The 56,513-nt window shown below is 70.7% G+C and carries 53 protein-coding genes, 3 tRNA genes and 1 pseudogene (2 of these 57 only partly in view); 37 read left to right on the top strand and 20 right to left on the bottom strand.

The genetic code is table 11. From position 1 onward, the window contains the following. Positions 1-52 carry the final stretch of a type II toxin-antitoxin system HipA family toxin gene (locus E6A26_RS08835; RefSeq protein ID WP_136610827.1) on the top strand. The gene continues 1,139 nt to the left of window position 1, outside the view, so 52 of the gene's 1,191 nt are visible here — the last part of the coding sequence; its start codon lies beyond the left edge, outside the window; its stop codon occupies positions 50-52. A gap of 31 nt (positions 53-83) precedes the next feature. Here E6A26_RS08835 and E6A26_RS08830 read toward each other — a convergent pair whose 3' ends face one another. Next, positions 84-569 carry a YajQ family cyclic di-GMP-binding protein gene (locus E6A26_RS08830; RefSeq protein WP_136610826.1) on the bottom strand — a complete coding sequence of 162 codons (486 nt, stop codon included), beginning with the start codon at positions 567-569 and terminating at the stop codon, positions 84-86. 181 nt (positions 570-750) lie between these two features. On the opposite strand from E6A26_RS08830, the gene E6A26_RS08825 reads away from it, so the two are divergent. Both E6A26_RS08825 and E6A26_RS08820 read left to right on the top strand, forming a co-directional pair. After that, a complete protein-coding gene (locus tag E6A26_RS08825) occupies positions 751-1,035 on the top strand; it encodes a hypothetical protein (RefSeq protein ID WP_136610825.1) in 285 nt (94 codons plus the stop codon). 105 nt (positions 1,036-1,140) lie between these two features. Then, a tRNA-Tyr gene (locus E6A26_RS08820) sits at positions 1,141-1,225 on the top strand. 50 nt (positions 1,226-1,275) lie between these two features. Here E6A26_RS08820 and E6A26_RS08815 read toward each other — a convergent pair. Beyond that, complete coding sequence (locus tag E6A26_RS08815; protein WP_136610824.1) at positions 1,276-1,680, bottom strand: hypothetical protein; 405 nt, start codon at positions 1,678-1,680, stop codon at positions 1,276-1,278. A gap of 33 nt (positions 1,681-1,713) precedes the next feature. Next, positions 1,714-2,352 carry a histidine phosphatase family protein gene (locus tag E6A26_RS08810; RefSeq protein ID WP_136610823.1) on the bottom strand — a complete coding sequence of 213 codons (639 nt, stop codon included), beginning with the start codon at positions 2,350-2,352 and terminating at the stop codon, positions 1,714-1,716. Between the two features lie 83 nt (positions 2,353-2,435). Between E6A26_RS08810 and E6A26_RS08805 the strand changes: the two genes are divergently transcribed. From E6A26_RS08805 to E6A26_RS08790, 4 genes are all read left to right on the top strand, one after another. After that, complete coding sequence (locus tag E6A26_RS08805; protein WP_136610822.1) at positions 2,436-2,897, top strand: MarR family winged helix-turn-helix transcriptional regulator; 462 nt, start codon at positions 2,436-2,438, stop codon at positions 2,895-2,897. Beyond that, entirely contained in the window at positions 2,894-4,108 is a 1,215-nt protein-coding gene (locus E6A26_RS08800) for an MFS transporter (RefSeq protein WP_136610821.1), read from the top strand. Before E6A26_RS08805 ends, E6A26_RS08800 begins: the two co-directional genes overlap by 4 nt. A gap of 79 nt (positions 4,109-4,187) precedes the next feature. Further along, positions 4,188-4,565 carry a thioredoxin gene (gene trxA / locus E6A26_RS08795; protein ID WP_136610820.1) on the top strand — a complete coding sequence of 126 codons (378 nt, stop codon included), beginning with the start codon at positions 4,188-4,190 and terminating at the stop codon, positions 4,563-4,565. A gap of 210 nt (positions 4,566-4,775) precedes the next feature. After that, complete coding sequence (locus E6A26_RS08790) at positions 4,776-6,467, top strand: AMP-binding protein (RefSeq protein WP_136610819.1); 1,692 nt, start codon at positions 4,776-4,778, stop codon at positions 6,465-6,467. A 60-nt stretch (positions 6,468-6,527) separates the two neighbouring features. On the opposite strand, the gene E6A26_RS08785 is transcribed toward E6A26_RS08790, so the two are convergent. Together E6A26_RS08785 and E6A26_RS08780 are read right to left on the bottom strand one after the other, a co-directional pair. After that, positions 6,528-7,739 carry an SLC13 family permease gene (locus E6A26_RS08785; protein WP_136610818.1) on the bottom strand — a complete coding sequence of 404 codons (1,212 nt, stop codon included), beginning with the start codon at positions 7,737-7,739 and terminating at the stop codon, positions 6,528-6,530. Between the two features lie 52 nt (positions 7,740-7,791). Then, complete coding sequence (locus tag E6A26_RS08780) at positions 7,792-8,787, bottom strand: DNA-3-methyladenine glycosylase family protein (RefSeq protein WP_407695374.1); 996 nt, start codon at positions 8,785-8,787, stop codon at positions 7,792-7,794. A gap of 182 nt (positions 8,788-8,969) precedes the next feature. On the opposite strand from E6A26_RS08780, the gene E6A26_RS08775 reads away from it, so the two are divergent. Further along, positions 8,970-9,368 (top strand): VOC family protein, encoded by a 399-nt coding sequence (locus E6A26_RS08775; RefSeq protein ID WP_136610817.1) that lies wholly within the window; start codon positions 8,970-8,972, stop codon positions 9,366-9,368. A gap of 49 nt (positions 9,369-9,417) precedes the next feature. Here the strand turns inward: E6A26_RS08775 and E6A26_RS08770 are convergent, their stop codons facing one another. From E6A26_RS08770 to E6A26_RS08760, 3 genes are all read right to left on the bottom strand, one after another. Continuing rightward, complete coding sequence (locus tag E6A26_RS08770; RefSeq protein WP_136610816.1) at positions 9,418-13,053, bottom strand: error-prone DNA polymerase; 3,636 nt, start codon at positions 13,051-13,053, stop codon at positions 9,418-9,420. A 102-nt stretch (positions 13,054-13,155) separates the two neighbouring features. Then, a complete protein-coding gene (locus tag E6A26_RS08765) occupies positions 13,156-14,793 on the bottom strand; it encodes a DNA polymerase Y family protein (protein WP_136610815.1) in 1,638 nt (545 codons plus the stop codon). Then, a complete protein-coding gene (locus E6A26_RS08760; protein WP_136610814.1) occupies positions 14,790-15,554 on the bottom strand; it encodes a hypothetical protein in 765 nt (254 codons plus the stop codon). Before E6A26_RS08760 ends, E6A26_RS08765 begins: the two co-directional genes overlap by 4 nt. Positions 15,555-15,684: 130 nt before the next feature. Here E6A26_RS08760 and E6A26_RS08755 point away from each other — a divergent pair, with 130 nt between their 5' ends. From E6A26_RS08755 to E6A26_RS08745, 3 genes are read left to right on the top strand one after another with little or no spacing between them, the layout of a single operon-like run. Continuing rightward, complete coding sequence (locus tag E6A26_RS08755) at positions 15,685-17,070, top strand: cystathionine beta-synthase (RefSeq protein WP_136610813.1); 1,386 nt, start codon at positions 15,685-15,687, stop codon at positions 17,068-17,070. A 29-nt stretch (positions 17,071-17,099) separates the two neighbouring features. After that, positions 17,100-18,254, top strand: a complete 1,155-nt coding sequence (locus E6A26_RS08750) for a cystathionine gamma-synthase (protein ID WP_136610812.1) — start codon at positions 17,100-17,102, stop codon at positions 18,252-18,254. A gap of 38 nt (positions 18,255-18,292) precedes the next feature. Beyond that, positions 18,293-19,231 (top strand): cytochrome b/b6 domain-containing protein, encoded by a 939-nt coding sequence (locus E6A26_RS08745; RefSeq protein ID WP_136610811.1) that lies wholly within the window; start codon positions 18,293-18,295, stop codon positions 19,229-19,231. A gap of 10 nt (positions 19,232-19,241) precedes the next feature. On the opposite strand, the gene E6A26_RS08740 is transcribed toward E6A26_RS08745, so the two are convergent. Next, a complete protein-coding gene (locus E6A26_RS08740; protein ID WP_136610810.1) occupies positions 19,242-19,655 on the bottom strand; it encodes a hypothetical protein in 414 nt (137 codons plus the stop codon). 118 nt (positions 19,656-19,773) lie between these two features. On the opposite strand from E6A26_RS08740, the gene E6A26_RS08735 reads away from it, so the two are divergent. The 4 genes from E6A26_RS08735 to E6A26_RS08720 all read left to right on the top strand — a co-directional run bounded on the left by E6A26_RS08735 (position 19,774) and on the right by E6A26_RS08720 (position 23,295). Further along, positions 19,774-21,414: a sensor histidine kinase gene (locus E6A26_RS08735; protein ID WP_136610809.1), complete on the top strand. Its 1,641-nt coding sequence runs from the start codon at positions 19,774-19,776 to the stop codon at positions 21,412-21,414. After that, the gene (locus E6A26_RS08730; protein WP_136610808.1) at positions 21,411-22,085 is read left to right on the top strand and encodes a response regulator; all 675 of its coding nucleotides are present in this window, start codon (positions 21,411-21,413) and stop codon (positions 22,083-22,085) included. The genes E6A26_RS08735 and E6A26_RS08730 overlap by 4 nt, the downstream gene beginning before the upstream one ends. Positions 22,086-22,133: 48 nt before the next feature. Continuing rightward, positions 22,134-22,781, top strand: coding sequence for an MOSC domain-containing protein (locus tag E6A26_RS08725; protein ID WP_136610807.1), 648 nt, complete (start codon positions 22,134-22,136; stop codon positions 22,779-22,781). Between the two features lie 130 nt (positions 22,782-22,911). Then, positions 22,912-23,295 (top strand): hypothetical protein, encoded by a 384-nt coding sequence (locus E6A26_RS08720; RefSeq protein WP_136610806.1) that lies wholly within the window; start codon positions 22,912-22,914, stop codon positions 23,293-23,295. A gap of 178 nt (positions 23,296-23,473) precedes the next feature. Here E6A26_RS08720 and E6A26_RS08715 read toward each other — a convergent pair whose 3' ends face one another. Beyond that, positions 23,474-24,433, bottom strand: a complete 960-nt coding sequence (locus tag E6A26_RS08715) for a hypothetical protein (protein ID WP_168928706.1) — start codon at positions 24,431-24,433, stop codon at positions 23,474-23,476. Between the two features lie 291 nt (positions 24,434-24,724). Then, positions 24,725-25,303, bottom strand: coding sequence for an RNA polymerase sigma factor (locus tag E6A26_RS08710; RefSeq protein ID WP_136610804.1), 579 nt, complete (start codon positions 25,301-25,303; stop codon positions 24,725-24,727). A 533-nt stretch (positions 25,304-25,836) separates the two neighbouring features. On the opposite strand from E6A26_RS08710, the gene E6A26_RS08705 reads away from it, so the two are divergent. The 5 genes from E6A26_RS08705 to E6A26_RS08685 all read left to right on the top strand — a co-directional run bounded on the left by E6A26_RS08705 (position 25,837) and on the right by E6A26_RS08685 (position 30,389). After that, the gene (locus tag E6A26_RS08705) at positions 25,837-27,831 is read left to right on the top strand and encodes a DEAD/DEAH box helicase (RefSeq protein WP_136610803.1); all 1,995 of its coding nucleotides are present in this window, start codon (positions 25,837-25,839) and stop codon (positions 27,829-27,831) included. 251 nt (positions 27,832-28,082) lie between these two features. Next, a tRNA-Thr gene (locus E6A26_RS08700) sits at positions 28,083-28,154 on the top strand. A gap of 59 nt (positions 28,155-28,213) precedes the next feature. Next, positions 28,214-28,287, top strand: a tRNA-Met gene (locus E6A26_RS08695). 123 nt (positions 28,288-28,410) lie between these two features. After that, complete coding sequence (locus tag E6A26_RS08690; RefSeq protein ID WP_136610802.1) at positions 28,411-29,460, top strand: acyltransferase family protein; 1,050 nt, start codon at positions 28,411-28,413, stop codon at positions 29,458-29,460. Positions 29,461-29,471: 11 nt separating this feature from the next. Then, the gene (locus E6A26_RS08685) at positions 29,472-30,389 is read left to right on the top strand and encodes an aldo/keto reductase (RefSeq protein ID WP_136610905.1); all 918 of its coding nucleotides are present in this window, start codon (positions 29,472-29,474) and stop codon (positions 30,387-30,389) included. Positions 30,390-30,465: 76 nt separating this feature from the next. On the opposite strand, the gene E6A26_RS08680 is transcribed toward E6A26_RS08685, so the two are convergent. Further along, positions 30,466-31,665: an ROK family transcriptional regulator gene (locus E6A26_RS08680; protein ID WP_136610801.1), complete on the bottom strand. Its 1,200-nt coding sequence runs from the start codon at positions 31,663-31,665 to the stop codon at positions 30,466-30,468. Between the two features lie 126 nt (positions 31,666-31,791). Here E6A26_RS08680 and E6A26_RS08675 point away from each other — a divergent pair, with 126 nt between their 5' ends. From E6A26_RS08675 to E6A26_RS08615, 12 genes are all read left to right on the top strand, one after another. Continuing rightward, the gene (locus tag E6A26_RS08675) at positions 31,792-33,492 is read left to right on the top strand and encodes a glycoside hydrolase family 13 protein (protein WP_136610800.1); all 1,701 of its coding nucleotides are present in this window, start codon (positions 31,792-31,794) and stop codon (positions 33,490-33,492) included. A 112-nt stretch (positions 33,493-33,604) separates the two neighbouring features. Beyond that, positions 33,605-33,787, top strand: coding sequence for a hypothetical protein (locus E6A26_RS08670; protein ID WP_136610799.1), 183 nt, complete (start codon positions 33,605-33,607; stop codon positions 33,785-33,787). Between the two features lie 143 nt (positions 33,788-33,930). Beyond that, the gene (locus E6A26_RS08665) at positions 33,931-34,803 is read left to right on the top strand and encodes an HpcH/HpaI aldolase/citrate lyase family protein (protein ID WP_136610904.1); all 873 of its coding nucleotides are present in this window, start codon (positions 33,931-33,933) and stop codon (positions 34,801-34,803) included. 14 nt (positions 34,804-34,817) lie between these two features. Next, positions 34,818-35,120, top strand: coding sequence for a hypothetical protein (locus E6A26_RS17745; RefSeq protein ID WP_211129051.1), 303 nt, complete (start codon positions 34,818-34,820; stop codon positions 35,118-35,120). Positions 35,121-35,146: 26 nt separating this feature from the next. Continuing rightward, on the top strand, positions 35,147-35,596 hold the full coding sequence (locus E6A26_RS08655) for an FAS1-like dehydratase domain-containing protein (protein ID WP_136610798.1): 450 nt from the start codon (positions 35,147-35,149) through the stop codon (positions 35,594-35,596). Continuing rightward, on the top strand, positions 35,596-36,051 hold the full coding sequence (locus E6A26_RS08650) for a MaoC family dehydratase (protein WP_136610797.1): 456 nt from the start codon (positions 35,596-35,598) through the stop codon (positions 36,049-36,051). The genes E6A26_RS08655 and E6A26_RS08650 overlap by 1 nt, the downstream gene beginning before the upstream one ends. Positions 36,052-36,061: 10 nt before the next feature. After that, a complete protein-coding gene (locus tag E6A26_RS08645; RefSeq protein ID WP_136610796.1) occupies positions 36,062-37,354 on the top strand; it encodes an MFS transporter in 1,293 nt (430 codons plus the stop codon). Between the two features lie 129 nt (positions 37,355-37,483). After that, positions 37,484-38,548, top strand: a complete 1,065-nt coding sequence (locus E6A26_RS08640; RefSeq protein ID WP_136610795.1) for a UDP-N-acetylmuramate dehydrogenase — start codon at positions 37,484-37,486, stop codon at positions 38,546-38,548. Between the two features lie 31 nt (positions 38,549-38,579). Then, positions 38,580-39,323, top strand: coding sequence for a TetR/AcrR family transcriptional regulator (locus E6A26_RS08635; RefSeq protein ID WP_136610794.1), 744 nt, complete (start codon positions 38,580-38,582; stop codon positions 39,321-39,323). A gap of 49 nt (positions 39,324-39,372) precedes the next feature. Continuing rightward, the gene (locus tag E6A26_RS08630; RefSeq protein ID WP_136610793.1) at positions 39,373-40,563 is read left to right on the top strand and encodes an acyl-CoA dehydrogenase family protein; all 1,191 of its coding nucleotides are present in this window, start codon (positions 39,373-39,375) and stop codon (positions 40,561-40,563) included. A 186-nt stretch (positions 40,564-40,749) separates the two neighbouring features. Continuing rightward, on the top strand, positions 40,750-41,874 hold the full coding sequence (locus tag E6A26_RS08625) for a winged helix DNA-binding domain-containing protein (protein WP_136610792.1): 1,125 nt from the start codon (positions 40,750-40,752) through the stop codon (positions 41,872-41,874). Positions 41,875-42,131: 257 nt separating this feature from the next. Beyond that, complete coding sequence (locus E6A26_RS08615; protein WP_136610791.1) at positions 42,132-43,088, top strand: type IV toxin-antitoxin system AbiEi family antitoxin domain-containing protein; 957 nt, start codon at positions 42,132-42,134, stop codon at positions 43,086-43,088. A gap of 115 nt (positions 43,089-43,203) precedes the next feature. On the opposite strand, the gene asd is transcribed toward E6A26_RS08615, so the two are convergent. The 8 genes from asd to E6A26_RS08575 all read right to left on the bottom strand — a co-directional run bounded on the left by asd (position 43,204) and on the right by E6A26_RS08575 (position 51,878). Continuing rightward, entirely contained in the window at positions 43,204-44,343 is a 1,140-nt protein-coding gene (gene asd, locus E6A26_RS08610; protein WP_136610790.1) for an aspartate-semialdehyde dehydrogenase, read from the bottom strand. Between the two features lie 130 nt (positions 44,344-44,473). Next, complete coding sequence (locus E6A26_RS08605) at positions 44,474-45,127, bottom strand: hypothetical protein (protein WP_136610789.1); 654 nt, start codon at positions 45,125-45,127, stop codon at positions 44,474-44,476. Further along, the gene (locus E6A26_RS08600) at positions 45,124-45,687 is read right to left on the bottom strand and encodes a dihydrofolate reductase (RefSeq protein ID WP_136610788.1); all 564 of its coding nucleotides are present in this window, start codon (positions 45,685-45,687) and stop codon (positions 45,124-45,126) included. The genes E6A26_RS08605 and E6A26_RS08600 overlap by 4 nt, the downstream gene beginning before the upstream one ends. Then, positions 45,684-46,514 carry a thymidylate synthase gene (locus E6A26_RS08595; protein WP_136610787.1) on the bottom strand — a complete coding sequence of 277 codons (831 nt, stop codon included), beginning with the start codon at positions 46,512-46,514 and terminating at the stop codon, positions 45,684-45,686. Before E6A26_RS08595 ends, E6A26_RS08600 begins: the two co-directional genes overlap by 4 nt. 43 nt (positions 46,515-46,557) lie before the next feature. Further along, positions 46,558-47,532 (bottom strand): NUDIX hydrolase, encoded by a 975-nt coding sequence (locus E6A26_RS08590; protein ID WP_136610786.1) that lies wholly within the window; start codon positions 47,530-47,532, stop codon positions 46,558-46,560. 2 nt (positions 47,533-47,534) lie between these two features. After that, positions 47,535-49,799, bottom strand: a complete 2,265-nt coding sequence (locus tag E6A26_RS08585; RefSeq protein WP_136610903.1) for an RNA degradosome polyphosphate kinase — start codon at positions 49,797-49,799, stop codon at positions 47,535-47,537. A gap of 139 nt (positions 49,800-49,938) precedes the next feature. Further along, positions 49,939-50,922, bottom strand: a complete 984-nt coding sequence (gene mshD / locus E6A26_RS08580; RefSeq protein ID WP_136610785.1) for a mycothiol synthase — start codon at positions 50,920-50,922, stop codon at positions 49,939-49,941. A 260-nt stretch (positions 50,923-51,182) separates the two neighbouring features. Then, positions 51,183-51,878, bottom strand: coding sequence for a winged helix-turn-helix transcriptional regulator (locus E6A26_RS08575; protein ID WP_136610784.1), 696 nt, complete (start codon positions 51,876-51,878; stop codon positions 51,183-51,185). A gap of 89 nt (positions 51,879-51,967) precedes the next feature. On the opposite strand from E6A26_RS08575, the gene E6A26_RS08570 reads away from it, so the two are divergent. The 5 genes and pseudogenes from E6A26_RS08570 to E6A26_RS08550 form a co-directional block, all read left to right on the top strand. Then, positions 51,968-52,714 (top strand): permease, encoded by a 747-nt coding sequence (locus tag E6A26_RS08570; protein WP_234865246.1) that lies wholly within the window; start codon positions 51,968-51,970, stop codon positions 52,712-52,714. Between the two features lie 191 nt (positions 52,715-52,905). Next, on the top strand, positions 52,906-53,535 hold the full coding sequence (locus tag E6A26_RS08565; protein ID WP_136610783.1) for a nitrobindin family protein: 630 nt from the start codon (positions 52,906-52,908) through the stop codon (positions 53,533-53,535). A gap of 98 nt (positions 53,536-53,633) precedes the next feature. After that, on the top strand, positions 53,634-54,764 hold the full coding sequence (gene ygfZ, locus E6A26_RS08560) for a CAF17-like 4Fe-4S cluster assembly/insertion protein YgfZ (protein WP_136610782.1): 1,131 nt from the start codon (positions 53,634-53,636) through the stop codon (positions 54,762-54,764). Positions 54,765-54,852: 88 nt separating this feature from the next. Continuing rightward, positions 54,853-56,367, top strand: a complete 1,515-nt coding sequence (locus E6A26_RS08555; protein WP_136610781.1) for an MDR family MFS transporter — start codon at positions 54,853-54,855, stop codon at positions 56,365-56,367. Between the two features lie 10 nt (positions 56,368-56,377). Further along, positions 56,378-56,513, top strand: a pseudogene (locus tag E6A26_RS08550) (aldo/keto reductase) (it continues 695 nt past the right edge of the window).

Here is a 56,513-nt window from a genome sequence, read left to right as displayed (position 1 = left end):
CCGGGCCCAGCGGGAGCTGCGCACGCGCCGCGTGGAAATCGAAGACCTATGAGCGCCGGGGGCTTCTTTCAATCTGCCCCGGGTCAGCGGAAGTTGACGAACTGCAGGTCTGCCTCGTCGAAGCCCTTCAGGAGCGTGATCGTGGCCTGGAGGTCGTCGCGCGACTTCGAGGACACGCGGAGCTCGTCGCCCTGGATCTGGGCCTTGACGCTCTTGGGGCCCTCGTCGCGGATGAGCTTCGTGATCTTCTTCGCGTGCTCCTGCGAGATGCCCTCCTTGATGGAGGCCTCGAGGCGGTACTCCTTGCCGGATGCGAAGGGCTCGCCGGCGTCGAGCGACTTGAGCGAGATGCCGCGCTTGATGAGCTTGGAATCGAACACGTCGAGGATGGCCTTGACCCGCTCCTCCGAGTTGGCCTTCAGGAGGATCTTCTCGCCGCTGAAGTCGATCTCGGCGCCGACGCCCTTGAAGTCGTAGCGCTGCGCGATCTCCTTCTGCGACTGGTTGAGCGCGTTGGCGACCTCTTGCTTGTCCACCTTGCTCACGACGTCGAAAGTCGAATCAGCCATTGTTGCCTCCTGGTCGTCCGCGTCCTGTGACCGGGCCGCGCGGGGGAATGTCTGCGGTCAAGCCTAGTCGGTCGCACGGGACCGACGCTGGCGATCACAGTTCACTCTTAGCCGAAGCCCAGCGGGAGCGCATGAAGGCGAGCGAACGTTGAAACTGACGGAACCGCTCAAAGGAGGAGCAGTGGCGAGGCATCATCGATCGGAGTCCACAACCAGGCGCTCTGCGGCACGCGCCGTCGTCGGCGGAGTCGCCGCGGCGGCGGGCGGAGTCGTCGCGGCAACCTTCGCGGCGGGGATCGTGATGTCCCCGGCCCAGGCTCCTTCGGCCCGCCTGGGCGGGATCCACGACGACCTCCAACGGGCCGTCCAGCTCCGCCAGATCACGCCGGAACAGGCCGCGCTCTTCGAGGCGAAACTCGAGCGCGAGATCACCGGCGGGAGCACGGACGGCTCTCCGAACGCCTAGGCGGCGCCGCCCGGACGCCGATTCGACCTGTGCGCGGATCTTCTGTAATCTTGTCTTGCTCGCCCAGAGGAACACGGCTTCGGCCGCGTCCGCTGGTGTGTTTTCGGCAGATTACCCGAGCGGCCAAAGGGGGCTGACTGTAAATCAGCTGGCATTGCCTACGGGGGTTCGAATCCCTCATCTGCCACCACCCGAAACCCCGGTCCACGGACCGGGGTTTCGTTGTGTCTGGGGCGTGGCCTAGTGGCCCGGGCCCGAATCGATCCACATGCGCGGGCTCTCCACCGAGGGGGTCTGCGGCGCATTCGTCCCCGAGGCGGGGCTGCCGGGGGCTCCTGGGGCGGGCACCGTCTGCGCGGGGGCGGGTGCGGCAGACGACGGCGGCACCGCGGCGGGCGACGACGGTGCCGCGGCGGGCGAGGACGGTGCCTGCGCGCTGGGAACCTGAGTGCTGGGAACCTGGGTGCTGGGAGTCTGGGTGGGGGAGGCCGAACGGGTCGCTGACGCGGACGTCGAGGTCGATGCCGACGGCGACGGCGTCCTGTCGCCGGCCTGCGACGAGAGCCCGATCGCGGCGGCGACGATTCCGCCCGCCGCTACGACGCCTGCGGCACTGAAAACGATGGTGCGAGTGCGTGAGACCACGGGTCAATTCTGTCGCATTCGCGACCGCACCGGTCACGCGATGCGCGAACCTTCCCACGTTTCGACCGTCCAGCCGTCCGCGGAGGAGCCCGAGAGCACCACGATTCCGGTGTTCGCGAGCGTCCGGGCGGCCACGAAATCGGCGCCGAGATTCTCGGCATGACGCCCGCACCACGCCCGGATCATGGCCCCGTGGCTCACGATCGCGACCGCCGGCGCGAGCTCCGCGACTCCCTCTTCCGCGAGCTGGGCCGCGACTGCCTCGGCCTCCTCGATGACGGCGTTGAACCTCGCGTAGACGTCGGCGCACGCCTCCCCGCCGTCGAGCCGCGCGTCGTGCTGCCCGCGCATCCACTCCACGAGCACCCCGTGGTACGCGACGAGCGACTCCGCGTCCGAGCGCAGCTCAAGGCAGCCCGCGGCAATCTCGCGCAGGCCTTCTCGGATGGCCACCTCGAGTCCGAGCGCGTCGGCAAGAGGCGCGGCCGTGAGCTGTGCGCGCTGCAGGTTCGAGGCGAAGAGGGCGCCGATCGGCTCGTCCGCGAGGGCCGCGACGAGCGCGGCCGCCTGCTCGAGGCCGAGCTCGGTCAGGCCGGGGCCTGGCGCCCCCGTATCGAGGGCCCGAATCACGTTGGACGGCGTCTGGCCGTGGCGGATGAGCAGGAGCCTCACCCCCTCATGGTAGATGTCGTCGGCGTGTGAGTTCGCTCTCAGGACATTGATATTAGGCTGCCTAACATTTAGGATTCCTAAGTATGAACGACCTGGAGCTCGCTGACCTCGCCCAGCGCTACCGCACCACGCTGCGCCTCGCCGTCTACGTCTCCCGCCGCCTCGACGGCGCGGCCGGCCTTTCGACCACGGCGCTGAGCATCCTCAATATGGTCGCCGGCGAGGGCCTACGCATGGGAGTCATCGCCGAAAACCTCGGGGTGCGGGTGCCTTCCGCGACCGAGCAGGTCGGCCGGCTCGAGCGCGCCGGGCTCGTCGAAAGGCGAGCCGACCCCTCGGACGCGCGCGCCGTCGTCATCCGCCGTACCTCCGGCGGGGACCAAGCCGCCGAGGACGCCAACCGCCGGCGCACTGCCCGCATGGTCGAGGCCTTCAGCGGGCTCGCGCCCGAGGAGCTCGAAGCCCTCCGCGCCGCGCTCCCCGCCATGGACAAGATCAACGAGCGCCTCCACACCGATACCAACACCAAGGAGCACATCGCATGACTGCCGAGTCCGCAGTCCACTCCACCCTCGAGGCCGAGAAGGCCTCTTTCTTCCGCCAGCCCAAGGCCGTCTGGGCCACGGCCGCTGCGGCCGTCTTCGCGTTCATGGGCATCGGGCTCGTGGACCCGATCCTGCCCTCCATCGCCGTGAACCTGAAGGCGAGCCCGAGCGAGGTCTCACTGCTCTTCACGAGCTACTTCCTCGTGACCGCCGTCGCGATGCTCGTCACGGGCTTCGTCTCCTCGCGCATCGGCGGGAAGAAGACGCTCCTGATCGGCCTCGCGCTCATCGTCGTGTTCGCGTCGCTCTCCGGCACGAGTGGCTCGGTGTGGCAGCTTGTCGGCTTCCGCGCCGGGTGGGGCCTCGGCAACGCGCTCTTCGTCGCGACCGCGCTCGCCGTGATCGTGGGAGTGGCGTCCGGCGGCACGTCCACCGCGATCATCCTCTACGAGGCCGCGCTGGGCCTCGGCATCTCGCTCGGCCCGCTCGTGGGCGCGCTTCTGGGCGGCTGGCAGTGGCGCGCGCCGTTCTTCGGCACGGCGACGCTCATGGCCATCGCGTTCATCGCGCTCGTCACCCTGCTCCCCAAGACCCCGGTGCCCGCGCAGAAGACGCGGCTCAGCGAGCCGCTCCGCGCCCTCGCCCACGCGGGACTGCGGACGACGGCGGGGAGCGCCTTCTTCTACAACTTCGGCTTCTTCACCGTGCTCGCCTTCACGCCGTTCATCCTCGGCATGAACGCCTACGGCATCGGCGCGGTGTTCTTCGGCTGGGGAGTGGCCCTGGCCCTGACCTCCGTGTTCGTCGCTCCGCCGCTCCAGGTCCGCTTCGGCGACGTCGCGGTGCTCACGGGCACGCTCGCGCTCCTCGCGCTCGACCTCGTCGGCATCGGCCTCGCGGCCGCGGCCCACTCGGTGCCAGCCGTCGTGGTGCTCGTCATTCTGGCGGGCGCGTTCCTCGGCGTGAACAACACGGTCTACACAGAGCTCGCGATGGGCGTCTCGGACTCGCCGCGCCCCGTCGCGAGCGCCGGGTACAACTTCGTGCGGTGGATGGGCGGTGCCCTGGCCCCGTATATTGCTACGAAGCTCGGCGAGGATTTCGGCGCCCCGGTGCCGTTCTTCGTGGCGGCCGTGGCCCTCGTCGTGTCGATCGTCATCGCGATCGCGGGGCGCGCCTACCTCCGGGAGCACGAGCCCGCGGCCGTTTGAGATCAGCCCCGCCGGGAATGTTCCGAGCCGGGAGGCCGTTGAACGACTGAACGACTACGACAAACGAGGAGGGCTTTCTATGGCCACCAAGAACATCACCGGCGAGTCGTTCGCCGAGACCATCGAGAACAACGACATCGTGCTCGTCGACTTCTGGGCGTCATGGTGCGGCCCGTGTACGCAGTTCGCGCCGACCTACGAGGCGGCGTCGGAGAAGCACGACGACGTCGTGTTCGCCAAGGTTGACACCGAGGCCGAGCAGGTGCTCGCCGCGCAGGCCAACATCACGTCCATCCCGACGCTCATGGCGTTCCGCGAGAAGGTCTTGGTCTTCTCCCAGCCCGGCGCGCTCCCCCCGGAGGCGCTCGAGCAGGTCATCACCGCGGTCAAGGGCCTCGACATGGAGGACGTGCACCGCAAGGTTGCTGAGGCGCAGGAAAAGGGCGCCCAGAACTGACCCAACCAGCGTCGATGACGGCGCCGCTCCCCGCAAAGGGGTGCGGCGCCGTCGTCGTCTGTGCTGACGCGCCCAGCCGCGCGCGGCCGCGCCGGGCGGCGGCAACCCGTTCCGGAGCGCTCATCGGCTTGCTAGCCTGCTCGTGACACGGCGGATCCGACCGCCGCGTGGTCGATGAGGACCACGGATCGACGAAGATCAGGAGAGCCCATGCTCGCGTCCACGGCTGGCGACACCGACATTCCGCTGCTCGAGGAGACCATCGGGACGAACTTTGCTCGGATCGTCGAGCGCTTCGGCGAGCGCGAGGCGCTCGTCGAGGCCGCGGCCGACGGCGACGCTGCCGCCGCCAGACGCTGGACCTTCCGCGAACTGGACGACGACGTCGACGGCCTCGCGCGCGGACTCCTTGCCGCGGGCGTCGAGGCCGGCGAGCGGATCGGCATCTGGAGCCCCAACTGCGCCGAGTGGACCATCCTGCAGTACGCGACCGCGAAGATCGGCGCCATCCTGGTCAACGTGAACCCGGCCTACCGCACGCATGAGCTCGTGTTCGTGGTGAAGCAGAACGGGATGCGCACGCTCGTCGTCGCGCCGTCGGACAAGAACAGCGACTACGTGGGCATGGCCAGGGAGGCGCTTGCCGAGTGTCCCGCGCTGCAGGAGCTCGTGTTCCTGCCCAAGCCCGTCCGCGCGGCGGACGGCGCGTTCGAGCCTGGGATCCCTGCGTCGCCGGGGGAGAGCACCTGGGAGGCGCTCGCCGCCCGCGCGGACGAGGTCCCGCCGTCGTCTGTTGCCCAGCGCGGCGCCACGCTCGCACCCGGGGATCCGATCAACATCCAGTACACGTCCGGCACCACGGGCTTCCCCAAGGGCGCGACGCTCACCCACCGGAACATCCTCAACAACGGCTTCGCGATCGGCGAGCTCCTGGGCTACACCGAGGCGGACCGTGTGGTGATCCCGGTGCCGTTCTACCACTGCTTCGGCATGGTGATCGGCAACTTCAACGCGTTCTCGCACGGCTGTGCGACGATCCTGCCCGGGCGGGGCTTCAGCCCGGCCGCGACGCTCAAGGCAGTCCAGGACTTCGGCGGGACCTCGCTCTACGGCGTTCCGACCATGTTCATCGCCGAGCTCGCGCTCCCGGACTTCGCGGACTACCGGCTCGACACGCTCCGCACGGGCGTCATGGCGGGCTCGCTGTGCCCGATCGAGGTCATGAAGCGCGTCATCTCGGACATGCACATGGAGGACGTCGCGATCTGCTACGGCATGACCGAGACGTCGCCGGTCTCGACGATGACGCGCCACGGCGACTCGCTCGCGCAGCGCACCGAGACCGTGGGCCGGACCATGCCGCATCTCGAGAGCAAGATCATCGGCGCCGCGGGGGACACCCTCGAGCGCGGCCAGATCGGCGAGCTGTGCACGCGCGGCTACGCCGTCATGGCCGGCTACTGGGACCAGCCGGACAAGACCGCTGAAGCGATCGACGCGGACGGCTGGATGCACACCGGTGACCTCGCCCGGATGGACGAGGACGGCTACGTGATCATCGAGGGCCGGATCAAGGACATGGTGATCCGCGGCGGCGAGAACATCTACCCGCGCGAGATCGAGGAATTCCTCTACCAGCACCCCAGCATCCAGGACGTCCAGGTGATCGGGGTCCCGGACCAGAAGTACGGGGAGGAGCTCATGGCATGCATCATCCTCAAGCCGGGTGCGGAGCCGCTCGACGCGGACGCGATCGCCGACTTCTGCCGCGGGCGGCTCGCGCACTACAAGGTCCCGAGGTATGTGGACCTCCGCGCGAGCTTCCCCATGACCGTGTCCGGGAAGGTGCGGAAGGTGGAGATGCGCGAGGAGGCCATCAAGCGGCTCGGGCTGCACGCGTAGCCACCCTGCACGCGTAGCCGCCTCACACGCTTAACCGCCTCGGGCGCGGCCCTGGACGTGCTAGGGGAGTGCGGTGAGGAGAGCCGCGGGGACGACCATGAGCGGCACGAGCACGAGTCCCGCCGCCGCGTAGCCCCACCACGAGATCCGCACGCCGAGCCGGCGCAGCTGTTCGTGCCAGATGAGCGTTGCGAGCGAGGCCCACGGCGTCACGAGCGGCCCAGCATTGACGCCCACGAGGAGGGCCGCGAGGCGTGCGGGACTGCCCGCGGCGTGCTCGAGCGCGAGGTACGCCGGCAGATTGTTGACGGCATTTGCCGCGACCGCGCCGGCCGCGGAGACGCGGACGAGGTCGAGCGGCTCGCCGCCCGAGCCGAGGAGCCCCGCGGCGAGCCCGCCTGCCCCGAGCCCCTGGAGCGCCTCCATGACCACGAAGAGCCCGGAGGCGAACAGGATGAGCTGCCACGGCACGAGCGACCAGGCGAGCGCCGAGCGCCGCAGCAGCCCGAACGCGACGACGAGAACCGCCGCCGCAGCGAGCGCGGGGATCCACACCGGCAGCCCCGAGACGAGCGCCGGGAGCAGGAGGGCGAGCACGGCGCCCGCGATCCTGAGCAGCGTCGTGTCCGCAGCGGACCCGACGGGTTCGCCGGGGGCGTCCCCCGGAGGGTCGGCGGCGAGGGCCGGAGCCGGATTCGTGGCGGGGCGGGCGACGTAGCGCTCGCGAAGGTCCTTCCGGAACAGGAGGACGACGGCGGCGGCCGGCACGAGCGCGCACCACACCGCGGGCAGTGCCATGCGGGCCGCGAAGGCGCCGGGCTGGGCGTCCCCGAGGGCCGAGAGGGCCAGCAGGTTCGTGAGGTTCGAGACCGGGAGGAGGAGCGAGCCCGTGTTCGCGAGCCACACGGCCGTGAGCGCGAACGGGAGCGGCGCGAGGCCGCACCGCCGGGCCAGGATCACGACGATCGGCGTGAGCAGGACGGCGGTCGTGTCGAGCGAGAGGAACACCGTCGCCGCGAGCGAGAGCACCGCGACAAGGACCCAGAGCGCCCAGGCGCGCCCGCGGCCCCAGCGCCGGAACCGCTGCGCGATCCAGTCGAACAGCCCCGACGCGTTGAGCAGCTCCGTGACCACTGTGATGGCGGCGACGAACGCGAGGATGGGCACCACTCGGTCAGCGAGCGCGCCGAGCGCCGGCCACGGGAGCAGGCCGGCAAACGCGGCGGCGAGGCCAAGGACCAGGAGGGCAGCGCCCGTGATGGCTAGCGTCATGGCGTCAGTCCCGCTTGGCTGTCAGGTCGGCCGAGTTCGAGGGGCTCACGAGTCAATGCGCCCTATGGTCCTGGATGGTCATGCGCGGGCCGAAGCGTGGAGCGCGCACGCCCGCGAGGTACAGCATCCGCACGACGCGCTGCCGCTGGCCCCGCCACGGGTCGAGCAGGCGCAGCATCCCGGCGTCGTCGGTGCGCTCGCCCGTGAGCGCGAAGCCCACGAACTTCGCAAGGTGGAAGTCGCCGACCGAGACCGAGTCAGCATCGGCGTGCGTGCGCTGCGTGACCTCGGCGGCGGTCCAGACCCCGATGCCGGGGATGCTCTGGAGGCCCGCGGAGGCCTCGGCCGCGGTCTTCGCCGCGAGCCGCTCGAGGCCCGACGACGAGCGCAGCGCGCGCATGACCGTGGCCGAGCGCTGCGGCCCTACGCCGGCGCGGTGCCACTCCCACGAGGGCACGCGCAGCCATTCCGCGGACGACGGCGCGACCACGAGACCCGCCGGAGCCACCCGGCCCGCGCCCGGGGCCGGAGAGCCGAAGCGGCGCAGGAGATAGCGATAGGCCCGGCGCGCCTCGACGGTCGTGACCTTCTGCTCGAGGATCGTCGGGACGAGCGCGTCGACCACGCGCCCCGTGGCGGGCGCTCGCACTCCGGGATTCCGCCGCCGCGCCTCGCGCACGAGGTGCGGCAACGACGCGTGGAACGGGTCGGCGTCGAACGCGTCCCATTCGTCGGTGAGCCCTAGGAGCGCTGGCGCCGACGCGACGGCGTGTGCGGCGCCCTCGCCCCACGCACGGGCCCGGAGCTCGCCCGCGGCGTGCGTGAGCAGGAGTGACACGGTGCCCTCGGGCGTGCGGAACGCAGTCCACAGGCCGCCGGGGTGCGGCGCGAAGGTGGGGTCGCCGTCGCCCCTCTGGAGGGGGAAGCACGTGGCCGCCAGCGAATAGTGAGGGGGCGCCTCCCAGGCCGCCTCGGCGTCCGCCGTTCCCGCCCGGTGGGCCGCTGCGGCGGCTCCGGAAGAGCGGGGAACAGAGGGAGCGAGGGTCACCGAAGCATCATGTCACGAGGCACCGACACGGATCGCCCGACCCGCCTCGGGACCGGCCCGCGAACCTTCCCGCTGCCCCTGCACCCTGACACGCGAAGCCTTGACCCTGTCCGAATCCGGGGCCAACAATCGCCGTAGGCGCACCCAATGGGCGCCTGCACCTCTTGAGAGAAGGCGGCAGCATGTCCGGAAAAGTCGTGCACTTCGAGATTCCCGCAGACGATTCGTCGCGGGCTGGGTCGTTCTACTCTGAGGCCTTCGGATGGAACATCATGCCGGTCCCCAACATGGACTACACGATGGTGGGCACCACGCCGTCGAGCGAGACGGGCGCGCCCACTGAGCCGGGTGCCATCAACGGCGGCATGTACACGCGCAACGAGCAGTTCCCGCAGTCGCCGGTCATCACGGTCGACGTCGAGGACATCGACGCGGCCCTCGCCAAGATCGAATCGCTCGGCGGCACCACGGTGGCGCCCAAGGTCCCGGTCGGGGACATGGGCTTCTCGGCCTACTTCAAGGACACTGAGGGCAACGTCCTGGGCCTGTGGCAGAACGCGCCGCAGCCGCCGGTGTCGTAGGAGGACCGCAGGAGAGAGCAGGCGAGGGCGTAGGGGGAATAGCAGAGTCTCAGCGGAAGTCCCGCGAGGACGTCTTGGCCCTGAGGGGGAGGGCCTCGAGCCGATCGGCCACGAGATTCGTGACGCCTTCCTTGCTCCGCTCGAGGATCCCGCGGACCACCATGGCCCTCGCGCTCTGGGCGACGCGCCGATAGCGCGTCCACACGCCGATGCTGCAGACCACGTTGAGGATCCCGGTCTCGTCCTCGAGGTTCATGAACGTGATGCCCTGCGCGGTCTGCGGCCGCTGACGGTGGGTGACGAGCCCGGCAGCCTCGATTCGGCTGCCGGGCTCCGCCGTGTGCAGGGCCTCGATGCGGAGGACGCCGCGGGCGTCGAGGGGACCGCGCGCGTGACGGACCGGGTGGCTGTCGGTCGCGACGCCGGTCGCCCAGAGGTCGTAGGCCACCGTCTCCTCATCGCTCAGCTCGGGCAGGAGCGGCGGCTGGACGTACGGTTGGGTCCCGGGGAGCTGGCCCGGCCGCTCGAGTGCCGCCGCGCCCGACTGCCACAGCGCCTCGCGCCTTGTGAGCCCCAGGGAGTCGAGGGCCCCGGCCGAGGCGAGCGCCTCGAGCTGCTCCGCGGTGAGGCCCGTGCGGCGCGAGAGCTCCGTGAGCTCCCGGAAGGGGCCGTTCGCCTCGCGGTCGGCGACGATCCGCTCCGCGAGGTCCTGGCCGATGCCCGTGACGCTCGAGAGGCCCAGCCGCACCGCGTGGGACGCGTCCCGGCGGTGGGCAGGGCCGTCGTCGGGCGCGTCCTGGTCGAACCCGCCGATCCTCGGCTGGAAGAGCTCGAGGCACGCGTCGAGGCCGCCCCGCTCGGGGGCGTGGCCCCCGCCGCGGCCGTCCGTGTCGGGCTCAAGGCACGCGTCGGCGCGCGAGAGCAGGATGTCCGGGCGCAGCACGTGCACGCCGTGCCGGCGGGCGTCCGCCACGAGGGTCTGTGGCGAGTAGAAGCCCATGGGCTGCGCTCGCAGGAGCGCGGCGAGGAAGGCGCCCGGATAGTGCAGCTTGAGCCACGAGCTCGCGTACACGAGCACGCCGAAGCTGATCGAGTGGGACTCCGCGAAGCCGAAGTCGGCGAAAGCGGCGATCTGCGTGTAGACGGCCTTGGCCTCCTCGGCCGTCAGGCCATTCGCGGCCATGCCCGCGAAGAGCTTCTCGCGCAGGCTCCCGATCTTCTCGACCCCGCGCTTGGATCCCATGGCGCGGCGCAGCAGGTCGGCGTCCTCGGCGCTGCAGCCGCCGATCGCCATGGCCATCTGCATGAGCTGCTCCTGGAACAGCGGCACGCCGAGCGTCCGCTCGAGCACCGGTTCGAGAAGGGGATGGGGGTACGTGACCTTCTCCTCGCCGGCCCGGCGGCGAATGTACGGGTGCACGGCTCCGCCCTGGATCGGGCCTGGTCGGATGAGCGCGATCTCCACCACGAGGTCATAGAACGAGCGCGGGCGGAGGCGCGGCAGCGTGCTCATCTGCGCGCGGGATTCGACCTGGAACACGCCCACGGAGTCGGCGCGGCACAGCATGTCGTAGACCGCCGGCTCCTCCTTGGGGATGTCCTCGATGCGCCAGCGCTCGCCGAAGTTCTCGTCCACGAGGTCGAAGCAGTACTGGAGTGCCGCGAGCATCCCGAGGCCTAGGAGGTCGAACTTGACGAGCCCCATCCACTCGCAGTCGTCCTTGTCCCACTGCAGCACCGTGCGGTTCTCCATGCGCGCGTGCTCGATCGGCACGACCTCGCCCACGGGCCGTTCGGTGAGGACCATGCCGCCCGAGTGGATGCCGAGGTGCCGCGGGTAGCCGAGGAACTGCTCGGCGAGGCCGAGGACGCGAGCCGGGATGCCGTCGTCGTCCGTCTCGCCCTCCTCGCCTTCGGTGCGCTTCGCCGCGGAGAGCGCGTCCCAGCGTTCGAGCCGCTTGGACCACGCGTCTTGCTGGCCCTGGCTGTAGCCGAACGCCTTCGCGACGTCCCGCACGGCGTTCTTGGGCCGGTAGCTCACCACGTTCGCGACCTGCGCCGCGTTCCCCCGCCCGTACCTCGCGTAGACGTGCTGGATGACCTCCTCGCGCCGATCCGAGTCGAAGTCGACGTCGATGTCCGGCTCCTCCTCGCGCAGGCTCGAGAGGAAGCGCTCGAACGGGAGCTTGTAGGCGATGCTGTCCACGGCCGTGATGCTCAGGAAGTAGCACACGGCCGAGTTCGCGGCCGATCCCCGGCCCTGGCACAGGATGCCTTGGCTCCGGGCGAACTGGACGATCTCGTAGACGATGAGGAAGTAGCCCGGGAAGTCCTTCCGTTCAATGACGTGGAGCTCCTTCTCGACGCGCTCCCGCACCTCCTCGAGCGGCACCGGCCCCCGCCACCCGGGCCCTGGGGTGCCGTAGCGATCCGTGATGCCGTGGTCCACGAGCTCGCGCAGATAGGACATCGGCGTGTGCCCCTCGGGGACCTCCTGCTTCGGGAGCTTCGGGCGGGCCGAGCGGAGCGGGAACGCGAGCTCGTCGGCGAGGCGGACGGTGTTCTCGACCGCGCCGGGATAGCGCGCGAAGCGGCGGGCCATCTCCTCGCCGCTCCGGAGGTGCGCGCCGTCGCTCGCCGGGAGCCACCCGTCGAGCTCGTCGAGGCTCCGCCGCGCGCGCACCGCCGCGAGCGTCGTGGCGAGCTGGTGGCGCGACGGCTCGGCGAAGTGGACGGCGTTCGTCGCGACGCACGGGAGCCCGAGCCGGGCGGCAATCGCGGCGAGGGCGTCGTTGTGCGCGCTGTCGAGCGGGTTCCCGTGGTCGAAGAGCTCGACCGCGACGCCGTCCCGCCCGAACCGCTCGACGAGTCCGAGCACCGCGCGCTCGGCGGCCGCCTCGCCGTCGGGCCCGCCTTCCGCGAGCGCTCGCCGGACGGCGCCCTTGCGGCAGCCCGTGAGCACGACGCCGTGGCCGCGGACGCGTGCGGCGACGTCGTCGGCGTCGAACACAGGCCGTCCCTTCTCCGCGCCTTCCGCGAGCTGGGCCTGGGTGATCGCCCCGGCCAGCCGGTGGTAGCCCTCCTCGCCGCGGGCCAGCACGAGGAGGTGCTCGCCCTCCGGATCGGCCACGCCGTTCTGCGGGCCGCTCAGGCCGAGGGAGAGCTCGGCCCCGAACACGGTCTTGAGGCCGTACGCCTCAGCGGCCTCGGCCAGCCGGACTACGCCGTAGAAGCCGTCGTGGTCGGTGATCGCGAGGGCGTGGAGGCCCAGCCGGACGGCTTCCTCGACGAGCTCCTCGGGCGAAGAAGCGCCGTCCAGGAAGCTGTAGTGCGAGTGGGCGTGCAGCTCGGCGTAGGGCACCGTGGGCGCTGCGGCGGCAGCGGACGACGGCGGGGCCCCGCCACCCGCGGCCGCCTCGCCGGCGGCGTCGCTTGAGGGAGCACTCGCGGCGAGCTGGGGGAGCGGGATGTACGGGCCCCGCTTGCGCGACCATGCGGGGCTGTCGCCGCCGTCGTGCTCTATCGGTGCGCGGCCCGCTTCCGTGCGGGCCGCCTTGGCGCCTCTTCTCGTGGACTTGGCCGCGCCGGACTGGTCCGGGGCCTTGGTCGTGGGAAGCGCGACCTCCTTGCCCTCGAGGATGTCGTGGAGCTGCTGCCACGGTATGGGTGGGTTGCTCCAGCCCATCGGTTCCTCCTGTCTCCTGATGACCGGTGCGAACCTGCACGACAGGCGCTCGGCAGCGTCGGTCAGGCGGGTCAACGCCGGTGGTGTGCGCGGTCGCGGGGGCTAGTCGTACCGGGCTTCCGCCCACCAGCGGCCGCCTTCGCCGAGCAGGAGCCAAGCCTCGTTCTCGCTGTCGAGGATCTGGAACCGCTCGGCATGACGGCTCTCGTCCGCGTCCCACCAGCGCTGCCGCAGGAGCCACGGTCCCGCCCAGCTCCGCACGGCCCGTCGGCCCGCGCCCGGGCCCGGGTAGAACCACGCGGGCGGCGCCGCGAGGTCTCCGCGCGGGCCCACGCGGAGCGGGGCCGCGTCGTCGTCGAGGAGCTGGACGGGCAGCAGCTCGGCGAACACCGTCGCGGGCAGGGGCTCCGGCACCGCGCCCGGCCAGGGCCGCTTGGCGCGAGCCGCGGTGCCGGCGGGAGCGTCCTCGCCCCACGGCACGAGCAGGCTGCGCTCCGCGAGGAGCCGGCCGCCGCCCGGCACCGGGTGCAGGACGGAGCCGTGGCCCAGCATGGTCTGGAGCCGGCGGAGGCCGTGGTCGAGGCGTTCGTCGACACCCCCGAACAGCGCCTGCCCGCGGCGTCCCAAGAGGTCCACCTTGTCGGGGGAGAGCCGGATCTGGACCACGGGCGCCGCGAGCGCCTCGCCCGTGGTCCGCCACGGCGTCCGCGATTGGGCCGCCGCCGAGCCCGGGCGATTGCCCCGCCCCCGCGAGGACGCCGTGGAGCCCCCGGACTGAAGCTGCCAGCGCACGCGGTCCACGACGTCGCCCGCTCCGAAGTGGTGCGGGTGCCCCCACGTGCGCTCGGAGCGCTGGCCGGCGTCGTCCGTGATGTGGACGCGCAGCTCGGTGCACGCGAGGCCCTGGACGCGCAGGCCCTCGACGAACGCCTCCGCCGTGGGCCGCAGCGCGAACGCGATCTGGTCCACGCGGTCGAGCCCCGGCTCGAAGTCGGCGGCGCGCTCGAGCGGCACGGGCGGGACGCGCGGGACGATGGCTCGCGGGTCCCGGCCCCGGGCGCGCGCATGCGCCGTGAGCCCCTCCGCGCCGAAGCGGGAGCGGACGTCCGACGGCGGGAGCTCGGCGAGGCTGCCCAGCGTCTGGAGCCCGAGGCGCACCAGAAGCGACGCGAGCTTAGGCTCCCCGAGGGCGGTGACCGGGAGCCCGGCGAGGAACGCGGCGGACTCCCCGCCTGCGACGACGAGTAGCGGCGAGAGCTCGGCGGCCCGGCGCGCAGCCTGCTCGGCCGCGAAGACCGAGTCGGCGATCCCCGCCCTCGCCTCGAGGCCCAGGCGAGACGCCGCCTCGAGCGCCGCCCCTCCCGCGCTCTCTTCGCTTCCGTAGTAGCGGGCCGCGCCCCGGGCACGTACGGCGCACAGCCCGGGCCGCAGGATCTGCACTCCCGGGAGCGACGTCTCGAGGGCCGCGACCACCGGCTCGAACTCGCGCCCATCCCGGGCCGGATCCGCGTGGACGGCCACCAGCTCGGGGCAGCGGGACTGCGCCTCGCGCACGCGGAGCCCACGGACCACGCCCGCGGCCCTGGCCTCCGCCGAGCACACCGACACGAGGCCCTTCTCGAGGAGGGCGGCGGGCACGCGCTCGGGTACCTCGCCCGCCAGCTGGGCCGCGACCAGGGGCCAGTCGGGGAACCACACGACGAGCGCCCGGGGAATGCCCGACGGCGTCTCCGGGCTCACGAGGGAATCCTCGCGAGCGCGGGGCGAACGCCGCCCGGCGCCCTGTGATCCAAGGGCTCCCGCCCGAGTGATCCGGGCGTCGGCGGGCCCTGCCCGAGTGACCCGGGCGCTAGCGACCCCCGCCCGAGCGACCCGGGCGCCGCGAGGTCGACCGTCGCCGTCCGCGCCCGCCCGCGCTGGCTGACCTCGAGCTCGACCTCATGGCGGCGCAGGTGTCCATACCCCTCGCCGAGCCCCTCCCAGCGCGATCCGCGCACCCGGAGCGAGCCCTCGCTCTGCGGCCACGGTCCGAGCACGAGGAGCGTCCCGCCGCGCTCGCGCAGCCGTGAACCGAGCCGCGCCGCATCCCCGGGGGAGACCCGGCCGCCGGGGCGCACGAGCAGGATCGGCAGGACGTCCGCGAGGGCGGAGACGGCGGGGAGCCAGTCGGGACCGGGGTCCGGGACGAGCACGAAGCGCTCGAGCGCGACGCCGAAGCCCGCGGCGGCCTCCGCCCCGAAGTCGGGGATGCCCGCCGCACCGCACCACTCGCCGTTCGCCGAAGGCCCCGCGAGCAGGGCCATCGCCACCGAGAGCGGGGTCTCGAGCGAGTAGGCGGCCCCGCCGCGCAGTCCGCCCGGGAGGAGGTTCGAAAAGCACGGCAGCACAGGGTAGGAGCCCTGCCGATTGCGCCGGCCCTGCAGCACGTGGATGCGCTCCTGGAGCGCGCGCAGCTCGCCCGCCGCGGGGGCGGCGGAGGCGGAGCTGAGCGGAAGCGACATACCTCCATTTTCGAAAGTGTGTTCGATTAAGTCAATCGCGCGGAGTGTCGCTTCGAACTTTCCCCCAGGCGCCCGCCTAGGCTTGCCCTCCACGCCTGTGGTGTCGGTGCCAACCGTTAGAGTTGGGGGCGTGAATTACGCCAACTCCGTCGTCGAGCTCATCGGCCGGACACCGCTGGTCAAGCTCCAGAAGGTGACTGAGGGAATCAAGGCCACCGTCCTGGTCAAGCTTGAGTACCTCAATCCGGGCGGCTCCATCAAGGACCGCATCGCCCTCAAGATGATCGAGGAGGCGGAGCGTTCCGGCCGGTTGCAGCCCGGCGGCACGATCGTGGAGCCCACGAGCGGCAACACGGGCGTCGGGCTCGCGCTCGTGGGGCAGCAGAAGGGCTACCAATGCATCTTCGTGGTCCCGGACAAGGTGGGCGAGGAGAAGCGCGCTGTGCTCGAGGCCTACGGCGCGAAGGTCGTCGTGACCCCCACGGCCGTCCCGCCCGACTCGCCGCAGTCGTACTACGGCGTCTCGGACCGGCTCGTCCGGGAGATCCCCGGCGCGTTCAAGCCTGACCAGTTCTCCAACCCCGGCGCCCCCGCGAGCCACTACGAGACCACGGGCCCCGAGATCTGGGCCGACACGGACGGCAAGATCACCCATGTGGTGATCGGCGCGGGCACGGGCGGCACGATCACCGGCACCGGCCGCTACCTCAAGGACGTCTCGAAGGACCGTGCGGAGGGCGACGGCGGCCGGGTCAAGGTCATCGGCGCCGACCCGGAGGGCTCGGTCTACTCGGGCGGCACGGGCCGGCCGTACTTCGTCGAGGGCGTCGGCGAGGACATGTGGCCCTCGAACTATGACAAGGACGTCCCGGACGAGGTCCTCGCCGTGAGCGACGCGGACTCGTTCGCCATGACGCGGCGCCTCGCTCGCGAGGAGGGGCTCCTCGTGGGCGGTTCCTCGGGCATGGCGGTCGTCGCGGCCCTGCGCGCGGCGAGGGACCTGCCCGAGTCGGCGGTCGTCGTCGTCATCCTCCCGGACAGCGGCCGCGGCTACCTCGCGAAGATCTTCAACGACGATTGGATGCGCTCCTACGGGTTCCTGCCTGGTGAGTCCGAGGCGACGGTGGGTGACGTGCTGCGCGGCAAGGACGGCAAGCTCCCGGACCTCGTCCACACGCACCCGAACGAGACCGTGCGGGATGTCATCGACATCATGACCGAGTACGGCGTGAGCCACCTCCCGGTCCTGTCCAACGAGCCGCCGGTCGTCATGGGCGAGGTGCTCGGGGCCGTCGACGAGCGGGCGCTGTCCGCGAAGCTCTTCCGCGGCGAGGCGAAGCTCACGGACAAGATCTCCCAGCACATGGGCGACCGGCTGCCCGTCATCGGCTCCCTCGAGAGCCAGTCCACGGCCCGCGAGATGCTCAGCGAGGTGGATGCGCTCATGGTGACGTTCGTCGGCGCGCCGATTGGCATCGTCACCCGTCACGATCTGCTGGCCAGCCTGAACAAGTAACCTCCGGTCCACGACGTAAGGAGACCCACGTGAGCGAGAACACCCACGGCTTCAACACCCGCGCCGTCCACGCGGGGCAGGAATTCGAGCCCCGCACGGGCGCGGTCGTCCCGCCGCTGCACTTCAGCTCGACGTATGCCCAGGACGGCATCGGCGGCCTCCGCTCGGGCTACGAGTACGGCCGCGGCGGCAACCCGACGCGGGACGCGCTCCAGGAGCAGCTCGCGGCGCTCGAGGGCGGCCGGCACGCGTTCTCGTTCGGCTCGGGGCTCGCGGCCGAGGACGCGCTCATCCGGGCGCTGTGCTCTCCGGGAGACCGGATCGTGCTCGGCAACGACGCGTACGGCGGCACCTACCGCCTCATCTCGCGCGTGCTGGGCCCGTGGGGCATCGCGAACCAGCCCGTCGACATGTCCGCGCTCGACGGCGTGCGCGCGGCTGTCGCGGAGGACGCCCGGCTCGTGTGGGTCGAGACCCCGTCCAACCCGATGATGAAGGTCACCGACATCGCGGCGCTCGCCGAGATCGCGCACGACGGCGGGGCCCTCCTTGTCGTGGACAACACCTTTGCGTCGCCCTACCTGCAGAACCCGCTCGCCCTCGGTGCGGACGTCGTCGTGCACTCGACGACCAAGTACATCGGCGGGCACTCCGACGTGGTGGGCGGCGCCGTCGTCGTGAGCGACGACGAGCTCGCGGAGAAGATCGGCTTCGTGCAGTTCGCGGTCGGCGCGGTCTCCGGGCCCATGGACGCGTTCCTCACGACGCGCGGCCTCAAGACCCTCGGGGTGCGGATGGAGCGCCACTCTGACAACGCCCAGAAGATCGCGGAGTGGCTCGTGGGCCGGCCGGGAGTCGAGAACGTCCTGTACCCGGGACTTCCGGATCACCCGGGCCACGAGCTCGCGGCGCAGCAGATGCGGCGCTTCGGCGGCATGATCTCGGTCCAGTTCGTGGGCGGCGAGGCCGCTGCGCGCACGGTCGCGGAGGCGACGCAGCTCTTCACGCTCGCGGAGTCGCTCGGCGGGATCGAGTCACTCATGAACTATCCGTCGGAGATGACCCACGCCTCGGTCAAGGGAACCGAGCTCGCGGTCCCCGTCAACCTCCTCCGGCTTTCCGTCGGGATCGAGGACGCGGACGATCTTATTGCAGACTTGGATCAGGCAATCCGCCGCCTGTAGGTACTTGAATCCTGCCTGACCGAGAGGACCCCGAACCGATGCCGACGTCGCCGTCGACCGCCCCTGCCTGGACCAAGGCACCGTGGTTCAAGCCTGCAGCGATCGCCGTCGGGGCGATCATCGTGCTCGGGCTGCTCGTCCTGCTGGCCAGGTGGCTGCGCAGCACCGAGGCCGTCTCGCACTTCATCGCGACGTACCCCGGTCACGCGACCCTCCCCGCGGACGCGCCCGTCGGGATTCCGGCGTGGCTCAACTGGCAGCACTTCTTCAACATGTTCTTCGTCGTGCTCATCGTGCGGTCGGGCCTGCAGGTCCGCTTAACGACGCGGCCGGAGGGCTACTGGAAGCGCAACAACAAGGGCCTCATCAAGACGAAGGGCCAGCCCAAGAAGATCAGCCTCAACCTGTGGCTCCACCTCACGCTCGACGCGCTGTGGGTGCTCAACGGGCTGATCTACGGGATCCTGCTGTTCTCGACGGGGGAGTGGAAGCGCATCGTCCCGACGAGCTGGGACGTGTTCCCGCACGCCGTCTCGGTCCTCATCCAGTACGCCTCGCTCGACTGGCCGCTCGAGAACGGCTGGGTCAACTACAACGCGCTCCAGCTGCTCACGTACTTCGTGACCGTCTTCATCGCGGCCCCGCTCATGATCCTCACGGGCCTCCGCACATCCGGCGCGTGGCCCGCGAAGGCCCCGCGGCTCAACAAGGCCTACCCGATCGAGGCTGCCCGGGCGCTGCACTTCCCGATCGCGATCTACTTCGTCGCGTTCGTCGTGGTGCACGTCACGCTCGTGCTCTCCACGGGCGCGCTGCGCAACCTCAACCACATGTTCGCCTCGAACGACGGCGAGAGCTGGCTCGGCTTCGGGTTCTTCGCGGCCGCCATCGTGGTCATCGTCGCGGCCTGGTTCCTCGCGCGTCCGCTGTTCCTGCGGCCCATCGCCTCGCTCATGGGCACGGTGACCCGCAACTGACGCCGGCGGGTCAACGCCCGCCGGCCGCCTGGGAATGCCCACGCAGCCGCGCTCGCTCGTAGCAGCGGACCTCCTCGGCGGCGACGTACCAGTCCCCGCCGAGGAGCGTGCACTCGAGCACGGCTTCCCCCGCAAGATCGAGTTCCGTGCCGTCCGTCGTCAGGCCGGAGAGGGACCAGTCCACGACCACCTCGCCGTGCACGTCGTCGGCCGAGTCCAGGCGGCGCACGGAGAGCTCGATCGGCAGGCCGAGACGCACCCGATCGACCGCCGCGGCCTCGGGAGTCGACTCGAGGCGGGCATCGCCGACGCCGAGCGCGATCACCGCCGTCGGCAGGTACAGCGAGCAGAGCGCGTCGGCGTCGCCCGATCCGAGGGCCAGCTCGAGCGCCGCGCAGAGGCCTTCGAGTGATCGTCCGGCCATTGCACTTCCTTCCCAAGGTGCGGTGCACCCAGAGCACCGCTGCGTAGGGTGAGAGCCAACTCGTCGGTAACTATGACGTCAAACGGTTCCGGTCGGTGCGGTGTGACAGCATGGGCACATGCCGCCCCGCGCCCCGCTCTTCCCGGACCGCGAGCACCGCCTTGGGCTCGCCGAGCTGGGAGCCCTGGGCCGCCGTCGGACGCTGTGGGGGCTCGCGCTTGCGGTCATCCTCCCGGCGCTGGTCCAGTCGGCCATCGTGGCTGCGGGCTATCGCAATCTCGTGATGATCCTCCTGCTCCAGCTCGCGGCGGCCGTGGCCGTCGCGGCCATCGGGGGCATCTGGCCCGCGGTCGTCGCAGCCGTGGTCGGCATGCTGCTCGTGACCTGGTTCTCGACCGAGCCCGTGGACAGCCTCGTGGTCGCGAGCCCCGAGGTCGCGGCCGAACTTGTGATCTTCCTCGGCGTCGCGAGCGCGGTGGGCCTCGCCGTCGGGGCCGCCGCCCGGCGCTACGAGCAGGCCGCGCGCGCGCAGGCAGACGCGCGCGCGATGGCCGAGCTCGCACGCGGGATCCTGGGCTCGGGCGGGAGCATCGTGGACTTCCTCGAGCGGGCGCGCGCGGCGCTCGGGCTCCGGGCCGTCACGCTCATCGACCGCCGCGAGCCGGAGACGGCGCAGGCCGAGGCTCCGGGTTGGGAGGTCGTCGCGAGCGTGGGCGAGGCGCCGCCCGTCACGCCCGCCGCCGCTGACGGCGCTGTCGCCGCGGACGAGCGCTACACGCTCCTCGCGGGCGGCCGCATGCTCGAGCCCGCCGACCTGCGCATGATGCAGGCGTTCGGCGCCTACCTCGTCGCGATCCGCCAGGGCCGCCAGCTCGAATCGAGCCGGGAGGCCAATCGCCGCCTCGAGGAGGGCAACTCGATCCGCACGTCCATCCTCCGCGCCGTCTCGCACGACCTCCGCACCCCGCTCTCGGGGATCAAGCTCAGCGTGAGCAGCCTCCGCCAGAACGGCGTCGACTTCTCGCCCGAGGAACGCGCGGAGCTGCTCGCAACGATCGAGGACTACACGGACCGGCTGTCCGTGCTCGTGGGGAACCTGCTCGACATGTCGCGCATCTCCGCCGACAGCGTCACGCCGCTACTGCGCGCCGTGCGTTGGCGCGAGGTCGTGCATGGGTGGCCGGGCGCGGGCCAGGCGCGCGTCCAAGACCGCGTCTCCGCAGCGGCGCCCGCGGTCGAGGCGGATCCCGTGCTGCTCGAGCGCGTCGTGGCGAACCTCGTCGAGAATGCGCTCAAACACGCGCCGGACTCGCCGGTCGAGCTCGAGGCAGGCGTGGGCGGACCGGGCCCCGAGGGCGTCCTGACCGGTGAGCTCCGGGTCATCGACCATGGCGGGGGCATCCCGCCGGACCAGCTCCTCGCCGTCTTCAACCCGTTCCAGCGCTCGGGAGATTCGGGCGATCGCGCCGGCGGCATCGGGCTCGGCCTCGCGGTGGCGAAGGGCTTCGTCGAGGCGATGGGCGGCCGCATCGAGGCCGAGCAGACACCGGGCGGCGGCCTCACGATGCGCGTCATCCTCCCGCTCGCCGAGCCCGCCGAGCCCGCCGAGCCCGCCGAGCCTGCCGAGCCTGCCGAGCCTGCCGAGCCTGCCGAGCCAGCCACGGACGACGGCGCCCTGCCGCCGAGCGCGGACGACGGCGCCCTGCCGCCGAGCGCGGACGACGGCGGCCATTCGCCCTCGGTGGGGGCTGCGCCATGACGCGCGTGCTCGTGGTCGAGGACGAGGCGCAGATCGCGCGCGCCCTCCAGATCAACCTTCGCGTGCACGGCTACGAGGCGATCACTGCGCCGTCCGGCGAATCCGCCCTCGAGGCGGCTGCGAGGGCGCCACTCGACGTCGTCGTGCTCGATCTCGGCCTGCCGGGCATGGACGGCGTCGAGGTGATCCGCCGCCTCCGCGAGTGGACCTCGGTGCCGATCATTGTCCTCTCCGCCCGGCACGCGGCCGAGGACAAGATCGAGGCCCTCGACGCGGGTGCCGACGACTACGTGACGAAGCCGTTCGGCCTCGAGGAACTCCTGGCCCGCCTCCGGGCAGCGGTCCGCCGCGGCACGGTCCGGCCCGAGGCTCCCCGCGTGCAGACCGCGGACTTCAGTGTGGACCTCGCCGCGCGCCGCGTGGTCCGGGACGGGGCGGACGTGCGGCTCACGCCCACGGAGTGGAACATCCTCGCCCTTCTGGTGCGCCAGCCCGGGACGCTCGTGACGCAGCGGGAGCTGCTGACTCAGGTCTGGGGCCCCGCGTACGCGAAGGAGACGCAATACCTCCGCGTCTACATGGCCCAGCTCCGGCGCAAGCTCGAGCGCGATCCGTCGGAGCCCCGGCACCTCAAGACGGAGGCCGGGATCGGCTATCGGTTCGATCCGTAGGGGGCGGGGAGGCTCCGCGGGCCCCTGTCTCGACTAGGCTTTGAGGTCATGAAGACCGCCCGCGTCGTCGCTATCTGCCGCGTCCAGCAGCTCCTGCCAGATTCCGGGACCGTGGGCGTCACGGCCATCGACAAGCGGCCCGTCGAGGGGCCGGTCCGAGTGCGCCGGCTGGGCCTCTACGGGGACGTTCAGGCCGACCGTGCGAACCACGGTGGCGAGAACAAGGCCGTCTATGCCTACTCCGAGGACGACGCGGCGCTGTGGGCGCACGAGCTCGGACGCGAGATCCCGCCGGGCCTCTTCGGCGAGAACCTTCGAGTGGAGGGGCTCACGGCGAGCCGCGCGGTCATCGGGGAACGGTGGAGATTCCCCGGCGGAACGCTTCTCGAGGTCACGATGCCCCGCATCCCGTGCGGGACGTTCGCGCGGCGCATGGGCGAGGACGGCTGGGTCAAGCGCTTCATGGCCTCGGGCCTTTCTGGCGCCTATCTCCGGGTCATCACGCCCGGCGACCTGGAGACCGGCGAGGCCTTCGCGGTCGAGCATGTCCCGGACCACGGCGTGCGGGTGGGGGAGTGGATGGCCGATCCCACGCCTGAGCGCGCGGCGGCGCTCCTTGACGCGGAGGCCGAGGGCACCGTTCGGCTCGCCGCAGAGGTTCGTCCGTACATCGAGCGCGCGCTGGGCCGCGCCTAGCAGCGTGCCCAGACCAGCTGGCCGACGGCGACGCTCCTCCCGAGAGTGCCGATCCTGCCGCTGACCTGTGATTCGCTCCCTCGTGGCGGTTCACGAAAGCGAGGCCGGCAGCATGGAGGAGAATCGAGGAATGGTGACGAAGAAGCAAAGCACAGCGCGGAAGGGGATGGCTGCGGCGATCGGTTATGCCATTGGCGGATTGGTCGTCTTCGGGTCGCTCGCGGCGTTCGCCCAAGGGGCCGACCTCTCCTCCGTCCTGGTTCGCGAGGGCTGGGTGGCGGCGGTAGCGTTCGTTGCCGGTGCGTGCACTGTGCTGCTCCCGCGGATGTTCCCGCTGTTCGCGATGCTGCTGGTCTTCTTTCTGTTCGCCTACCTCGCCACCTTGACCGCTTTTGTCCCGATCGCGCTGATGCTGATGGTTGTCGGGGGATTCTGGAGCGGGTTGGGTGCGTACTCGATCGTCTTCCAGTTAAGGGGCAAGGGGCGTCCTCCTCTCCTCCGGACGGGCAGGTAGCAACCGGGGACCTCGGCTAAGCGATGACGCCACCGGGGCCGGACCGGACACCCGACCACTGTGGTGCTGTTGAAGGACGATGGGGCTCGACACCACCCTGGGGTCGGGTGAGGATGGTTGGGGTTCCAGGCATCTGAGGTGGGCGGTGGCGGCCTTGGGAGATCGCCACCGGCGAACGTCAATGTGACGATGACTGGGCCCAGGTTTGGCCGCCGTCGGATGTGGTGTAGGTGCTTCTCTGATCTGTGCACCCGGCCTTGTCGGCCGTGCAGCTGCTGGCTGTGACGTTGGCGATGCCATTGGTCGTGTTGCGGAATTGGACCACGACCGAGGTGAGCCACTCGGGCAGCCCCTGCATCGTTATGGTCTGGGCTTCACCGCTTGATGCCACTCTGATGAGGCGCCGGGTGCTTGCCATAATGACGGCATCGGAGCCGTAGGTGCTTGTGAGGCCGTCCAGCGCTGCAGGTGGCTCTGTGAGGTTTGCGGAGCCGGTTTTGGTGAAGAGGGTGCCGTCGTGGGTGGTGTGTACGGCTGCGGTGCTGCCGTTGCCGTTCTTGGTCATCTCGACCACCGCGACGCCGTCGGCCAACTGGAGGAGAGCCCCGATTGTGGGGGCATCCGAGTTCGCATTGGGCGGGGTGGACCCGAGAACCTTGGCGCTGGCATCGGCGAAGGACTGCCCGTTGTCGGTGCTGGCCCAAAGATGGCTTCCGTTCGCTCCTCCACTGACGAGCAGCGTAGACCCTGCCCACGCCGCATGCCCTGCCGGGCCAGGCATCGTGATCGCCTGCAGCGCACCGCCAGCGGTGGCAACGTACGCCTTCGTGTACGTCGAGGCCGCACCCATGCTGCCTTCGTGGGGTGGGCCGACGATCCAGTGCTTGCCGTCCCCGGAAAGGGCGACGTCGACGGACGGAGTCTGGTACGGCAGTTGCACTTGGTTCGTCGTCCACGTCGCACCCGAGTCGGAGCTGTTCGCCACGACCAGGGACCCGTCCTTGAGCCCGGCCTCGACGATCACCGGCCCCTCCTGGGCGATCGAGCGCCCCTTGCTCGGCGCGACCGGGAACTTCACATCCGACCACAACGACGAAGCATCAAGCGGTGTGACCGATCCGGCAAGCCTTAGGGGCATCTCGAGATCCCCGGGTGTTGTCGCTTGTGGCCCAGTCGATGAGGTCGCCGGTGCGGCGGGGGCCATCGGCGCGGGGCTGGTCCAAGGCTGCAAGACCAGGAGGCCGGCGGCTGCGGCCGCCGCGACAGCGATGGGACCCGCTGTGCGCCAGAACATAGACCGTCGCCTGGGCGACCGGGCGGGTGGAGCCGGTAGATCGCGCATGCCCTCTTCGATCCGCTCCCACACACGAGCCTGGACATCCTTCGGCATCGTTCGAGCCGGGGGAATCTGGTCAAGCATGTCCATTGCCTATACCTCCTCGATCTTTCCGATCCTGCTGGAGCCCCGTAGGTGCGCACGGGCGCGAGACAGTCTCGACCGCACGGTGCCGACGGCCACTCCGAGGGCGGCGGCCGCCGATGCGTAATCCATCTCGGCAAACACACACGCCGCTACGACCTCCTGCTCGGCCTGCGACAGATCCCGCACTGCCTCAAGAACCGCGGCCATGCGTCGTTCGGCGTCCACGCGATCGGCAATTCCGTCGGCCAGATCGTCCAGGCGTTCGTCGGTAGCCCCACGCCGCTCGGTTTCGGACCGTCGGGCCGCCGAACGGAGTCTGCTTCGCACGAGGTTCGAGGCTGTGCCAATCAGCCATGGCGCAGCGGACCCGCCCTCAAGGATCAGGGCCTTCCGGGTCCGCCAGACCTCAAGGAACACCGTGGATGTCAGGTCCTCAGCGGCATCCCACGATGCGGTCCGTCGGAAGCAGTAGTTGTAGACGAGGTCGCGGTGACGCCTGAAGATCTCAGAGAATGCATCTCTGTCTCCAGTCACGCACCGGTCCCACAGCGCCTGGTCCAAAACGGGCGAATCGACCAGTTCCATACCCCCTTATGGGCTCCCGGACCCGAAAGGTTCCATCTGCCCCGCAGCGTCTTGATGATTGGCGTGTCGCGTCACTACGAGGGTGCCACTGGAGCCTGGTGGGCATTGGGCACCGTGGGTCTGACACGCCACGGCGGGTCCCACCGGCCGGGCCGAAGGCGATAACACATCCGTGTAGCCCGCGTGCAGGGCGATCGAGGCCTTTGGGGAAGGCCGGGAAAAGCTAGGTGTGCCCAAGCTCACGGGACGCTGACGGACGACGGCGCGCGGTCGCCGTCGTCCGTCCTGTACGATAGTTGTATCCCCCACTGCGCCGGTATTCCCTTTTCTTGCCCAATTGTTGAGGCAGGAGTAGAGCGTGTTGGGGCCCGCTAGGCGGGCAGTTTCATAGGGGAGTCCGGCTGAAGTAAACGCTGACAGTGCGCGTGTGGCGCCGATTGCAGCGAGAAGTCCTGCCTGGGATTGAGATAGCGCCGGGCTTCGGTATTTGACCGACGAGCCGCCCGAGGCTCCCCAACCCCGAGGACACCCCTATGTCTGAAACCCTCGAAACCTTCAACTCCGCCCCCGAGGCGGACGTCGACACGGCCGCCGCCAACGCATCCCAGGATGGCGAGGAGCGCGGCGTCCTGTTCACCGATCTCGGCATCGACGGACGCGTGCTGGCCGCCCTGAAGGATGTCGGCTACGAGAAGCCGTCGCCCATCCAGGCCGCCACGATCCCGCTGCTCCTCGAGGGCCGCGACGTCGTGGGCCTCGCCCAGACGGGCACGGGCAAGACCGCGGCGTTCGCCGTCCCGGCTCTCTCGCGCCTCGCGGAACTCCACGACCTGAACGGTCCGTCCCGGGCCACGCAGGCGCTGGTGCTCGCACCGACCCGCGAGCTCGCGCTCCAGGTGGCCGAGGCATTCACTTCCTACGCGAAGCACCTCGACGACTTCACGGTCCTCCCGGTCTACGGCGGTTCGGCCTACGGGCCGCAGCTCGCTGGCCTCCGCCGCGGTGCCCAGGTCGTGGTCGGCACGCCCGGCCGCGTCATCGACCACCTCGAGAAGGGCTCGCTGGACCTCTCCGAGCTCCAGTACCTCGTGCTCGACGAGGCGGACGAGATGCTCCGCATGGGCTTCGCGGACGACGTCGAGAAGATCTTCCAGGAGACGCCGGACGGCCGCCAGGTTGCCCTGTTCTCCGCGACCATGCCGTCGCAGATCCGCCGGATGTCGAAGCAGTACCTCAACAACCCGGAAGAGGTCACGGTCAAGTCCAAGACCACGACCGGCACCAACATCCGCCAGCGCTTCCTGCAGGTCATGGGCTCGCACAAGCTGGACGCGCTCACGCGCATCCTCGAGGTCGAGGACTTCGACGGCGTCATCGCGTTCGTCCGGACGAAGATGGCCACCGAGGACCTCGCCGACAAGCTCAAGGCGCGCGGCTTCCAGGCCGCCGCGATCAACGGCGACATCGCCCAGGCCCAGCGCGAGCGCACCGTCGAGGCGCTCCGCGAAGGCAAGATCGACATCCTCGTCGCCACCGACGTCGCGGCCCGCGGCCTCGACGTCGAGCGCATCAGCCACGTGGTCAACTACGACATCCCGCACGACACGGAGAGCTACGTCCACCGGATCGGCCGCACCGGCCGAGCGGGCCGTAAGGGCGACGCGATCCTCTTCATGACCCCGCGGGAGAAGTACCTCCTTCGCGCGATCGAGAAGGCCACCCACCAGGCTGTCGAGCAGATGTCGCTCCCCACGGCGGAGACGGTCAACTCGCTGCGCATGAGCAAGTTCGCGGACCAGATCACGGAGACCCTCGAGTCCGAGGACGTCTCGCTGTTCCGCGACCTCATCGCGTCCTACGAGACCGAGCACAACATCCCGGCTGCGGAGATCGCCGCCGCGCTCGCGGTGATGGTCCAGGGCGACGCCCCGTTCTTCGTCCAGGAGCTCCCGGCTGCCCCCGAGTTCGCCAAGCGCGGAGCGCGCGACGGCGCCCGCGAGGGTGGGCGGGGCCAGGGCGGCCGCGGCCAGCGCGGTCCGTCCGAGGGCAGCGCGACGTACCGGATCGCGGTGGGCCGCCGCCAGCGGGTCCAGCCGGGCTCGATCGTGGGCGCACTCGCCAACGAGGGTGGCTTCCACTCGAGCGAGATCGGCGGCATCGACATCCGTTCGGACTTCTCCCTCGTCGAGCTCCCCTCGGACCTCTCCAGCGACCAGTGGAAGGCCCTCTCGAAGACCCGTATCGGCGGCGAGCTCATCAAGCTCGAGCTCGACTCCGGCCGCCGTCCCTCGCGCGACGGCGACGGCGACTGGGGCGGGCGCGGCGGCCGTGGCGGCTACGAAGGCGGTCGTGATCGCGACCGTGGACCGCGCGACGGTGGCTTCGGCGGCGGCCGTGGCGGTCGCGGGGACCGTGAGCGTGGGGGTCGCGACGGCGACTTCGGCGGCCGCGGCGGCCGTGGCAGCTTCGGCGGATCCCGCGGCGGTTCCTCCGGCGGCGGTGCTCGCCGTTTCGGTGGCAGCCGCTAATACCGAGAGCTAACGCTCATTTGCTAGACAACCTTGTCACAGGTGCGTGACATTTAGCGTCGCACTGTGTGACGATGGAGAAGCGGCGGTGAGCCGGCCCCGCGTGTGGACCGCGGGGCCGAGCTACAGGGTCCGGCTGCAGCCAGCTGGGGGGTGCAGCCGGACCCTTTCCGTCGCCTTTCTCGTCCGGCGGGAACGCTGCCCGCCGATTTGTTCGCGGGGGCGAAACTCCGGTAAAGTATCTGTCTGTTGCCCCCCTAGCTCAGTGGTAGAGCGCCATCTTGGTAAGATGGAGGTCACGGGATCGATTCCCGTGGGGGGCTCTCTGAAAAGGGTCCGTGTCCACGGCTGTGGCCGGAAGATGCGGCCCTTTTCTGTGTATGGCGGTGTAGCTCAGTTGGTTAGAGCGCACGACTCATAATCGTGAGGTCGGGAGATCGAGCCTCCCCACCGCTACGGCTGAAGGCCCTGGGAGACCGGGGCCTTTGTCGTCTCCGGCGCCCACCAGTCTGTGGCCAGCCCGCCCAGAGACCGGCTTTCTGAATGCCGTTCCCAGACTCAATCGTTACACTTCCTTAGATGACCGTTACCGAATCGTTGCCTGCTGTCCGGAAAAAACCTCCCCGACTTGGCCACGTTCCGGCGCTCGACGGGCTCCGGGCAGTCGCCATCACCCTGGTTGCCGTCTACCACGGGATCATGCCCGCGCACTTCGGCGGGGCTGTTGGCGTCGACGTCTTCTTTGTCCTCTCGGGGTTCCTCATCACCACCCTCCTTCTCCAGGAGCACGACGCCTCGGGGACGGTCTCCTTCCGGCGGTTCTACCTGCGGCGGGTCGTCCGGCTGTACCCGCCGCTCCTGCTCATGCTCGCGGTGGTCTTCGTCCCGATCGCGCTCACGATGGGCATCACCACGGCCCTCGCGGGCTCGGCCCTTGCGCTCTTCTACCTCATGCCGGTCGGCGCGGAGTCCGGGCAGACCACGCTCTCGCCCTACGAACACACGTGGTCGCTCGGCGTCGAGGAGTGGTTCTACTTCCTCTGGCCGCCGGTCCTCGTGTGGCTCCTGCGCGAGCGCCGGCGGATGGTCCTGGCCGTCGCGGCGATCGTGACCGCCGTTCTGGCCGTCGCGGCGTTCCTCGCCGAGGCAGAAGCTTCCGAGGTCTCCTTCATCCTCCGCGCCTGCGGCCTCATGTCAGGCTGCGTGCTCGCGCTCCTGCTCCACGGCACCGAGTTCAAGGCGAGCCGCTGGCTCGGCGTTGCGGGCGCGGCGCTGCTGGGCTTGAGTGTGCTGCGCTCGTCGCTCGCGCCGTTCTCGACCGTGGACGTCCTCCTGGCGGACGCTGGTTCGCTCCTGCTCATTGTCGCGATCATCCGCGGCCCGCAGGGCGTCCTGCAGCGCATCCTCTCGGCCGGTCCCGTGGCGTACGTGGGCAAGATCAGCTACGAGATCTACCTCTGGCACTACCCGCTCCTGTGCGTCCTCGGCGTCATCAACCACTCCGACTGGCTCGAGGTCGGCTGGATCGCCCTCCCGCTCTCGGTCGGCCTCGCGGCGCTCGCCCACCGTGTCACGCAGCCGTTCACGGCTCGCCTGCGCACTAGGATGGCCGGGTGGATTCCCGCCTGATCTATGGATGCATGGGCCTCGGCGGCGCGTGGGACGCGTCCGGCTACGGCCCCGAACTCGTTGACCGTGCGGGGGAGGCAGTTGAGGCCGCCCTCGCGATCGGGATCACGCGCTTCGACCATGCCGACATCTACAGCCGCGGCAAGGGCGAGTCCGTCTTCGGCGAGCTCCTGGCCCGCGATTCGACGCTGCGCGGGCGGATCCACCTGCAGAGCAAGGTCGGCATCCAGCTCGGCGAGAACGGCGGATTCGGCCACTACGACCTCAGCGCCCAGTCGATCCACGACGGCGTCCACGGCTCCCTGCGCCGGCTGCGCACCGACTACCTCGACGTCCTCCTCCTGCACCGCCCCGATCCGCTGCTCGACCCCGCCGAGGTGGGGGCCGCCGTCGGCCGTCTGCTCGAGGAGGGGTCGATCCGCGCCATCGGGGTGTCCAACATGTCCGCCGCGCAGATGGACGCGCTCCAGGACCACCTCCCTGTGCCGCTCGTCGCGGATCAGCTCGAGCTGAGCCTCGCGCGCCACGACTTCGCGGACACCACCGTCCTCGTCAATCACGCAGACGGCGCGGGGACGAGCTTCCCGCACGGCACGCTGGAACACTGCGCGCGCCGCGGGATCGAGGTTCAGGCGTGGTCGCCTCTCGCTGGGGGCCGCTACTCAGGACGGACGACGGCGGAGTCCCCCGACGCGGACCGTGCAACTGCCGCCCTGCTCGCCGAGCTGGCCGCCAGCAAGGGCACCGAGCCGGAGGCGATCGTGCTCGGCTGGCTCCTGCGCCACCCGGGCCGCATCTCGCCGGTCATCGGTTCGGCGAATCCCCGCCGCATCGCGGCCTGCGCGGACGCCGAGGCCGTGGGAGCGGCCATGACGCGCGAGGAGTGGTACGCGCTCTACCAGACGGCGCGCGGCAAGCGCGTCCCCTAGCCCGGAGGGCTGGCGATGTGGGCTGGCCGCCGCCGCTGGCGCTGCGAGCTGGCCGCAGCCCCTGGCTGCGAGGGGCTCAGCGCGATGCCGGCAGCTCGATCTCGAGCGCCCGCTCGGCCACGTCGTCGAGCGCCCGCCGCACGGCTCCGAGCGCCAATGCGTCACCCCCGAGGCCCGAGACCTCGACGCGCGCGGGCGTGTCGGTGAGGCCGGGGAGCGCGCCTCGGATGCCCGGGAGAAGCTGTGCGGCCGAGGGCGCGACGGCGCCGCCGAGCACCACGAGCTCGGGGTTCAGGAGCGTCGAGAGCACCGCGATGACGCGGGCCATGCGCTCCGCGAGCCGTCCGAGGACGGCGCGCGCGGCCGGGTCGCCGTCGTCGGCCGCCGAGAAGACCGCCTCCGCGGTGACGTCGCGCGGCGCGAGCCCCGCGAGCCCGCCCGGCCCGCCGGCGGCCTCCGCCCCCCATTCGCGCGCGAGCTGTGCGATGCCGTGGGGCCCCACGGCGCCGTCCACGAGCCGCAGGAACGCGAGTTCGCCGGCCGCGCCGTAACGGCCGCGGAGCAGCCGCCCGGACTCGATGAGGCCGGCACCGAGGCGCTCCCCGGCGAGGAGTACGGCGACGTCGTCGAGCCCCTGGGCAGCGCCGCGCCACTGCTCGGCGAGGGCCGCGAGGTTCGCGTCGTTCTCTAGGAGCACGTGCCACCCATGGCGAGCGAACAGCGCATCGGCCACGCCGACGTCGAACATCTCCCAGAACTGGGACCCCTCGGCCACTCTCCCGTCTCGGTCCACGGGGGCCGCGACCCCCGCGCCCACGGCGAGGACCCGTTCGGGGGCCGACCCCGCGGCGCGGAGCGCGGCGAGGGCAGCCGCGCTCACCGCGTCGAGCCGCGCCTCGACGGGATGGGGCCCGGAGGGCAGCGCGCCCGAGGCGGAGCCCAGCGGGTCGCCGCGGAGGTCGGCCACGAGCGCCGTGGCCTTGTGCGCGCCGATGTCGAGGCCCACGACGACGCCCGCGTCCGCGCGGAAGCCGAACGTCCGCGGGGGGCGTCCTCGCTGGGGGCCGGTGCGCTCGGGCTCGTGCTCTTCGGCCCAGCCCCTCCGCACGAGGTCCTCGCACACGGCGATCGCCGTCGCGCGGGTCAGGCCGGTCAGCTCGACGAGTTCACCGGCTGTGAGCGGGCCTCCGCGACGGAGCTCGGCGAGCACCGAGCGAGCCGTGACGAAACGCACGACGTGCGGCCCGACGGTCCCCGAATCGGTTCCCTGCTGCAATCCGGCCTCCTCCTTGACCCAGCTGGCGCCGCGCCCCAATAATGGTCTGCGGACCTATATTTAGAGTCTAAATTATTTTCGATCGCTTGCCATCGTTCTTCAGCCCCCCATCAACGAGGAGAGCCGGTGCCCACCCCTGCCGAGCCCGCAGCCACGACCACCCACGACGCCGACTGGTGGCGTCAGGCGGCCGTCTACCAGATCTATCCGCGCAGCTTCTCCGACTCGAACGGAGACGGCCTCGGCGACCTCAAGGGCATCACGGCGCGCGTCCCGTACCTGAAGGAGCTCGGGATCGACGCCGTCTGGCTCAGCCCGTTCTACCCGTCGGCGCTCGCTGACGGCGGCTACGACGTGGACGACTACCGCAACGTCGACCCGCGCCTGGGCACGCTCGAGGACTTCGACGAGATGGCCGCAGCGCTCCACGCCGCGGGCATCAAGGTGATCGTGGACATCGTCCCGAACCACACGTCCGACCGGCACGTGTGGTTCCAGGAGGCGCTCGCCGCGCCCAAGGGCTCGGCCGCCCGCGGCCGCTACATCTTCCGCGACGGGCGCGGCGAGAACGGAGAGCTCCCGCCCAACGAGTGGACCTCGATCTTCGGCGGGGGAGCGTGGGAGCGCGTCACCGAACCGGACGGCACACCGGGACAGTGGTACTTCCACCTCTTCGCGAAGGAGCAGCCGGACCTCGACTGGGACAACCCCGAGGTCCACGAGGACTTCCTCACGACCCTGCGCTTCTGGTCCGACCGCGGCGCCGACGGGTTCCGGGTCGACGTGGCCCACGGCCTCAAGAAGGACCTGAACGCCGAGGTCGCGAGCCTCGACCTCCTGCACCGGGCGGACCTGTTCCGCGAGGGCGAGCACCCGCTGTGGGACCGCGACGAGGTCCACAGCATCTACGCCGAGTGGCGCAAGGTCTTCAACGAGTACAACCCGCCGCGCACGGCCGTGGCCGAGGCGTGGGTGCACGCCGACCGTCGCGCCGCATACGCGTCACCGGAGGGGCTGGGGCAGGCGTTCAACTTCGACCTCCTCGAGGCCGACTTCGACGCCGAGCAGTTCCGCGAGATCATCGCGAAGAACCTTGCCGAGGCCGCTGCGACCGGCACCTCGTCCACGTGGGTGTTCTCGAATCACGACGTCGTGCGGCACGCGACCCGCTACGGGCTCCCCAAGGGTTCGGGCCGGGGCGGGAAGGGCGCCGACGGCAAGGACTGGCTCCTCGAGGGCGGGGACCCCGCGCAGATCGACGTCGCGCGGGGGCTCCGCCGGGCGAAGGCCGCGACGCTGCTCATGCTCGCGCTCCCGGGCTCGGCCTATCTGTACCAGGGAGAGGAGCTCGGCCTTCAGGAGGCCGGCCAGATCCCGGACGCCGACCGCCAGGACCCTACGTTCTTCCGCAACAAGGGCGTCGAGGTGGGCCGCGACGGCTGCCGCGTGCCGCTCCCGTGGGAGGCCACGCCGACCGAGGGTTCCTCATTCGGATTCGGCGCGAACGGCTCCCACCTCCCGCAGCCGGCGTGGTTCGCGGACTATGCGGCGGGCGCTCAGGCCGCTGATGCGGGCTCCACGCTCGCGTTCTACCGCCGTGCCCTGGCCCTGCGGCACGAGCTCCAGGGCGCCGAATCCCTCGGCTGGCAGGACGCGTCCGACGACGACGTCCTCCACTTCGTGCGCCCCGGCGGCTGGCACGTCGTGGCCAACTTCGGGACGGCGCCCGTGGAGCTGCCCGCGGGGGAGACCCTCCTCGCGAGCGCCGAGGTGGAGGGTGGAAAGCTGCCCGGCGAGGCGACCGCGTGGGTTAGTGTTTCGGCCTGAAAGTGGTTTATAAAATCGCTTGACATAATAATGGCGCGGTAGTCCACTGGTACGTGGATCGTCGCGCTGGGGAGCGATTCGTCGACCGTTTCGAGGAATCAGGAGCTCTGCCATGGCTGATGTCGAATCTCAGGTTGTCGAAGCCACCGCGGATGAGCGGACTTCCAGCGGTGAATGGGGACAGGGAAGCGTGCTGCGCGGCACCTCGTCGGCGCGATCGACGTCGCGGGGATCCGGCATCACGTGGTGGGAGGCCTGCGGCGGTTGGAAGTGCCGCATCGCCCTCAGCATGTAGTAGCCCCCGTCCAAGCACACTGTCCAAGCACACCTTCCACGCCACCCTGAACGCCCACCCGGGACGCGCCGTCGTCCGGGGTGGGCGTTGGCGTCGAATGTGCCAGCGGCCCCCGCGCGGGATACCGTTGACCCATGACCTCAATGACCGCCGATTCCTCGCGCCCCACCGGCGCTGAGGCCTCTCGCCCCACCCGTACCGTGAACCCCGAGATCGCCCGTTCGTGGCTGCTCGTGAACGCGATGCGGGTCGAGTCCTTCGCGGAGGCGGCCTCGTCCCGGGCCGACGCGGTGATCCTCGACATCGAGGACGCGGTGGACCCCTCGCACAAGGACGAGGCGCGGGAGAACGTCACCGGCTGGCTGCGCGGCGGAGGCGAGGCGTGGGTGCGCATCAACGACGCCACGAGCGCGTTCTGGGCGGACGACCTCGCCGGCCTGCGCGGCACCCCCGGACTGCTCGGCGTCATGCTCGCGAAGACCGAGTCCGCGGACCAGGTCACTGAGAGCTACCACCGCATGGACGGCAAGGTTCCGGTGATCCCGCTCGTAGAGTCGGCCATCGGCATCGAGGAGGCGAACAACATCGCGCGCGCACAGGGCGCGTTCCGCCTCGCGTTCGGCTCCGGCGACTTCCGCCGTGACACGGGCATGGCCGCGACGCCCGAGGCCATGGCCTACCCCCGGGCCAAGCTCGTGGTCGCGAGCCGCGTGGGCGCCCTGCCCGGCCCGATCGACGGCCCGACCGTCGGCACGAACCACCCGATCCTGCGTGAGCAGAGCGCCATCACCGTGATGATGGGCATGACCGGCAAGCTGTGCCTCGCGATCGACCAGACCACGGTCATCAACGAGGTCATCAGCCCGACCCCGAGCGACGTCGCCTGGGCCTCCGACTTCATGCGCGACTTCGAGGCGAACGGCCGCGTGATCCGCGACGGCTCCGACCTCCCGCGCCTGGGCCGCGCCGAGAAGATCATGAAGCTCGCCACGGCGTTCGGCGTCCAGCCCGCCTGACCGGACCCTTTCGCGTGAACGACTTCTGGGAGAACGCCTCGATCCTCTACAAGAGGGTCGTGTTCTCCGGCATGGCCCTCTTGGGGGTCGGCATCCTCCTCAGCATCGTGGCCAACCTCGCGCACGTCACGTGGCTCCTCTGGGCGTCCATGGCGATCGTCGGGCTCGGCCTCGTGACGCACCTTGTGGGACTCGGGATCCGGACCCGCGACACCCGGCGGCGGCTCCGCGCTCAGCGGGCTACTCAGAACCCAGCCCAGAAGCCGGCCCAGAAGCCAGTGCAGAACCCAGCCCAGAAGCCTCCGCGGAGCCGATAGGCCAGGAACCCGATAGGCTGCTGGCCATGGCCATCAATCCCGACCTGCAGGGTCGCGTCTACCCGCCTGCCGAGGTGTATGACGTGGCCCGCGAGAAGATCCGAGAGTTCGCGCGCGCTGTCAAAGCCGAGCATCCCGCGCACTACGACGTCGATGCCGCCCAGTCTCTGGGCTACGCGGACGTCGTCGCGCCGCCGTCGTTCGCCATCATCGTGGCCCAGCGCGCCGACGCCCAGCTCATCGCGGACCCCGAATCGGGCATCGACTTCTCCCGCGTGGTCCACGCGGAGCAGCGCTTCACGCACCACCGCCCCATCGTCGCCGGAGACCGTCTCACGGCCGAGCTCCACGTGGACCAGGTCCGCGCCATGGGCGGAGGGGCCATGATCACGACCCGCGCCGAGATCGCCTCCGAAGCGGGCGAGCGCGTTGCCACGACCACGTCGTCCATCCTGGTCCGAGGGGAGGGCCAGTAATGGCCGCAGAATCCGCCGTCGCGCCCGTCCTCGAGCAGCTCGAGACCGGGCTCGAGATCGGCCGCCGCGAGATCGCCGTGACGCGCTCGGACCTCGTCCGGTACGCGGGCGCCTCCGGCGACTTCAACCCGATCCACTGGAACAACGACTTCGCGGTCGCCGTCGAGCTCCCTGGCGTGATCGCGCACGGAATGTTCACGATGGGGGCCGCGGTGCAGCTAGTCGTGGACTGGGCTGGGAATCCCGGCGCCGTGGTCGACTACCAGACGCGCTTCACGAAGCCAGTCCCCGTCGCGGATACGACCGGCACGGATGAGCCGGGGGCGATCCTCGAGATCGTCGGCACCGTCGGGGCGCTCGACGCCGAGGCCCGCACCGCCAGGATCGACCTCACGGTGACAAGCGCCGGGCAGCGCGTGCTGACCAAGGCGCAAGCCGTGGTCCGGCTCGGCTGAGCGCAGTCTCGTGAACTCCACGGGGCAGGCGACCCGGGCGGCCGTCACCCCGCGGGAGCTGCGGAGGTGGCGCGCCGCCGTCGTCATGGCGTACGCGGCGAGCGGGATCGCCTTCTCGAGCTGGGTGGCCCGCATTCCGGCCCTTCGCGAGGATCTCGGGCTCACCCCTGCCGGCATCGGCCTTCTGCTGCTGTGCATGACCTTGGCTTCGTTCGTCTCGGTGTCCAGCTCGGGGCTGATCGTCATCAAGATCGGATCCCGCCGCACGATCCAGACCGGCGCCACCCTGCTCGGGGCGGGCCTCCTGCTCGTGGGCGCCGGCGCGACCGTGTTCCGCGAGCCCGTGGTGTGCGGGATCGGCTTCGCGACGATCGGCCTGGGGACCGCGAGCTGGAACACCGCCTCGAACGTCGAGGGGGCCGCCGTCGAACGGGCCCTGGCTCGCTTCATCATGCCGGCCCTGCACGGCTCCTTCAGCGCGGGCACGGTGGTGGGGGCCGCCTTCGGCGCGTGGGCGGCCGCGGCCGCCGTTCCGCTCCTGTGGCACCTCGGAGCCGTGGGCGTCGTCGTCGCCGCATCGGTCGTGACGTCGGCGACGATGCTCCGCGCCGACGCCGTGGGCCGCGCGCCGGCGGCTGCGCTAGTCCTCGCCGCGGACGACGGCGCCGAGCCGGCCGTCGCGGTCGCCTCGCCGGAGCGCGAGGGACACGGCGGCAGGGCGCAGATGGCGGCGGCGTGGCGCGACCGCCGCACGCTCCTGCTCGGCGTCATGGTGCTGGGCCTCGCTCTGGCCGAGGGCGCGGCGGGCGACTGGGTCGCGCTCGCGCTCTCGGATGGCTATGGGGTGTCCCAGGCGGTGGGAGCCGCAGGCTACAGCGTCTTCGTCGCGGCGATGGCCACGGGCCGCTTCCTCGGGACGCCCATCCTCAACCGGCATGGGAGGGTCACGGCGCTGCGCGCATGCTCGGTCCTGGCCATTCTGGGCCTCGGCCTCTTCGTCCTCGCGCCGACGCTGTGGCTCGCATTCGCCGGACTCGTCCTGTGGGGATTCGGGGCCTCGCTCGGATTCCCGGTCGGCATGTCCGCCGCGGCGGACGATCCCGTGACCGCGGCCGCGCGGGTCTCCGTCGTCTCGACCGTCGGCTACGGCGCGTTCCTCTGTGGGCCGCCGCTCATCGGCTTCGTCGCCGAGTTCACCGGCGTCCGCTACGGCCTCGCGACCGTCCTCATCTTCGTGCTGGTGAGCCTCTCCCTTGCCGGCCAGGCCGCCCAACGGACCATCGCCCACGTCCAGCAGGCGTGACCGTGGGGAGCGCCCACGGCCGGCGAGGAGACCGCGCGAGGCGCCGGCCGCCGTCGTCGGACGCGGGCCCACGGGCGGCGAGGAGACCGCCCGAGGCGCCGGCCGCCGTCGTCGGACTAAGCTGAAGCGGTGAGCCAGACCCTCCTCTCGACCCTGACCACGTCCGCCGTGGGCGGACCCGCCGCCCGCTTCGAGGAGGCGCGCAGCGAAGCGGAGATCATCGACGCCGTCCGCACCGCCGACGAGGCGGGCGAGCCGCTCCTCATCATCGCGGGCGGATCGAACCTCATCGTGTCGGACGAGGGCTATCCCGGGACCGTGCTCAAGATCGCGTCCGAGGGGCTCGAGGTGAACTCCGCGGACACGTGCGGGGGAGTCTCGGTGGCCGTCCAGGCAGGCCACCCGTGGGACGACTTCGTGAACCACGCCGTGCACCATGCGTGGAGCGGGGTCGAGGCCCTCTCCGGCATCCCGGGCTCCACGGGCGCTACTCCGGTCCAGAACGTCGGGGCCTACGGCCAGGACGTCTCGCAGACCATCTGGCAGGTCCGCACGTGGGACCGCGAGGCCCGCGCCGTCAAGACCTTCGTCCCGTCCGAGCTCAAGTTCGGCTACCGTGACTCGCTCCTCAAGCAGACCACGGTGGAGGGCTCGCCCCGCTATGTCGTGCTCACGGTCGAGTTCCAGCTCGCGCTCGGCCGGATGGGCGCGCCGGTCCGCTACGCCGAGCTCGCGCGCGGACTCGGCGTCGAGCAGGGGGAGCGCGCCTCCGCCCTCGACGTGCGCCGCGAGGTGCTGCGGCTGCGCGGCTCGAAGGGGATGGTCCTCGACCCCGCGGACCGCGACACGTTCTCGACCGGCTCGTTCTTCACCAACCCCCTGCTCTCGGCGGAGGCGTCAGAGGGCCTGCCCGAGGGGGCGCCGCGCTATCCTGCGGCCGACGGCCTCGTGAAGACCTCGGCGGCCTGGCTCATCGAGCATGCGGGCTTCGGGAAGGGCTACGGCCTCGACGCGGGCAGCGTGACCGGCGGGCGCGCGTCGCTGTCCACGAAGCACACGCTCGCGATCACGAATCGCGGGCAGGCGAGCGCGAAGGATCTGCTGTCCCTCGCGCGCGAGGTGCGCGACGGGGTGCGGGAGCGCTTCGGGGTCGAGCTCACGAACGAGCCGCTGCTGATCGGGCTCGAGCTGTGAGCTTCGAGCCGCTGCGGAGTGGGCCCTCGCTGTGAGCGACGAGCCCGCCAGCGCCCGAGGTGGCGCACCCCGCGCGCTGTCCCGCCACGACGTGGCAGCCGCCGCCGTGCGGCTCTATGCCGAGCACGGCTACGAGGCCACGAGCGCCGAACAGGTCGCGGCGGCGGCCGGGCTCTCGCGCAGCACGTTCTTCCGGCAGTTCCGCTCGAAGGAGGACGTGGTCTTCGCGGACCACGACGAGCTGCTCGAGCAGGCCGAGGCGTTCCTCGCCGGCCCCCACGAGGATCCGTGGAAGGCGGTGTGCGAGGCGGCCGAGCTCGTGTTCGCGCACTTCGCCGAGCAGACCGAACTCGCACAGCTGCGCTACCAGGTGGTGAACCGCGAGCCGAGCCTCCGCGACAAGGAACTCGTGACCACGTTCCGCTACGAGCGGCTGTTCCGCCGCTATCTGCGCGGTGCCGTGGCGGGCATCGAGCCGCTCGACGCCGTGCGCTTCGCGGCCACGGTGATCTCCACGCACAACTACTTCCTCCGCGCCCTCATGCGCGGCGAGGCCGGCTACGACGCCGCGCGGCTCAGGCGCGAGCTCGACGGCGTGCGGCGGCTGTACGGCGTGGCGGCGGGCGGCGGGGGCGGCACGCCTTCGGGTGGGGCGGCCCGCGGAGCGGGCGACGGCGGCGCGCGGTCCGGCGACGACGTGCTGGTCGCCGTGTTCCCCCGGTCCCTCCCGTCGGAGGAGCTCGCGCGCAGGATCCGCGAGCAGCTCGAGCGCTGACACCAAGTCCCAATTGACCTGAGACTGAGTTTCAGGGAAAGTGGGAACCATGCCCGACTACGACGTCTCCGAGGCCCTCGACACCGACTACTACGGGGTCTTCTCCGCCCTCGGCGGGATCCCGGCCGCGGACCGAGCCCACTGGGAGCGTGCGCGGCAGTTCGTCGACGAGGCCCTCCCGATCATCAACGACTGCTGGGACCGCGCCGAGTACCCCGTGCATCTCGTCAAGCGGATGGGGGAGCTCAACCTCCTCGCGGACGGCATCGACGTTCCCGGGCTCGAGCCGATGAGCCCGCTCGCGGCCGGACTCGTCAACATGGAGATCTCGCGCGGGGACGGCTCGCTCGGCACCATCGTCGCGGTGCAGGGCGGCCTCGCGCTGCGCTCCATCGCGTTCCACGGCTCGGACGCCCAGAAGGAGCGCTGGCTCGGGCCCCTCGCGCGCGGCGAGGAGCTCGGATCCTTCGCCCTCACGGAGCCGGACCACGGCTCCGACTCGGTGAGCCTCGAGACCCGGGCCCGGCTCGACGGCGACCACTGGGTGCTCGACGGCGAGAAGAAGTGGATCGGCAACGGCGCCTCGGGCGGCGTGACGGTGGTGTGGGCGCGGGACGAAGCCGGGGACGTCCGTGGCTTCCTCGTCGAGCAGGACACGCCCGGCTACGAGGCCGAGGTCATCGAGGGCAAGGCCTCGCTCCGCGCGATCCACCAGGCGCGCATCCGGCTTGAGGGCGTTCGGGTCCCCAAGGACCAGGTACTGCCCGGCGCCCGGACCTTCAAGGACACCTCGCGGGTGCTGGTCGCGACGCGTCTCGGCGTCGCGTGGTCCGCGCTCGGGCACGCGACCGCCGCGTACGAGGCCGCGCTCAGCTACGCGACGCAGCGAGTGCAGTTCGGGAAGCCCCTCGCGAAGTTCCAGCTCGTCCAGGACAGGCTCTCGCAGATGCTTGCCGAGCTCACGAGCATGCAGCTGCACTGCGTCCACGTCGCGGCCCTCGACGCGGCAGGCCAGATGCGGCCCACGCAGGCCTCGATGGCGAAGTACCACAACACGCGCAAGGCCCGCTTCATCGCCTCAACGGCCCGCGACCTCCTCGGCGGGAACGGGATCCTGCTCGAGAACCACGTGATCCGCCACCTGGCCGACATCGAGTCGATCCACACGTACGAGGGCACCGAGAGCGTCCAGGCGCTCCTCATCGGCCGCGACGTGACCGGCGTCGGCGCGTTCGCGTAGCCCCGCGCTGCGCCCACGTCAGCCAGGCAGTGACCGGCGTCGGCGTGGTCGAGTAGCCCAAGCTGCTCTCACGATCTTCCGTCTCCCGCTCCCGTGTCGGTGGGGGATCCGCGTCCGGACCGCGTCGCGCTGCATCGGGGCGACTGCGGACTGACCCTGTCCGGGTCGTCGGGGCATGATGGTGCCATGCGCACCGCTGCCCCTAATGCCCCGAAGGTGACGACGACGGCGGTGGCTCGCCTCCGCTTGGCTGCGCAGGGCCTCGTGCCCGCGGGTTCCGTCGGCGAGTCGCTCGGGCAGCTGGACGATCCCGCGGACGTCGTGCGTCGGATGACCGCACTGCAGAGCCAAGACCTTTCCTCGGGGCTCCTCGCCGTCGGCGTCCGCGCCCGGGCGGGCACGGCGTCCGGCGTCGCAGCCGCTCTGGCGAGCGGCGCCGTCGTCCGCACCTGGACCATGCGCGGGACGCTCTTCCTCGTCGCGGCCGAGGACGCGCGGGTCTTCGTGCGGCTCGCGGCGGACCGCGTCATGCGCTCGGCCTCGAGCCGGCATCGCGGCCTCGGGATCGCGGAGGAGGATGTCGCCGTGGTTCGCAAGGTCGCCGAGTCGCGACTGGCCGGGGACATCGGGATGACGCGGGCCGAGCTGTTCGAGGCCTTCGAGGCCGCCGGGCAGCCCACCGCGGCGCAGCGCGGCATCCACCTGCTCTCGATCCTGAGCCACCGCATGGTGCTAGTGCAGGGGCCCCTCCGGGGCCGGCAGCAGGAGTTCCGCCTCGCCGACGAATGGCTCCCACGGGCGGACGGCCTGTCCGGGGACGACGCCGTCGAGCACCTCGCGCGCCGCTACCTCGCCGCCCACGGTCCCGCCGACGAACGGGACTTCGCGTGGTGGCTCGGGCAGCCGCTCGGTGTGGTGCGCGGGCCCTTCGCGGCCGCCGCGGCCGACTGCACCGCGCTCGACTTCGACGGCCGCGTGCTGTTCTGCGCGCCCGAGGTCGCCGCACTCCTCGACACGCGGGCCGGCGCCCGCACGGTCGTGGCGCTGCCCGGGTTCGACGAGCTGCTGCTCGGGTATCGCGAGCGCGCGGTCGCCGTCCCGGACGTGTACGTGCAGCGCGTGATTCCGGGAATCAACGGCGTGTTCAAGGCGACCGTCACGGTAGGCGGCCGCGCGGTCGGCACGTGGGTCAAGGGCGGCACCCCCGCCGCGCCGCGCGTTGTTCCGGAGCTGTTCGAGGAGCTCGGCCCCGCGGCGGCGGCAGGCGTCACGCGGGCGGCGGCCCGCATCGAGGAGTTCTGGGCAGGCTAGGCCGCACCTCGGCCCCCCGCCCGCGCCGCCCGGCCCACCCCGCCCCACCTCGCGCCCACCCCCCCGCGCCGCCCGACCCCGCCCCGCCCGCCCCGCCCCGCGCCGCCGAACATCTGCTGCCCAAAACCGCTTCTCCTTGCGGGGTCCTGCAAGGAGAAGCGGCCCACGCAAGGACATGCGGCGGTCGCGGGTTTGGGTTATCCACATGTCGAGGTCGAGCGTTGCGGTGCCTGCTCGCGAGACGCAACGATCGGGCCATGGAAGCTCGCACCGCCAAGGCCCTCTTGGCCGCAAAATGGCCCCAGACCGACGTCGTCTCAACGGGAGGCTTGCGAGCGGCCGGGATCGATGATCGACTCCTGACTCAAGGGGTTCGAACCGGCGCGATCATGCGGCTGCGCCGCGGCGCGTATATCCCGGCCCATCGGTGGCACGAGTTGGCGCCGTGGTGCAAGGACGAGGCACGGCTTGACGCTCACATCGAGGGGACGGACGGCTCCGCGATCTACTGCTTCAACAGCGCCGCGACCCTGCACGGTTGCTCGGTCTGGAATACCGGTCCAGCAATCCACGTGGCCACTGGGTACTCAGGCGCAAACGCTAGCCGCGCCTCCGACACGGCATCGCACCAGTTGGGACTCGTCGACGCGGAGATCGTCGTCGTCGTGCGGCGAGGGCGGAAGCTCAAGGTGACTTCACTCTCGCGGACTGTCGCCGACTGCGCGCGATTCCTGTCGTTGGAACAGGCCGCTGTGATCGGTGACAGTGCGTTGCAGCGCGGGCTGGACCTGCAATCCGTCAGACACGAGGTGGAGGCAGGATCGATGAGGGGCCGCCGTCGCGCGCTTTCCGTGCTCGATGCCCTCGAACCGCTGACCGAATCTGTGGGCGAAACCAGAACTCGGCTGCTTCTGCAGCGACTCGGGTTCGAGCGCCCCGTCGCGCAACTCGAGATACCCACCCCGGCTGGTTTATACCGAGCCGACCTGGCGTGGCCGACCATCATGGTCATCATCGAGTTTGACGGGGAAGGGAAATACACCGATTACGGGCCCACTCCGGAAGCGCTCATCGCTGAACGCCGCCGGGAGACGCTGCTCATGGAGCAGGGTTGGGTCTTCGTCCGCCTCCGGTGGTCCGATCTGGACCGCCCGCTGGAGGTTCAGCGCCGGATCGAGGCCGCGATCGCGCGCGCCACCAAGCGTTCCGCGTAGCCGCAATTACTGCCCTGAGCCGCTTGTCCTTGCCGGATCCGCCAAGCAGATGCGGCCTAGGGAAGCAGATGCGGCCCAGGGCAGCAACTCCGGCCGGCGGCCGCCGGCCAGGGGCCTAGAGGGTGCCGGTCGCGATCTTGAGCATGCGGCGGAGCGGCTCGGCCGCGCCCCACAGGAGCTGGTCGCCCACGGTGAAGGCCGAGACGTACTCCGGACCCATCTCGAGCTTGCGGATGCGGCCCACGGGGATGTCGAGCGTGCCCGATGCGGCGACGGGAGTGAGCTGGTCCATCGAGGCCTGCTTCTCGTTGGGGACCACATGGGCCCACTCGTTGTCCGCGTCGATGATCCGTTCGATCTCAGCGACCGAGAGGTCCTCGCGGAGCTTGAGCGTGAGGGCCTGGGAGTGCGAGCGCATCGCGCCGATGCGCACGCACAGTCCGTCCATGATCACGGGGCTGATCTCGCCGCCGGTGCGCGTGCCGAGGATCTTGTTCGTCTCGACGCCGGCCTTCCACTCCTCCTTGGACTGGCCGTTGCCGAGGTCGGCGTCGATCCACGGGATGAGCGAGCCCGCGAGCGGCACCCCGAACTGCGTCGCGTCGACGCCGCCGCGCTGGGCCGCGAGCACCTTGCGGTCGATCTCGAGAATGGCCGATGCCGGGTCGTCGAGTTCCGCGGACACCGCGCCGTGGATCGTCCCGAACTGGGCGATGAGCTCGCGCATGTGCCGCGCCCCGCCGCCGGAGGCGGCCTGGTACGTCATGGACGTGCCCCACTCGACGAGGTTGTTGCGGAACAGGCCGCCCAGGCCCATGAGCATGCACGAGACGGTGCAGTTGCCGCCGATGAAGTCCTTGATGCCGGACGCGAGGCCCTCGTCGATGACCTTTCGGTTGACGGGGTCGAGCACGATGATCGAGTCGTCGTTCATGCGCAGCGTCGATGCCGCGTCGATCCACAGGCCGTCCCACCCGGCGGCACGAAGCTGCGGGTGGACCTTCTTCGTGTAGTCGCCGCCCTGCGCCGTGACGATGATGGGCAGCTTGGCGAGGGTCTCGACGTCGTACGCGTCCTCGAGCTTGCCGGCGTCACCGCCGGCGGAACCACCGAAGGCGGGCGCAGCGCCGCCCGCGTTGGACGTCGAGAAGAACACGGGGTTGATCGAGGCGAAGTCGCCCTCGTCCTGCATGCGCTCCATGAGCACGGAGCCAACCATGCCGCGCCAGCCGACAAAGCCCACCGAAGAAGTCATGCCCTCTATTCTACGGAAGGCCCGCTCGGGCGCCCTGTGCGTTACTTCACGCGATCGGGCATCCACTTCATCGGCCGATCCGCGCTCTCCGCAGCACGCCCCCGGCCGCGAGACTGAGCGCCTCGCGGCGTCAGTCGTTGCGTACCGCTCGCAGCGCGGTGAGGAGGGTCTCCGCGTCGCCCGGTGACTCCGGCGAGTCCTCGGCACCGGGGACCCGAACACCCAGGAGCCAGCCGCCGTCGTCCGCGCGGCGCACGGACAGCGCGTAGCCCTGCCCGACCTCGTGCCGCTCGACGAGCACGCGGCCCTCCGGGTGCTCGTCGAGGTGGCCCTGCACGAGCAGGAGCGTGGCCTCGGCCGGCCCGACGTCGGTGCGCTGGGGGAGCGCCCACCACGTGCTGTAAGCGCGCGGGCGGAGCAGGATCGCGATGCCCGGCGCCTCGAGCAGGAGGATCCGGTCGGAGAAGCCGGGGGCCTCGAGCCGGAGGTCCATGCGGCGCTCGGCGCCGCCGAGGGCCGCGGCGATTCCGGCGATCGGCCCGTCGACGGTGAGCTCGGCAGAGGACCCCACATGCGCGTAGCCGCGCGCCACGAGCGAGGACGCGCCGCTTGCCAGCACTTCCGGGAGCCCGGTGTAGTCCTCGAGCCCGAGCAGCTCGGCGGTCCCGGCCGCGGCCTCCCCGCCGTGCACCGAGAGCAGCGCGAGGATCTCGCCGAAGCCGAACCCTAGCTCTTCCGGGTAGTCCTGTTCGTCGGCGCGGCCCTGCTCGTCGGCTTCTGTCATCGCGCGTACACCGCCATGCGGTAGCGCACGCCGCTGCTCGACTCGAGCCACGCGCCGTCGGCCGGCTCGGTCCATGCGGTGGTCCACTCGTCGCCGAGTGCGGGGGCGAACGCGTCGCCGTCGACGTCGAGATCGAGGAACGTCACCACAGCGACGTTGGCGTCGCCGAGCGCGAGGGCCTGCGCGAACAGCTCGCCGCCGCCGATCAGCCACGTCCGCAGGCCTCCGGGCGCGCGCCTCGCCTCCGCGAGGGCGTCCTCGAGCGCATGGACGACGACGGCGCCGTCCGCCTCCCAGCCCTGCTGGCGGGTCACGACGATATTCGTGCGCTCGGAGAACGGCCGGTAGCGCTCCGGAATCGACTCCCACGTCTTCCGGCCCATGACCACGGGATGGCCCTTCGTGACGGACGCGAAGTGCCGCATGTCCTCGGGAACGTGCCACGGCATCGTCCCCGCCTGGCCGATCACGCCGCCGTGCGCCTCCGCCCAGATGAGCCCCACGCCGGCCGTCGAGTTCGCATCCTGCGGGGTCGCTGGGCCCTGCGCCTCGACCGTCATACGGCGATCGGGGCCTTGATGGTCGGGTGGTGTTCGTAGCCCACGACCTCGAAGTCCTCGAAGCGGTAGTCGAAGAGGCTCTCTGGCTTCCGCGTCATCCGGAGGCTCGGGTACGGATACGGCTCGCGCGAGAGCTGCTCGCGGACCTGCTCGACATGGTTGTCGTAGATGTGGCAGTCCCCGCCGGTCCACACGAATTCGCCGACGTTGAGGCCGAGCTGCTGCGCCATCATGTGCGTGAGGAGCGAGTACGAGGCGATGTTGAACGGGACGCCCAGGAACATGTCCGCGCTGCGCTGGTACAGCTGGCACGAAAGCTTGCCCGGCCCGCTCTCCTCGGGCGCCACATAGAACTGGAAGAACGCGTGACACGGGGGCAGGGCCATCTTCGAGAGCTCCGAGACGTTCCACGCCGAGACAATGTGCCGGCGGGAATCGGGGTTGGCCCGGAGCGATTCCATGACCGCGGAGATCTGGTCGATGTGCTGTCCGTCCGGCGTGGGCCACGAGCGCCACTGGACGCCGTAGACGGGGCCGAGTTCGCCGTCGTCGTCCGCCCAGTCGTCCCAGATGGTGACGCCCTGGTCCCGCATCCAGCCCACGTTCGAATCGCCGCGCAGGAACCACAGGAGTTCGACCGCGACGGACTTGAAGTGCACGCGCTTCGTGGTCACGAGCGGGAAGCCGTCGGCGAGGTCGAAGCGGATCTGGCGCCCGAACACGCTGCGTGTGCCCGTCCCGGTGCGGTCCGACTTGTGGGCTCCGTGGTCGAGGACGTCCCGGAGAAGGTCCTCGTAGGCCGTGGCGATGCGGGTCGGGATGGGCATGCATCTAGCCTAACGGCGTGGGGAGGCGGATGGAGGAGACTCGCTAGTCCTCGAACGGCTTGACCTGCTCCGTGGCCACGACGCGGGGCGTGCCGGTCAAAGCCACGTGGAAGACGATGAGCTCCCCGGGCGTGAGGTACGGGTCCTCGGTGGGGAGCTCGGACGCGATCCCCGGCACGCAGCGGTGCGCGAAAGCCCTGAGCAGCGTAGGCAGCACCGGGCGATGCGTGCACAGCACGGCGCCCTTCGACTTGTCGAAGAGGCGGTCGACGGCGGCCGCGGCCCGGTCGGGCTTGCGCCTGTAGGACGCCTCGGTGAGCTTCTCGTCGAGCTTGACCTTGACCTTGCCGTTCGCCGCCGCGATGTACGGGCGGACCGTGTCGACGCAGCGCCGCCACGGGCTCGTCACGACTCGTTCCGGGTTCCACACCTGCAGCAGCCGCCCCACCGCGGCGGCCTGCCGCACGCCCGAGGCCGCGAGCGTGCGATCGCCCTCGGCCTTGTTCCACGAGCCGCGCGGCTTCGCCTTCGCGTGGCGCAGCAGGATGATGGGACGCGTGTCGAGCTCTCCGCGGCGGTGTGCCTCGGAGAGCCAGCGCAGCGGCACCACGTCGTTCTCGTTCGTGAGCAGCGTGGCCGCCTCGTCCACGCCGCACCAGTGCGTCGAGTCCACCTCGGTCCCATCCGGACTGACGACGTCGGACTGGCCCACCTTGAGTGCCCAGTAATGGACGGACTTGAGGCCGGCGGCCACGGGGTACTGCGTGGTCGGGAGGGGGATGCCGAGCCGACCGTCGAGGCCGATCTCCTCCCACACCTCGCGCGCCGCGCACTCCGGCATCGTCTCGCCGGGGTCCAGCTTGCCCTTCGGCCAGGACCAGTCGTCATACCGCGGCCGGTGGATGAGGAGCACTTCGAGTTCGCCCGAGCGGAGGCGCCACGGCAAGGCGCCGGCAGCGTATACGGCGACGGCCTCGATGACGTCTTCCTCCTGAACCGGCGGGGGCTGTTCCGTCATGGTCACCGGAGGGCCACGGACCGCTGGCGTGCCCGGGAGGCGAGGAGCCACGACTGGACGTCCTGAAGCGGCCGGCCTTCCTCGTCGAGATGATGCCGGGTCCACGTCCCCGTGCTGTCCAGGTGCCAGCTCGCGGTGTCGTCGTCGAGGTAGCGGTCCAGGAGCGAGAAGAGGTCGGCGATGTCCTCGCGGTTCCGCAGCTGCACGAGCGCCTCGACGCGGCGGTCCAGGTTGCGGTGCATCATGTCAGCCGAGCCGATGTACACGACCGGGTTCCCGCCGTTCGTGAACGCGAACACGCGCGAGTGCTCGAGGAACCGGCCCAGGACCGAGCGCACCGTGATGTTCTCGCTCAGGCCCGGCACCCCCGGTCGGAGCGAGCAGATCCCGCGCACCACGATGTCCACCTTCACGCCGGCCTGCGACGCGCGGTAGAGCGAGTCGATGATGGCTTCGTCGACCATCGAGTTGACCTTGATGATGACGCGCGCTCGCAGCCCTGCGTGGGCGTTCTTGATCTCGGTCTCGATCCGGTCGATGAGGCCGGAGCGGACCGAGCGCGGCGCGACGAGGAGGCGCTTGAACGTGGACTTCGGGGCGTAGCCCGAGAGCTGGTTGAAGAGCTTCGAGAGGTCCTCGCCCACCTGCTCGTCGCACGTGAGCAGGCCGAGGTCCTCGTAGTAGCGGGCAGTGCGCGGGTGATAGTTGCCGGTGCCGATGTGGCTGTAGCGGCGGAGCCCGTCGTTCTCCTGGCGGACCACGAGCGAGAGCTTGCAGTGCGTCTTGAGCCCCACGATCCCGTACACGACGTGCACGCCGGCCTGCTCGAGCTTGCGGGCCCACGAGATGTTGGCCTGCTCGTCGAACCGGGCCTTGATCTCGACGAGCGCGAGGACCTGCTTGCCGGCCTCCGCGGCGTCGATGAGCGCGTCGACGATCGGGGAGTCCCCGGACGTGCGGTAGAGGGTCTGCTTGATGGCCTGGACCTTGGGGTCCGACGCGGCCTGTTCGAGGAACGCCTGGACGGACGTCGAGAACGAGTCATACGGGTGGTGCAGGAGGATGTCGCGCCGTCGCATCGCGGCGAACACGTTCGCGGCCTTCGCGGTCTCCGACTCGTTGAGGAACCTCGAGGTGTGCGCGATCTGCTTCGGGTAGTGCAGCTCGGGCCTGTCGATCCCGCCGATCACGGACAGCCCGCGGAGGTCGAGCGGGGCTGGGAGCGAGTAGACCTCGGACTCCTCGACTCCGAGCTCGCGGACCAGGAGGGCGCGGATGTTCGGGTTGATGTCGGTCGTGACCTCGAGGCGCACGGGCGGGCCGAAGCGCCGCCTCAGGAGCTCCTTCTCGAGCGCCTGGAGGAGGTTCTCGGCGTCGTCCTCCTCGACCTCGAGGTCCTCGTTGCGGGTCACGCGGAACGTGTGGTGCTCGAGCACCTCCATGCCCGGGAAGAGCTGGTCGAGGTGGACCGCGATGAGGTCCTCGAGCGGGATGAAGCGCGCGAGCCGGCCCGCGACGTTCCCGGCGCGCGGACCGTCGACCGAGATGAGGCGGGGGAGCTGGTCCGGCACCTTGAGCCGGGCGAAGAGCTCCTTCTCGCTCACCGGGTTCCGCACCACGACGGCGAGGTTGAGCGAGAGCCCCGAGATGTAGGGGAACGGGTGGGCCGGGTCGACCGCGAGCGGCGTGAGGATGGGGAAGACCTGCTCCGCGAAGAGTGTGCTGAGGCGCTCGTGCTCGGCCTCGCCGAGATCCGCCCAGGAGACGAGCTTGATGCCCGATTCCTCGAGGGCCGGGCGGATGTGATCCGCGAACGCCCGGGTATGGCGCTCCTGGAGCTCGTGGGCGGCCTGGCTGATCTGGTCCAGGACCTCGTGCGGGCTCAGGCCGGCCGCGGACGGGACGGCGAGACCCGTGGCGATGCGGCGCTTGAGGCCCGCGACCCGGACCATGAAGAACTCGTCGAGGTTCGAGGCGAAGATCGAGAGGAAGTTGACGCGCTCGAGCAGGAACAGGTCGGGATCCTCGGCGAGCTCGAGAACCCGGGCGTTGAACGCGAGCCAGCTGAGCTCGCGGTCCAAGAACCGGTCCGGCCCGATCTCGCCTTCGGGCGAGGGGCTCGGGAGGAACTGCGGGATGTCGATCCGATCCTCGGTGGCGCGGGACGCAGGCACCTCGGACGATCCGAACACGGGCGTCACGACCGCCGGCCGCGGTGCCGTCCTCGTGGAAACTCCCCGGTCGGCCTCCGAATTCTCCGGCGCCATTGCTGCGGTGCTCTCGTTGCTGGCTTCGGTCACTGTTCCTCCGCAGACGCTCTCAGATCCTTCGGGTCCAGCCTACTAGGGCGGCGAGACGGATAGACCTTGTCCAATAGATTGCTGATGGGCCGAGGGCCCAGCCGCTCTAGGCGCCGGCCGGCGCAGCCGGCCCGTAGAGCACGTCCTTGTCCCACAGCGTGAAGCCGAGCTTCCGGTAGAGCGCGACCGCGGCCGAGTTGTCCGCGTCCGTGTACAGCATGACCGTCTTGAGCCCCTTGCTGTGGAGATAGTCGATCCCAGTCAACGTGAGCGCGAGGCCCAGGCCGCGGCCCTGCGCCGACGGGTCGACGCCCACCACGTACACCTCGCCGACCGCCTTGTGCTCGCCGTGGGCTGGGTGCACCTTCGTCCAGTGGAAGCCGAGGATCCGGCCGCCGTCGTCCACCGCGAGGAAGAAGCCCGCGGGATCGAACCACGGCTCGCCCATGCGCGCCTCGAGGTCGCTGCGTCGCAGCGCGCCCTGCTCGGGATGGTGGGCGAAAGCCGCATGGTTCGCGGCGAGCCACGCGTCCTCGTCGCGGCCCGGCTCGAACGTGCGGATCGTGACGCCGTCCGGCAGGGTGGGGGCGGGGCCCTCCGCGTGGCGCACGAGCACCATCTTCCAGAGCTCGCGGAGCGGCACGTAGCCGTACAGTGCCGCGAGCTCTGCGGCGGCCTCGTGGTTGCCGTGCGACCAGGCTGTGAGGCCCTCGTGCCCCGCGGGGCCCCGGAGCTCCTTGATCGCCTCGACGAGCCGCACGCCGACCCCCTGGTTGCGGTACGTCGGGTGGACCGCAAGCTCCACCACGCCGGCGCCGTCCGGCTGGAACGCAATGGCGGCCACCCCCGCGAGGTCCTCCGGCGCCGACGAGCCCGAAGTGTCGTCGAGCGCGTGGACGGCGACCGTGACGATCTCCTCCGAGCGCGTCTCCGGCGAGCGCAGGAGCACCGTGGTCTGCTCCGAGAGCGACGGGTTGCCGTCGGAGTCCTCCGCCGCGGCGAGCAGGGATTCGATCTCCGTCCACAGGGACCGCGGAACGCGACCCTCGACGACGGTGGCGGGCCAGTCCTGCGGATAAGCGCTCGTCATGAAGCAAGGCTAGCGAATGCGCCCGCGGCGCGGGCGGGTTTGGCGGTCCGGGACGTGCACGTGTACAGTGAATGACCGCGGCTTAGCCGCGCGAGGGGGATCCACCAGTGGGGTGGCCTCGATACGTTCGACCCGTATGTCCTCCACAGATCGAGGCTCCAGGCCTCGCAGCACGAGGGTCCCGCACCGAGCACGGTGCGGGACCCTCGTCACGTCTCGGGCCGCATATCCCGGGCCGCGGGCAGTTCAGCGCCGGAGGCCTACGCCTCGCTGAGCTCGTCCTCGCTGAGCCGGGTGAGGGTGAGCCGGTAGCCGACGTTCCGCACCGTCCCGATGAGCCCCTCGTGGTCGGGCCCGAGCTTGGCCCGGAGGCGCCGAACGTGGACGTCGACCGTGCGCGTGCCCCCGTAGTAGTCGTAGCCCCACACCTCCGTCAGGAGCTGCTGCCGCGTGAACACGCGGCCGGGGTGCTGCGCGAGGTACTTGAGGAGCTCGAACTCCTTGAAGGTGAGGTTGAGGGCCTCCCCGTTCACGCGCGCCGTGTAGCTGGCCTCGTCGATCACCACGCCGGCCGCGCGGATCTCGGTCTCGGCCTCCTCGACGTGCGAGGTCTTCGACACGGCGAGCCGGATGCGCGCCTCAATCTCTGCCGGCCCCGCGGACTCGAGGATGATGTCGTCGACGGCCCAGGCCGAGGAGACGGCGGCCATGCCGCCCTCGGTGAGGATGAGGAGCAGGGGCGAGCTGAGGCCTGTGGCCTTGAGCAGCTGGGTGAGGGAGCGGGCGCCCACGAGGTCCTTGCGGGCGTCGAGGAAGACGACGTCGGCCGGATCCGCGTCGAGCAGCGCGGTCGGCTCGGCGGCCAAGATGTGAACCTGATGGTTCAGAAGTTCGAGGGCAGGAAGCACTTCGACCGAGGAGCCTCGGCTGTTGGTCAGCAGCAGAATGTGCGACATAGTTCCTCCCGAAGAGCAGGCTGCACAACGTCGGGCAGGTCGTACCTATGCGGACGATTATACGGGTGGCCCTGTGGAAGGATGGCAGCGTGAAGACGTGGATCGGAGGCGTGGCCGCCGCAGGCATCGGCGTGGCGGGCACAGCCGCCCTCGTCGGGTCGAGCTTCGGCGGGCCTCTCGCCCAGGCTACGGTCGCCGTCGTCCTCGCCATCGCCGCGGGTTTCGGGTGGCCGCACTTCCTGGGGATCCCTGCCAGGAAGACGAACGGGACCATCCTCGCGCTCGCGGGCGCCGCGGCCGGAATCTCGGCTGCCGCAGTGCCGGGGCCCGAGTTCCTCTCGTGGGCCCCGGCGGCCATGGCGCTCGGCGTCATGGCCGTGACCGTGGTCCAGCTCATCCGGGGCACCGGACAGAGCCACCGCCTCGAGTCGACGCTCGGCGCCAGCTCCGGAGTGCTGCTGTGCTGCCTCGGGGCCGGGTGGATCGCCACGGCGCGCTTCACCGGCACGGGCTCGATGCTGCTCGTCGCCGGGATCAGCACGGTCGTGGCCCTCCTGGTCGGGGCCATCAACTGGCCGGACACGATCGTGGCCCCGTTCGCCATCGTCTTCGCGGGCCTCGCAGCTCCCCTCACCGCGCTCGTCCTAACGGACATCGCCGTGATTCCCGCCACGGCGGCCGGTGTCCTGATCGGCGCCGTGCTCGCCGCGGTCCGCCGCCTCAACCGCACGCGGTCGCGGCCCATGCCGCGGGCGGGACTCGTGGCGCTCGCGCTCGCGCCGGTCCTTGCGGTCGGATCGATCGCGTACTTCATGGACAAGCTCCTGCTCCACTGAGCGCCCTGCCTCGCCGTCACGCGGGCGGGAGGCCCCAGCCGAGGCGCTACCATGGCGCTATGTCTGTTCTTGCCTGGGAAATCCTCTTCCTTGTCCTGCTGGTCATCGCCGGCATCTCGATGGCGTGGTTCGCCGTCTACGCGATCCTCGGACTGTTCCGCGGCCAGCGCTGATCCTTCCGGAGTCGACTCGTGCCGATTGAGATCCCTACTGGACTCACCCCCGAGCTTGTCCCGCTGTCGTGGCTCATCGGGGAGTGGGAAGGCCAAGGGCGGCTCGGTCCGGGGGAGGAGGGTGACGAGCACTTCGGCCAGCGCGTCACGTTCCACCACCACGGCTTCCCGTACCTCGAGTACACGGCCGAAAGCTGGCTCACCGACGAGAACGGTGTCAGGCTGCGTCCGCTCTCCGTCGAGACCGGCTTCTGGCAGCTCGACCGTCCGCTCCTCGATGCCGATGGCGGCCCGGGTCTGACGCCCGCGGACATCGTTCCCGCGTACAAGTCGGCGGACGAGGTCGAGCGGCTGCGCAACTCCGACGGCGGGTTCGACATCACCGTCACGATCCTCCATCCGGGCGGCATCGCCGAGCTGTACTACGGCCAGATCCGCGGCCCGCAGATCCAGCTCAGCACGGACGCCGTGATGCGCGGCGCCAACAGCAGGAACTACTCGGCCGCGACCCGGATCTTCGGCCTGGTCAACGGCGACCTGTTCTGGCGCTGGGACGTCGCCTCCGGCGGCACACCCCTCGCCCCGCACGCCTCGGCGATCCTCAAGCGCGTGGCGCAGCCGGAAGTCCCGCAGCAGCGCCCCGAATGACCGCGCGCATCGACTGGTCCGAGTCGAGACGGGCAGGCTGAAATGGTCGGACCGAAAACCGTCGGACTGAAATCGGCCTCCCAGGCGTTGAACTGATCATGACCTTCTCCTCTCCGCTCCTGTCCCGCCCCGGCGCCGTCGAGGCGGGCGGCGCCGACGCGGGCGTCGCCGCGCACTACGGCGATCCCGTGCGCGAGCAGCGCGCTCTGGTGGAGGGTCGCGCCGCCGCAGACCTCTCGTTCCGCGGCGTGGTGACCGTGACCGGCCCTGATCGCCTCACGTGGCTCACCACCCTTTCCTCCCAGCAGGTGGCTGGCCTCGCTCCCGGCGAGTCAGCTGAGCTCCTGCTCCTGAGCGTCCAGGGCCGGATCGAGTACGACGCGCGGATCGTGGACGACGGCACGACGGCTTGGCTTCTCGTCGAGGCGGCAGAGGCCGGCGGCCTTGCGGCGTGGCTCGATTCGATGCGTTTCATGCTGCGGGTCGAGGTGGCGAACGTGAGCGATGCGTGGGGAGTCCTCGGCGCGGTGCGCCAGCTCGATGAGCTCGCGGGTCTCGGTGGCGTCGGACCCATGTGGCGCGACCCATGGCCGCATATCGCTCCGGGCGGGTTCAGCTACGCTGCCGTTCCCGAGGATCGGCACCCCGGCCTCGAGCGGCCGTGGTTCGAGCACCTGGTCCCTGCGGACCGGCTCGGCGACGCCGCGGCCGCGCTCGACGGCGCGGGCGTTGCCCTCGCCGGATCGATGGCCGCGGACGCGCTCCGCATCGCGGCCTGGCGCCCGCGCGTCGGCTTCGAGACGGACGAGAAGGCGATTCCACACGAGCTGGATCTCCTGCGAACGGCCGTGCATCTCGCCAAGGGCTGCTACAAGGGCCAGGAGACGATCGCCCGCGTCCACAACCTCGGCCACCCGCCGAGGAGGCTCGTCATGCTCCAGCTCGACGGCTCGGCCCACACGCTCCCCGCGGTCGGCAGCCCGGTCTTCCCTGCAACGGGCGACGGCGCCGGGAAGCAGGTGGGTCGGGTCACCTCCGCGGCGCTCCACTACGAGATGGGCCCCATCGCGCTCGCGATCGTCAAGCGCAGCACGCCTCCAGACCTTCCGCTCACCGTCAGCGGAGAGGCCGAGGGCGAGGTCTACGCGGCGGCCCAGGAGACGATCGTCGCGCCGGAGGCTGGCCAAGTGGTCCACAGGCCCACGGGTCTCCTGCGCGGACCGCGCTGAGCCTCTCAGCATGTGATATCGGTCTCTGATCGCGGCCGGCGAACACCTGCGGACTTCCGCTGTCCGCAGAAGGTGAGACTCTGGTTCGGTGGAAAGAATTGAGCGGCCTTGGGCTGCCCTGTGGTCCCTGGTCATCGGCTTCTTCATGATCCTCATCGACACGACCATCGTGTCGGTGGCGAACCCCGCGATCATGCGGGGGATCGGTGCGGACATCAACGAGGTCATCTGGGTGACGAGCGCGTACCTGCTCGCGTACGTCGTCCCGCTCCTCATCACGGGGCGCCTCGGTGACCGGTTCGGCCCGAAGAACATGTACCTCACGGGACTTGTCATCTTCACGCTCGCCTCCCTGTGGTGCGGGCTCTCGGGGAGCATCGCCTCGCTCATCGCCGCCCGCGTGGTGCAGGGACTCGGCGCCGGCCTCATGACGCCTCAGACCATGGCCGTGATCACGCGCATCTTCCCACCCGAGCGCCGTGGCGCCGCGATGAGCATCTGGGGCTCGACGGCGGGCGTCGCGATGCTCGTGGGCCCGATCCTGGGCGGCCTCCTGGTGGACGGGTTCGGCTGGGAATGGGTCTTCTTCATCAACGTCCCGGTTGGCATTGTCGGCTTCTTCCTCGCGATGCGCCTCGTGCCGAAGCTCACCACGCACTCGCATCGGTTCGACTGGCTCGGCGTCGTGCTCAGCGGCATTGCGATGTTCCTCATCGTCTTCGGCATCCAGGAGGGCCAGACGTACTCGTGGGGCACCATCACGGGCCCGATCACGGTGTGGGGCCTCATCATCGCGGGCATCGTGGTGATGGCGCTGTTCGTGCTGTGGCAGGCGTTCAACAAGGCCGAGCCGCTCGTTCCGCTGCGCCTGTTCCGCGACCGCAACTTCTCGCTCGCGAACCTCGGCATTTCGACGGTGGGCTTCGCCGTGACCTCGTTCGGCCTGCCCACGATCTTCTACTACCAGCTGGTGCGCGGCATGACCCCGACGCAGTCGGCGCTCATGATGATCCCCATGGCGGTCCTCTCAGGCGGCCTCGCGCCTGTGGCCGGGAAGTTCGTGGACCGCGGGCACGCGAAGGTGATGAACATCGGCGGCATGTTCCTGTTCGTTGTCTCGCTCTGGCTGTACTCGGTGCTCCTGACGCCGGATCAGAACCTTGCGGTCCTCCTCATCCCGGGCGCCGTTCTGGGCGTCGCCAACGCAGGCCTCTGGGGTCCGCTCGCCACGCTCGCGACCCGAAACCTCCCGCCGCAGCTCGCGGGCGCCGGCTCGGGCATCTACAACACGACGCGCCAGATCGGCGCGGTGCTCGGCAGCGCCGCGATCGCGACGTTCATGCAGGCACGCCTCGCGGACAACCTTCCGGCTCGCGCAGGCGGGGGCGGTCAGAACACGAGCGCGCTCGCGGCAGGCCAGCTCCCGTCCTTCCTCCAGAGCGGGTTCACGACCGCGATGGCCCAGTCGGTCCTGCTGCCCGCCGGGATTCTGGTTATCGGCGTCCTCGTGGCCTTCTTCTTCGTGAAGGTGCGCCCCGCAGCGGGTCGACCGGCTCAGACCGGCGCGCCCGAGGGCTCGCCCGTGGAGGCAGAGCGCCCGTAGTCTGAGGGGCATGACTGCTGCACCCCGCATCCCGCTCTCGTCAGGCCACAGCATCCCGCAGCTCGGGCTTGGAACGTGGCCGCTCGACAACACGCAGGCGGCGGAGGTGATCGCCACCGCGCTCGAACTCGGGTACCGGCACGTGG

The organism is Sinomonas albida, from assembly GCF_004919045.1.
GTDB classification, from domain to species: domain Bacteria; phylum Actinomycetota; class Actinomycetes; order Actinomycetales; family Micrococcaceae; genus Sinomonas; species Sinomonas albida.
This window is presented reverse-complemented; position numbering and strand designations above follow the sequence as displayed.

Coding starts and splice junctions, on each gene's coding strand:
- E6A26_RS08730 (WP_136610808.1), top strand. CDS start 21,411: ATGACGCGCGTGCTCGTGGTCGAGGACGAGGCGCAGATCGCGCGCGCC.
- E6A26_RS08760 (WP_136610814.1), bottom strand. CDS start 15,554: ATGTCGCTTCCGCTCAGCTCCGCCTCCGCCGCCCCCGCGGCGGGCGAG.
- E6A26_RS08575 (WP_136610784.1), bottom strand. CDS start 51,878: ATGTCGCACATTCTGCTGCTGACCAACAGCCGAGGCTCCTCGGTCGAA.
- E6A26_RS08715 (WP_168928706.1), bottom strand. CDS start 24,433: ATGCCCCTAAGGCTTGCCGGATCGGTCACACCGCTTGATGCTTCGTCG.
- E6A26_RS08670 (WP_136610799.1), top strand. CDS start 33,605: ATGGCTGATGTCGAATCTCAGGTTGTCGAAGCCACCGCGGATGAGCGG.
- E6A26_RS08625 (WP_136610792.1), top strand. CDS start 40,750: ATGCGCACCGCTGCCCCTAATGCCCCGAAGGTGACGACGACGGCGGTG.
- E6A26_RS08805 (WP_136610822.1), top strand. CDS start 2,436: ATGAACGACCTGGAGCTCGCTGACCTCGCCCAGCGCTACCGCACCACG.
- E6A26_RS08615 (WP_136610791.1), top strand. CDS start 42,132: ATGGAAGCTCGCACCGCCAAGGCCCTCTTGGCCGCAAAATGGCCCCAG.
- E6A26_RS08630 (WP_136610793.1), top strand. CDS start 39,373: ATGCCCGACTACGACGTCTCCGAGGCCCTCGACACCGACTACTACGGG.
- E6A26_RS08720 (WP_136610806.1), top strand. CDS start 22,912: ATGGTGACGAAGAAGCAAAGCACAGCGCGGAAGGGGATGGCTGCGGCG.
- E6A26_RS08600 (WP_136610788.1), bottom strand. CDS start 45,687: ATGACGGTCGAGGCGCAGGGCCCAGCGACCCCGCAGGATGCGAACTCG.
- E6A26_RS08830 (WP_136610826.1), bottom strand. CDS start 569: ATGGCTGATTCGACTTTCGACGTCGTGAGCAAGGTGGACAAGCAAGAG.
- E6A26_RS08705 (WP_136610803.1), top strand. CDS start 25,837: ATGTCTGAAACCCTCGAAACCTTCAACTCCGCCCCCGAGGCGGACGTC.
- E6A26_RS08655 (WP_136610798.1), top strand. CDS start 35,147: ATGGCCATCAATCCCGACCTGCAGGGTCGCGTCTACCCGCCTGCCGAG.
- E6A26_RS08740 (WP_136610810.1), bottom strand. CDS start 19,655: ATGGCCGGACGATCACTCGAAGGCCTCTGCGCGGCGCTCGAGCTGGCC.
- asd (WP_136610790.1), bottom strand. CDS start 44,343: ATGACTTCTTCGGTGGGCTTTGTCGGCTGGCGCGGCATGGTTGGCTCC.
- E6A26_RS08785 (WP_136610818.1), bottom strand. CDS start 7,739: ATGACGCTAGCCATCACGGGCGCTGCCCTCCTGGTCCTTGGCCTCGCC.
- E6A26_RS08745 (WP_136610811.1), top strand. CDS start 18,293: ATGCCGACGTCGCCGTCGACCGCCCCTGCCTGGACCAAGGCACCGTGG.
- E6A26_RS08590 (WP_136610786.1), bottom strand. CDS start 47,532: ATGACGGAACAGCCCCCGCCGGTTCAGGAGGAAGACGTCATCGAGGCC.
- E6A26_RS08585 (WP_136610903.1), bottom strand. CDS start 49,799: ATGGCGCCGGAGAATTCGGAGGCCGACCGGGGAGTTTCCACGAGGACG.
- E6A26_RS08770 (WP_136610816.1), bottom strand. CDS start 13,053: ATGGGCTGGAGCAACCCACCCATACCGTGGCAGCAGCTCCACGACATC.
- E6A26_RS08605 (WP_136610789.1), bottom strand. CDS start 45,127: ATGACAGAAGCCGACGAGCAGGGCCGCGCCGACGAACAGGACTACCCG.
- trxA (WP_136610820.1), top strand. CDS start 4,188: ATGGCCACCAAGAACATCACCGGCGAGTCGTTCGCCGAGACCATCGAG.
- E6A26_RS08725 (WP_136610807.1), top strand. CDS start 22,134: ATGAAGACCGCCCGCGTCGTCGCTATCTGCCGCGTCCAGCAGCTCCTG.
- E6A26_RS08685 (WP_136610905.1), top strand. CDS start 29,472: ATGGGCCTCGGCGGCGCGTGGGACGCGTCCGGCTACGGCCCCGAACTC.
- E6A26_RS08775 (WP_136610817.1), top strand. CDS start 8,970: ATGTCCGGAAAAGTCGTGCACTTCGAGATTCCCGCAGACGATTCGTCG.
- E6A26_RS08665 (WP_136610904.1), top strand. CDS start 33,931: ATGACCGCCGATTCCTCGCGCCCCACCGGCGCTGAGGCCTCTCGCCCC.
- mshD (WP_136610785.1), bottom strand. CDS start 50,922: ATGACGAGCGCTTATCCGCAGGACTGGCCCGCCACCGTCGTCGAGGGT.
- E6A26_RS08650 (WP_136610797.1), top strand. CDS start 35,596: ATGGCCGCAGAATCCGCCGTCGCGCCCGTCCTCGAGCAGCTCGAGACC.
- E6A26_RS08735 (WP_136610809.1), top strand. CDS start 19,774: ATGCCGCCCCGCGCCCCGCTCTTCCCGGACCGCGAGCACCGCCTTGGG.
- ygfZ (WP_136610782.1), top strand. CDS start 53,634: ATGACCTTCTCCTCTCCGCTCCTGTCCCGCCCCGGCGCCGTCGAGGCG.
- E6A26_RS08595 (WP_136610787.1), bottom strand. CDS start 46,514: ATGCCCATCCCGACCCGCATCGCCACGGCCTACGAGGACCTTCTCCGG.
- E6A26_RS08790 (WP_136610819.1), top strand. CDS start 4,776: ATGCTCGCGTCCACGGCTGGCGACACCGACATTCCGCTGCTCGAGGAG.
- E6A26_RS08800 (WP_136610821.1), top strand. CDS start 2,894: ATGACTGCCGAGTCCGCAGTCCACTCCACCCTCGAGGCCGAGAAGGCC.
- E6A26_RS08690 (WP_136610802.1), top strand. CDS start 28,411: ATGACCGTTACCGAATCGTTGCCTGCTGTCCGGAAAAAACCTCCCCGA.
- E6A26_RS08710 (WP_136610804.1), bottom strand. CDS start 25,303: ATGGAACTGGTCGATTCGCCCGTTTTGGACCAGGCGCTGTGGGACCGG.